64 protein-coding genes and 1 pseudogene (2 of these 65 running past the window's edge) are annotated in these 55,357 nt (G+C 51.5%); 13 read left to right on the plus strand and 52 right to left on the minus strand.

Annotation, left to right across the window (positions count from 1 at the left end; all coding sequences use genetic code 11):
• Both JBO43_RS01875 and JBO43_RS01880 read right to left on the minus strand, forming a co-directional pair.
• On the minus strand, positions 1 to 551 hold the 5' portion of the coding sequence (locus JBO43_RS01875; protein ID WP_202673600.1) for an alpha/beta fold hydrolase. The gene continues 208 nt to the left of window position 1, outside the view; the window shows 551 of its 759 coding nt (coding positions 1–551); it begins with the start codon at positions 549 to 551; its stop codon lies beyond the left edge, outside the window.
• 85 nt (positions 552 to 636) lie between these two features.
• The gene (locus tag JBO43_RS01880; RefSeq protein ID WP_095284283.1) at positions 637 to 810 is read right to left on the minus strand and encodes a GhoT/OrtT family toxin; all 174 of its coding nucleotides are present in this window, start codon (positions 808 to 810) and stop codon (positions 637 to 639) included.
• Positions 811 to 1,060: 250 nt separating this feature from the next.
• Here JBO43_RS01880 and JBO43_RS01885 point away from each other — a divergent pair, with 250 nt between their 5' ends.
• Genes JBO43_RS01885 through JBO43_RS01895 form a run of 3 tightly spaced genes read left to right on the plus strand, consistent with a single transcriptional unit; the run spans position 1,061 to position 1,956 of the window.
• Positions 1,061 to 1,387, plus strand: coding sequence for a TehB family protein (locus tag JBO43_RS01885; RefSeq protein WP_095282121.1), 327 nt, complete (start codon positions 1,061 to 1,063; stop codon positions 1,385 to 1,387).
• Positions 1,388 to 1,415: 28 nt separating this feature from the next.
• Complete coding sequence (locus JBO43_RS01890; RefSeq protein WP_103949303.1) at positions 1,416 to 1,769, plus strand: TehB family protein; 354 nt, start codon at positions 1,416 to 1,418, stop codon at positions 1,767 to 1,769.
• A gap of 4 nt (positions 1,770 to 1,773) precedes the next feature.
• Positions 1,774 to 1,956 (plus strand): DUF1869 domain-containing protein, encoded by a 183-nt coding sequence (locus tag JBO43_RS01895; protein WP_095282123.1) that lies wholly within the window; start codon positions 1,774 to 1,776, stop codon positions 1,954 to 1,956.
• 169 nt (positions 1,957 to 2,125) lie between these two features.
• Here the strand turns inward: JBO43_RS01895 and patD are convergent, their stop codons facing one another.
• The 7 genes from patD to ymcF all read right to left on the minus strand — a co-directional run bounded on the left by patD (position 2,126) and on the right by ymcF (position 9,469).
• Positions 2,126 to 3,550: an aminobutyraldehyde dehydrogenase gene (patD, locus tag JBO43_RS01900; RefSeq protein ID WP_202673601.1), complete on the minus strand. Its 1,425-nt coding sequence runs from the start codon at positions 3,548 to 3,550 to the stop codon at positions 2,126 to 2,128.
• A 24-nt stretch (positions 3,551 to 3,574) separates the two neighbouring features.
• The gene (locus JBO43_RS01905) at positions 3,575 to 4,381 is read right to left on the minus strand and encodes an ABC transporter permease (protein WP_103945980.1); all 807 of its coding nucleotides are present in this window, start codon (positions 4,379 to 4,381) and stop codon (positions 3,575 to 3,577) included.
• Positions 4,371 to 5,315, minus strand: a complete 945-nt coding sequence (locus tag JBO43_RS01910; RefSeq protein ID WP_202673602.1) for an ABC transporter permease — start codon at positions 5,313 to 5,315, stop codon at positions 4,371 to 4,373. Before JBO43_RS01910 ends, JBO43_RS01905 begins: the two co-directional genes overlap by 11 nt.
• 1 nt (position 5,316) lies before the next feature.
• Positions 5,317 to 6,330, minus strand: a complete 1,014-nt coding sequence (locus tag JBO43_RS01915) for an ABC transporter ATP-binding protein (protein WP_202673603.1) — start codon at positions 6,328 to 6,330, stop codon at positions 5,317 to 5,319.
• A 17-nt stretch (positions 6,331 to 6,347) separates the two neighbouring features.
• Positions 6,348 to 7,493, minus strand: coding sequence for a putative ABC transporter substrate-binding protein YdcS (gene ydcS / locus JBO43_RS01920; protein ID WP_202673604.1), 1,146 nt, complete (start codon positions 7,491 to 7,493; stop codon positions 6,348 to 6,350).
• A gap of 293 nt (positions 7,494 to 7,786) precedes the next feature.
• Positions 7,787 to 9,196: an aminotransferase-like domain-containing protein gene (locus JBO43_RS01925; protein ID WP_095282170.1), complete on the minus strand. Its 1,410-nt coding sequence runs from the start codon at positions 9,194 to 9,196 to the stop codon at positions 7,787 to 7,789.
• Between the two features lie 81 nt (positions 9,197 to 9,277).
• Positions 9,278 to 9,469, minus strand: a complete 192-nt coding sequence (gene ymcF, locus JBO43_RS01930; protein WP_095282171.1) for a cold shock small protein YmcF — start codon at positions 9,467 to 9,469, stop codon at positions 9,278 to 9,280.
• A gap of 428 nt (positions 9,470 to 9,897) precedes the next feature.
• Here ymcF and JBO43_RS01935 point away from each other — a divergent pair, with 428 nt between their 5' ends.
• From JBO43_RS01935 to hslJ, 4 genes are all read left to right on the plus strand, one after another.
• Positions 9,898 to 11,304: a cytochrome ubiquinol oxidase subunit I gene (locus JBO43_RS01935; protein WP_095282172.1), complete on the plus strand. Its 1,407-nt coding sequence runs from the start codon at positions 9,898 to 9,900 to the stop codon at positions 11,302 to 11,304.
• Positions 11,304 to 12,314 carry a cytochrome d ubiquinol oxidase subunit II gene (gene cydB / locus JBO43_RS01940; protein ID WP_202673605.1) on the plus strand — a complete coding sequence of 337 codons (1,011 nt, stop codon included), beginning with the start codon at positions 11,304 to 11,306 and terminating at the stop codon, positions 12,312 to 12,314. Before JBO43_RS01935 ends, cydB begins: the two co-directional genes overlap by 1 nt.
• Entirely contained in the window at positions 12,314 to 12,442 is a 129-nt protein-coding gene (locus tag JBO43_RS01945; RefSeq protein ID WP_095282174.1) for a DUF2474 domain-containing protein, read from the plus strand. The genes cydB and JBO43_RS01945 overlap by 1 nt, the downstream gene beginning before the upstream one ends.
• Positions 12,443 to 12,571: 129 nt before the next feature.
• Positions 12,572 to 12,985 (plus strand): heat shock protein HslJ, encoded by a 414-nt coding sequence (hslJ, locus tag JBO43_RS01950; RefSeq protein WP_095282175.1) that lies wholly within the window; start codon positions 12,572 to 12,574, stop codon positions 12,983 to 12,985.
• On the opposite strand, the gene JBO43_RS01955 is transcribed toward hslJ, so the two are convergent.
• A complete protein-coding gene (locus tag JBO43_RS01955; RefSeq protein ID WP_095282176.1) occupies positions 12,986 to 13,252 on the minus strand; it encodes a putative hemolysin in 267 nt (88 codons plus the stop codon).
• A 257-nt stretch (positions 13,253 to 13,509) separates the two neighbouring features.
• Between JBO43_RS01955 and nifJ the strand changes: the two genes are divergently transcribed.
• The 3 genes and pseudogenes from nifJ to JBO43_RS01970 all read left to right on the plus strand — a co-directional run bounded on the left by nifJ (position 13,510) and on the right by JBO43_RS01970 (position 18,826).
• On the plus strand, positions 13,510 to 17,034 hold the full coding sequence (nifJ, locus tag JBO43_RS01960; protein ID WP_202673606.1) for a pyruvate:ferredoxin (flavodoxin) oxidoreductase: 3,525 nt from the start codon (positions 13,510 to 13,512) through the stop codon (positions 17,032 to 17,034).
• A gap of 302 nt (positions 17,035 to 17,336) precedes the next feature.
• On the plus strand, positions 17,337 to 17,549 hold the full coding sequence (locus tag JBO43_RS01965) for a KTSC domain-containing protein (RefSeq protein WP_095282178.1): 213 nt from the start codon (positions 17,337 to 17,339) through the stop codon (positions 17,547 to 17,549).
• Positions 17,550 to 18,211: 662 nt separating this feature from the next.
• A pseudogene (locus tag JBO43_RS01970) lies at positions 18,212 to 18,826 on the plus strand (SOS response-associated peptidase family protein).
• A gap of 62 nt (positions 18,827 to 18,888) precedes the next feature.
• Here JBO43_RS01970 and JBO43_RS01975 read toward each other — a convergent pair.
• The 4 genes from JBO43_RS01975 to JBO43_RS01990 all read right to left on the minus strand — a co-directional run bounded on the left by JBO43_RS01975 (position 18,889) and on the right by JBO43_RS01990 (position 22,852).
• Positions 18,889 to 20,352 carry a hypothetical protein gene (locus tag JBO43_RS01975; protein ID WP_202673607.1) on the minus strand — a complete coding sequence of 488 codons (1,464 nt, stop codon included), beginning with the start codon at positions 20,350 to 20,352 and terminating at the stop codon, positions 18,889 to 18,891.
• 87 nt (positions 20,353 to 20,439) lie between these two features.
• On the minus strand, positions 20,440 to 21,708 hold the full coding sequence (locus JBO43_RS01980) for a Y-family DNA polymerase (protein WP_202673608.1): 1,269 nt from the start codon (positions 21,706 to 21,708) through the stop codon (positions 20,440 to 20,442).
• Positions 21,709 to 21,710: 2 nt separating this feature from the next.
• On the minus strand, positions 21,711 to 22,130 hold the full coding sequence (locus tag JBO43_RS01985; RefSeq protein WP_202673609.1) for a translesion error-prone DNA polymerase V autoproteolytic subunit: 420 nt from the start codon (positions 22,128 to 22,130) through the stop codon (positions 21,711 to 21,713).
• Positions 22,131 to 22,282: 152 nt separating this feature from the next.
• Positions 22,283 to 22,852: a recombinase family protein gene (locus JBO43_RS01990; protein ID WP_202673610.1), complete on the minus strand. Its 570-nt coding sequence runs from the start codon at positions 22,850 to 22,852 to the stop codon at positions 22,283 to 22,285.
• Positions 22,853 to 22,982: 130 nt separating this feature from the next.
• Between JBO43_RS01990 and JBO43_RS01995 the strand changes: the two genes are divergently transcribed.
• The gene (locus tag JBO43_RS01995; protein WP_237729906.1) at positions 22,983 to 23,732 is read left to right on the plus strand and encodes a phage tail fiber protein; all 750 of its coding nucleotides are present in this window, start codon (positions 22,983 to 22,985) and stop codon (positions 23,730 to 23,732) included.
• Here the strand turns inward: JBO43_RS01995 and JBO43_RS22885 are convergent.
• From JBO43_RS22885 to JBO43_RS02055, 11 genes are all read right to left on the minus strand, one after another.
• A complete protein-coding gene (locus JBO43_RS22885; RefSeq protein WP_237729907.1) occupies positions 23,698 to 24,804 on the minus strand; it encodes a tail fiber domain-containing protein in 1,107 nt (368 codons plus the stop codon). The genes JBO43_RS01995 and JBO43_RS22885 overlap by 35 nt on opposite strands.
• Positions 24,805 to 24,858: 54 nt before the next feature.
• Positions 24,859 to 25,095 (minus strand): phage exclusion lipoprotein Cor, encoded by a 237-nt coding sequence (gene cor, locus JBO43_RS02010; RefSeq protein ID WP_202673611.1) that lies wholly within the window; start codon positions 25,093 to 25,095, stop codon positions 24,859 to 24,861.
• Positions 25,096 to 25,202: 107 nt separating this feature from the next.
• Positions 25,203 to 25,880, minus strand: a complete 678-nt coding sequence (locus JBO43_RS02015; protein ID WP_202673612.1) for a hypothetical protein — start codon at positions 25,878 to 25,880, stop codon at positions 25,203 to 25,205.
• Positions 25,880 to 26,182: a hypothetical protein gene (locus tag JBO43_RS02020; protein WP_202673613.1), complete on the minus strand. Its 303-nt coding sequence runs from the start codon at positions 26,180 to 26,182 to the stop codon at positions 25,880 to 25,882. The genes JBO43_RS02015 and JBO43_RS02020 overlap by 1 nt, the downstream gene beginning before the upstream one ends.
• The gene (locus tag JBO43_RS02025; protein WP_202673614.1) at positions 26,182 to 29,631 is read right to left on the minus strand and encodes a TipJ family phage tail tip protein; all 3,450 of its coding nucleotides are present in this window, start codon (positions 29,629 to 29,631) and stop codon (positions 26,182 to 26,184) included. Before JBO43_RS02025 ends, JBO43_RS02020 begins: the two co-directional genes overlap by 1 nt.
• Positions 29,632 to 29,689: 58 nt before the next feature.
• On the minus strand, positions 29,690 to 30,259 hold the full coding sequence (locus JBO43_RS02030) for a MerR family transcriptional regulator (RefSeq protein WP_202673615.1): 570 nt from the start codon (positions 30,257 to 30,259) through the stop codon (positions 29,690 to 29,692).
• A 60-nt stretch (positions 30,260 to 30,319) separates the two neighbouring features.
• Entirely contained in the window at positions 30,320 to 30,925 is a 606-nt protein-coding gene (locus JBO43_RS02035; protein ID WP_331251886.1) for a tail assembly protein, read from the minus strand.
• Between the two features lie 94 nt (positions 30,926 to 31,019).
• Positions 31,020 to 31,667, minus strand: coding sequence for a hypothetical protein (locus JBO43_RS02040; RefSeq protein WP_202673617.1), 648 nt, complete (start codon positions 31,665 to 31,667; stop codon positions 31,020 to 31,022).
• Between the two features lie 40 nt (positions 31,668 to 31,707).
• A complete protein-coding gene (locus JBO43_RS02045) occupies positions 31,708 to 32,421 on the minus strand; it encodes a C40 family peptidase (protein ID WP_202673618.1) in 714 nt (237 codons plus the stop codon).
• 2 nt (positions 32,422 to 32,423) lie between these two features.
• Positions 32,424 to 33,179 (minus strand): phage minor tail protein L, encoded by a 756-nt coding sequence (locus tag JBO43_RS02050; protein ID WP_202673619.1) that lies wholly within the window; start codon positions 33,177 to 33,179, stop codon positions 32,424 to 32,426.
• The gene (locus JBO43_RS02055) at positions 33,176 to 33,523 is read right to left on the minus strand and encodes a phage tail protein (RefSeq protein ID WP_202673620.1); all 348 of its coding nucleotides are present in this window, start codon (positions 33,521 to 33,523) and stop codon (positions 33,176 to 33,178) included. Before JBO43_RS02055 ends, JBO43_RS02050 begins: the two co-directional genes overlap by 4 nt.
• Before the next feature lie 441 nt (positions 33,524 to 33,964).
• Between JBO43_RS02055 and JBO43_RS02060 the strand changes: the two genes are divergently transcribed.
• Positions 33,965 to 34,423, plus strand: coding sequence for a hypothetical protein (locus tag JBO43_RS02060; protein WP_202673621.1), 459 nt, complete (start codon positions 33,965 to 33,967; stop codon positions 34,421 to 34,423).
• A gap of 24 nt (positions 34,424 to 34,447) precedes the next feature.
• Here JBO43_RS02060 and JBO43_RS02065 read toward each other — a convergent pair whose 3' ends face one another.
• From JBO43_RS02065 to JBO43_RS02145, 17 genes are all read right to left on the minus strand, one after another.
• Complete coding sequence (locus JBO43_RS02065) at positions 34,448 to 34,825, minus strand: hypothetical protein (RefSeq protein ID WP_202673622.1); 378 nt, start codon at positions 34,823 to 34,825, stop codon at positions 34,448 to 34,450.
• Positions 34,816 to 35,613, minus strand: coding sequence for a hypothetical protein (locus tag JBO43_RS02070; RefSeq protein WP_202673623.1), 798 nt, complete (start codon positions 35,611 to 35,613; stop codon positions 34,816 to 34,818). The genes JBO43_RS02065 and JBO43_RS02070 overlap by 10 nt, the downstream gene beginning before the upstream one ends.
• Positions 35,614 to 35,731: 118 nt before the next feature.
• Complete coding sequence (locus JBO43_RS02075; RefSeq protein WP_202673624.1) at positions 35,732 to 38,785, minus strand: phage tail tape measure protein; 3,054 nt, start codon at positions 38,783 to 38,785, stop codon at positions 35,732 to 35,734.
• Complete coding sequence (locus JBO43_RS02080) at positions 38,782 to 39,096, minus strand: DUF1799 domain-containing protein (protein ID WP_202673942.1); 315 nt, start codon at positions 39,094 to 39,096, stop codon at positions 38,782 to 38,784. Before JBO43_RS02080 ends, JBO43_RS02075 begins: the two co-directional genes overlap by 4 nt.
• A complete protein-coding gene (locus tag JBO43_RS02085; RefSeq protein WP_202673625.1) occupies positions 39,093 to 39,404 on the minus strand; it encodes a phage tail assembly chaperone in 312 nt (103 codons plus the stop codon). Before JBO43_RS02085 ends, JBO43_RS02080 begins: the two co-directional genes overlap by 4 nt.
• 63 nt (positions 39,405 to 39,467) lie before the next feature.
• Complete coding sequence (locus JBO43_RS02090; protein ID WP_202673626.1) at positions 39,468 to 40,139, minus strand: phage tail protein; 672 nt, start codon at positions 40,137 to 40,139, stop codon at positions 39,468 to 39,470.
• Between the two features lie 70 nt (positions 40,140 to 40,209).
• A complete protein-coding gene (locus JBO43_RS02095) occupies positions 40,210 to 40,620 on the minus strand; it encodes a DUF4128 domain-containing protein (protein WP_202673627.1) in 411 nt (136 codons plus the stop codon).
• Complete coding sequence (locus JBO43_RS02100) at positions 40,617 to 41,201, minus strand: hypothetical protein (protein ID WP_202673628.1); 585 nt, start codon at positions 41,199 to 41,201, stop codon at positions 40,617 to 40,619. Before JBO43_RS02100 ends, JBO43_RS02095 begins: the two co-directional genes overlap by 4 nt.
• Before the next feature lies 1 nt (position 41,202).
• A complete protein-coding gene (locus tag JBO43_RS02105; RefSeq protein WP_202673629.1) occupies positions 41,203 to 41,553 on the minus strand; it encodes a hypothetical protein in 351 nt (116 codons plus the stop codon).
• The gene (locus JBO43_RS02110) at positions 41,553 to 42,035 is read right to left on the minus strand and encodes a DnaT-like ssDNA-binding protein (RefSeq protein WP_202673630.1); all 483 of its coding nucleotides are present in this window, start codon (positions 42,033 to 42,035) and stop codon (positions 41,553 to 41,555) included. The genes JBO43_RS02105 and JBO43_RS02110 overlap by 1 nt, the downstream gene beginning before the upstream one ends.
• A gap of 36 nt (positions 42,036 to 42,071) precedes the next feature.
• Positions 42,072 to 42,428, minus strand: a complete 357-nt coding sequence (locus JBO43_RS23150; RefSeq protein WP_202673943.1) for an Ig-like domain-containing protein — start codon at positions 42,426 to 42,428, stop codon at positions 42,072 to 42,074.
• Entirely contained in the window at positions 42,353 to 43,303 is a 951-nt protein-coding gene (locus JBO43_RS02120; RefSeq protein WP_202673631.1) for a major capsid protein, read from the minus strand. The genes JBO43_RS23150 and JBO43_RS02120 overlap by 76 nt, the downstream gene beginning before the upstream one ends.
• Positions 43,304 to 43,315: 12 nt before the next feature.
• Positions 43,316 to 44,086 carry a hypothetical protein gene (locus tag JBO43_RS02125; protein ID WP_181827739.1) on the minus strand — a complete coding sequence of 257 codons (771 nt, stop codon included), beginning with the start codon at positions 44,084 to 44,086 and terminating at the stop codon, positions 43,316 to 43,318.
• An 80-nt stretch (positions 44,087 to 44,166) separates the two neighbouring features.
• Positions 44,167 to 45,264: a phage minor head protein gene (locus JBO43_RS02130; RefSeq protein ID WP_202673632.1), complete on the minus strand. Its 1,098-nt coding sequence runs from the start codon at positions 45,262 to 45,264 to the stop codon at positions 44,167 to 44,169.
• A 1-nt stretch (position 45,265) separates the two neighbouring features.
• Positions 45,266 to 46,654 carry a DUF4055 domain-containing protein gene (locus JBO43_RS02135; protein WP_202673633.1) on the minus strand — a complete coding sequence of 463 codons (1,389 nt, stop codon included), beginning with the start codon at positions 46,652 to 46,654 and terminating at the stop codon, positions 45,266 to 45,268.
• A 1-nt stretch (position 46,655) separates the two neighbouring features.
• The gene (locus JBO43_RS02140; protein WP_202673944.1) at positions 46,656 to 47,963 is read right to left on the minus strand and encodes a terminase large subunit domain-containing protein; all 1,308 of its coding nucleotides are present in this window, start codon (positions 47,961 to 47,963) and stop codon (positions 46,656 to 46,658) included.
• Positions 47,941 to 48,930, minus strand: a complete 990-nt coding sequence (locus JBO43_RS02145; protein WP_202673634.1) for a terminase small subunit — start codon at positions 48,928 to 48,930, stop codon at positions 47,941 to 47,943. The genes JBO43_RS02140 and JBO43_RS02145 overlap by 23 nt, the downstream gene beginning before the upstream one ends.
• 364 nt (positions 48,931 to 49,294) lie before the next feature.
• On the opposite strand from JBO43_RS02145, the gene JBO43_RS02150 reads away from it, so the two are divergent.
• Entirely contained in the window at positions 49,295 to 50,200 is a 906-nt protein-coding gene (locus JBO43_RS02150) for an LPO_1073/Vpar_1526 family protein (protein WP_202673635.1), read from the plus strand.
• A 446-nt stretch (positions 50,201 to 50,646) separates the two neighbouring features.
• Here the strand turns inward: JBO43_RS02150 and JBO43_RS02155 are convergent, their stop codons facing one another.
• The 10 genes from JBO43_RS02155 to JBO43_RS22900 form a co-directional block, all read right to left on the minus strand.
• Entirely contained in the window at positions 50,647 to 50,859 is a 213-nt protein-coding gene (locus JBO43_RS02155; protein WP_202673636.1) for a hypothetical protein, read from the minus strand.
• 97 nt (positions 50,860 to 50,956) lie between these two features.
• The gene (locus tag JBO43_RS23155) at positions 50,957 to 51,418 is read right to left on the minus strand and encodes a lysis protein (RefSeq protein WP_202673637.1); all 462 of its coding nucleotides are present in this window, start codon (positions 51,416 to 51,418) and stop codon (positions 50,957 to 50,959) included.
• Positions 51,415 to 51,951, minus strand: a complete 537-nt coding sequence (locus JBO43_RS02165) for a lysozyme (RefSeq protein ID WP_202673945.1) — start codon at positions 51,949 to 51,951, stop codon at positions 51,415 to 51,417. Before JBO43_RS02165 ends, JBO43_RS23155 begins: the two co-directional genes overlap by 4 nt.
• The gene (locus tag JBO43_RS02170) at positions 51,951 to 52,253 is read right to left on the minus strand and encodes a hypothetical protein (RefSeq protein ID WP_202673638.1); all 303 of its coding nucleotides are present in this window, start codon (positions 52,251 to 52,253) and stop codon (positions 51,951 to 51,953) included. Before JBO43_RS02170 ends, JBO43_RS02165 begins: the two co-directional genes overlap by 1 nt.
• A gap of 138 nt (positions 52,254 to 52,391) precedes the next feature.
• The gene (locus JBO43_RS02175) at positions 52,392 to 53,444 is read right to left on the minus strand and encodes a DNA-methyltransferase (RefSeq protein ID WP_202673639.1); all 1,053 of its coding nucleotides are present in this window, start codon (positions 53,442 to 53,444) and stop codon (positions 52,392 to 52,394) included.
• Positions 53,445 to 53,592: 148 nt separating this feature from the next.
• Positions 53,593 to 53,784, minus strand: a complete 192-nt coding sequence (locus tag JBO43_RS02180; protein ID WP_202673640.1) for a DprA-like winged helix domain-containing protein — start codon at positions 53,782 to 53,784, stop codon at positions 53,593 to 53,595.
• 207 nt (positions 53,785 to 53,991) lie between these two features.
• Positions 53,992 to 54,825, minus strand: a complete 834-nt coding sequence (locus JBO43_RS02185) for an antitermination protein (RefSeq protein ID WP_202673641.1) — start codon at positions 54,823 to 54,825, stop codon at positions 53,992 to 53,994.
• A complete protein-coding gene (locus JBO43_RS02190) occupies positions 54,822 to 54,962 on the minus strand; it encodes a YlcG family protein (RefSeq protein ID WP_202673642.1) in 141 nt (46 codons plus the stop codon). The genes JBO43_RS02185 and JBO43_RS02190 overlap by 4 nt, the downstream gene beginning before the upstream one ends.
• Positions 54,959 to 55,321 (minus strand): crossover junction endodeoxyribonuclease RusA, encoded by a 363-nt coding sequence (rusA, locus tag JBO43_RS02195; protein ID WP_202673643.1) that lies wholly within the window; start codon positions 55,319 to 55,321, stop codon positions 54,959 to 54,961. Before rusA ends, JBO43_RS02190 begins: the two co-directional genes overlap by 4 nt.
• 2 nt (positions 55,322 to 55,323) lie before the next feature.
• Positions 55,324 to 55,357, minus strand: the final stretch of a protein-coding gene (locus tag JBO43_RS22900; protein WP_237729910.1) for a hypothetical protein. The gene runs 173 nt beyond the window's last position; 34 of the gene's 207 nt are visible here — the last part of the coding sequence; the start codon falls outside the window, past its right edge; the stop codon is at positions 55,324 to 55,326.

A 55,357-nucleotide genomic window follows, 5' to 3' on the forward strand; every position in this document is an offset into this window, starting at 1 on the left:
ACGCCTGCGACCAACGACGCAGCCCCGCGCCAGACGGCATACGGCGCATTACTGCGCAGGCACCCCGCCCACGGCGAGGTTTCAGCAGCCAACATCGCGGCGTATCCGCTCTCGATAAAAGCGGTTTCATCCTGGGCGGCAATCCCGCGGCTGAACATCCCACCCCCAGCATGGAAATTGGGTTCGGCGACAATCAGCCCGCGAAGACGCTCCTGAACTAACGTCGCGGTTTCGATGGCGATGCTGCCGCCCATACTGTGGCCGTAGAGCCAGAAAGCCTTGAGCTCGATATGATTGAGGAGTTCAACAATGACCTTCGCCTGATCGCATGTGCGATAGCTAAAATGCTCAGGTTTGTCGCTGTAGCCACTGCCGGGAAGATCGATAAGAATGGCCCGACGCGCACCGAACTGCGGATCGCTAACGACGCGGGGATATTCATAGGAAGAGGCGCAGCCGAGGCCGTGAATAAACACCACGGGATCGCCGGAACCGGGGAGGTCCTGCCAGCGGACGGTGCAGCCAGCCTGCTGCGAGTAAAAACTGTTCATAAGCACTCCTTTGACGATGCACTGTGTATTTATACAGTCACGCGCAGCAGAATGCTATTTTGTCTTTAAAAACTGGAAGCGAGCTTCAGAAAAGCGAGATCAACAGCGCGACAGGGAAGCTCATCGGCCACGTGGAACCCACCAGAAATGCGCTCAGAAAACGAATGCGCTTGCGGTCTTTCGACAGGAACCAGGTTATCAGGGCGCAAATCGCGGCCATGACTGCGTAAAACACCAGCATTTTTTGATACAGCGTCATTTTGTGCACTCGATCGATAAAATAACCGCGCGCAATATGCGTCATATGTTGATACAGATCAAGTTTTAATGTTACACATTAACCACTAAAATCACAGGGTTAATAACATTTGAGTATTTTTTCCGTGCTAACCCCCTGCCTTTTCTACCTCTTTTACTACTCCTTTAAAGTTGCATCTTAAATGCACATTTTGCACAATGGTTCTGTCAGGAAAGTGGTGTAATAACGGCAGGTTTTACAGGGAGAAAATATGTTACGCATTCCATCGAGTTGTATTCATACCCGTTCCACGCCTTTCTGGAACAAGGACACCGCTCCTGCAGGCATTTTCCAGCGCCATCTTGATCGCGGCACGCGACCGGGCGTTTATCCCCGTTTATCCGTGAGCCAGGGGGCGATTCGTTACTTAGGCTATGCCGACGAATTCACGCCAGAGCCTGACAGCGAACTCATCATCGAGGCCGGTCATTTCGGTGTTTTCCCACCCGAAAAATGGCATCACATCGAAACGATGACCGACGATACTGTGTTCAACGTCGATTTTTTTGTTGAACCTGAAGTTTTGAAATCTCTTTGAACAGCTGAACGCTTATAAGGAACTCCACATGCTACGTATTCCTGAAAATTTTGTTCACACTCGCGCAACCCCTTTCTGGAACAAAGATTCTGCACCGAAGGCCCTTTTCACTCACCACAACACCAAAGCGGGCGTGTATGGCCGCCTGTCGGTAATGCAAGGTGCGGTGAAATACTTTGGTTTCCCGGATGCTGACGCCACCGAACCCGATCTGGAACTCATTATCGAAGCGGGTTCTTTTGGCATTTCGCCGCCGCAAAAATGGCACCGCATTGAGCTTCTGACCGACGATACGTATTTCAGTATTGATTTCTTCGCCGATCCACATGCAACCCTGGAAGGTGCGGGCCTGGGTAGAGTCGTTAATACACATAAGGAGTAAGATCATGGGCAAGGCAACGTATACCGTCACCGTGACGAACAACAGTAACGGCGTGTCGGTAGATTACGAGACACAAGCCCCGATGGAGCTTTTAATCCCCGACGTCGCCGCCGATGTCGTGAAAGATCTGGTCAATACCGTGCGCGCGTATGACACAGAAAATGAGCATGATGTGTGCGGGTGGTAGAAAAATGCCGGGTGGCGGTTTCGCCTTACCCAGCCTACAAATGAAGGGTTTCGTAGGCCCGGTAAGCGAAGCGCCACCGGGCGAAGTCTGGTGCGGGGCCAACTAAAAGCCGGGTGGCGGCTGCGCCTTACCCGGCCTACGGAATTGATGCGTTTTTTGCCGGGCGGCACTAGTGTTTAATCATCACATGCCGAACAACGGTGTAATCTTCCAGTCCATATACAGACATATCCTTGCCGTAACCAGAGAGTTTCATTCCGCCGTGCGGCATTTCGCTGACCAGCATGAAATGGGTATTCACCCAGGTGCAGCCGTATTGCAACTGTGCACTCATGCGATGGGCGCGACCCACGTCTTTGGTCCAGACCGATGAGGCCAGGCCGTATTGCGAGTCATTCGCCCAGGCCAGAACCTGCTCTTCGTCGTCAAATTCCGTCATACTCACCACCGGACCGAACACTTCTCGCTGGACGATGGCATCTTCCTGTTTTGCGCCGGCCAGCAAAGTGGGCTGGAAGTAATAACCTGCCCCGTCCACTTTATTGCCCCCGGTCACCACTTTCACATGACCGAGCGCTTTGGCGGCATCCACAGCCTGACAAACTCGCGCCAGATGCGCGGCGGAACTGAGCGGCCCAAGCTCGGTGGATTCATCATCCGGTGCGCCGGTTTTCAGCGTCGCTATCGCCGCGCCGAGTTTTTCGACAAGCGCGTTGTAGATCCCTTTTTGCGCATAAATCCGGCAGGCTGCAGTACAGTCCTGGCCTGCATTGTAGAAACCAAAGGTGCGCACTCCTTCCACTACCGCGTCGAGATCGGCGTCGTCAAAGACAATAACCGGCGCTTTGCCGCCAAGTTCCATATGCGTGCGTTTAATCGACGAGGCCGTGTGGCCGATAATGTGCTCGCCGGTGGCGATCGATCCGGTCAGCGATACCATACGTACTTTTTCGTGTCCGGTCAGTGGGTCGCCAACGGTTTTTCCGCGTCCGAAGAGGACATTAAGGACGCCAGCCGGGAAGATATCTTTTGCCAGCTCGCCCAGCTTTAGTGCCGTCAGCGGGGTGATTTCAGAGGGTTTAATCACCACGCAGTTCCCGGCAGCCAGTGCGGGAGCCAGCTTCCAGGCTGCCATCATCAACGGATAGTTCCACGGCGCGATGGAGGCCACCACGCCGACCGGGTCGCGGCGAATCATCGAAGTGTGGCCGTCAAGATACTCGCCCGCAGCAAGGCCATTTAAGGTACGCGCCGCCCCGGCGAAGAAGCGGAAAACATCCACCACCGCAGGGATTTCGTCGTTGATAACGCAGTGCAGCGGCTTGCCGCAGTTTTGTGATTCGAGTCGCGCAAAGATTTCAGCATGTTCCTCGATAACATCAGCGAGTTTCAGTAAGCACTCAGAACGCGCTTTCGGCGTCGTGCGGCCCCACTCGGAAAATGCACTATCGGCGGACCGTACGGCGGCATCGACCTGAGCGGCAGACGCCTCAGCGATCTCCAGCAGCACTTCCCCCGTTGCAGGATTGTATACCGGCTGTTTTTCCCCTTCGCCGGTGACCAGTTCACCATTAATCAGCAGTTGATTTTGCATAGCATTGTCCTGTTGAAATCAAAGTTATTTCCCGCTTTCGACCACGTTTTCGTTGTCACGGGTTAGCCACCAGGCGCCCAGAATTGGAATGGTTGTCACCAGCATCACCAGCAGCGCGACCACGTTGGTGACGGGCACATCGCGCGGGCGTCCGAGCTGATTGAGCAACCACAGCGGCAACGTGCGTTCGTGTCCCGCCGTAAATGTCGTGACGATGATTTCATCGAACGACAGCGCAAACGCCAGCATTCCCCCCGCCAGCAGTGCAGAACTTAAATTCGGCAACACCACGTAGCGGAAGGTTTGCCAGCCGTCTGCGCCTAAATCCATCGATGCTTCCACCAGGCTCCACGAGGTTCGGCGAAAGCGTGCGATGACGTTGTTAAACACCACCACCACGCAGAACGTGGCGTGACCGGTGACGATAGTGAAAAAGCCCGGCTCCAGATTGATGGTTTTAAATGCCGTCAATAGCGCCAGCCCGGTGATGATCCCCGGCAGCGCAATCGGCAGCAGAAGTAGCAGCGAGATAGCGTTTTTGCCGAAGAACTCACTGCGCCACAGCGCGGCTGCCGCAAGCGTCCCCAGTACCAGAGCGATGGCGGTCGAAAGCGATGCAATTTGAAGTGACAACGTCACCGAGTCAATGATATCGCTGCGCGACGCCGCCACGCTGAACCACTTCAGCGTGAGCCCCTTCGGCGGAAAGCTGAATGCCGCGTCCTCCGTATTAAAAGCATAGATGGCAATAATCAGCAGCGGGAAGTGCAGGAAAATGACCCCGCCCCAGGCCGCCACTTTCAGGAACCAGGGAGCGCGTTCAGAGTGCATCGAAGGCTCCCAGACGTTTCACGAACGCCAGATAGAGGGATATAAGAACAATCGGCACTAATGTGAATGCCGCCGCCATTGGCATGTTGCCTATCGCACCCTGTTGGGCATAAACCATGTTGCCGATGTAATACCCCGGCGGGCCGACCAGCTGCGGCACAATGAAATCACCCAGCGTCAGTGAGAAGGTAAATATCGATCCGGCGGCAACACCGGGAATGGCTAGCGGCAGCACCACATAGCGGAAAGTCTGACGAGGACGCGCACCGAGGTCAGCGGAGGCTTGTAACAGCGACGGTGGCAGACGCTCAAGCGCGGCCTGCACCGGCAGGATCATAAACGGCAGCCAGATATAGACGAAAACCAGGAAGCGCCCCAGCCCGGATGTCGACAGCGTATTGCCGCCAATGGCAGGTAGCGTCAGCACCGACATCAGCAGCGGCTCCAGCCCCATATAACCCAGAAACCATTGTGCAACGCCATCTTTTGCCAGCAATAACGTCCACGCGTAAGCCTTAACGATATAGCTCGCCCACATCGGGAGCATCACCGCGATATAGAAAAACGCTTTCCATTTACCGCTGGTGTAACGCGCCATATACCACGCCATCGGAAAGGCCAGGATGGCGCTGGCAATCGTGACCGCAATCGCCATCAGTAAGGTGCGCAGGATAATGTCGTAATTGGCGGGGTTAAAAAGAGCCAGGATGTTCGCGAAAGTCAGGTCCGGCGTCACCGACATGGTGAAGTCGTCGAAGGTGTAAAAACCTTGCCACAGCAGGGTCAGCAGCGAGCCAAGATAGACAATCCCGAACCACATCAGCGGGCCAAGCAGCAGCAAAAATAGCCCGAGCGACGGTTTGCGCCAGAGTAGCGTGGTGACCCGGCTGACCGGGCCACGGGATGAGGAGGCAGGAGAAACGCTCATATCCATCTCACCTTTCCTCATGCAGGGGCACCATTGCCTCGCGCGACCAGGAGGCCAGCACCTGCTGTCCAGGAGCAACGTCCGCTGGGATATGTGCCCCGCTCAGATTGGCCTGGCTGACCAGCAATTTTGCGCCATCGCCGAGACGCAGCTCAAACCGTGTTGCCGCGCCCTGATACTGCACCGCCTGTACCACGCCCTGAACCTGAACGTCTCCGCTTTCATTGAGGCGAATATGTTCTGGACGGAGCGAATAGATGCCCTCCATACCACACACCTGTCGGGCAACGGCGGCATCAAACACGTTTGAAGTGCCGACAAAACTGGCGACAAACGGCGTACGCGGGCGCATATACAACTCGCGCGGGGTATCGACCTGCTCAATGCGTCCGTTGTTGAACACGGCCACGCGATCGGACATCGACAGCGCCTCGCCCTGATCGTGAGTGACGAAAATAAAGGTAATCCCCAGCTCCTGTTGAAGCTTTTTCAGCTCAAACTGCATCTGCTCGCGCAGCTTTAGATCCAGCGCACCGAGAGGTTCATCCAGCAGCAGAACGCGCGGTTCGTTGACCAGCGCACGGGCGATGGCGACGCGCTGGCGCTGGCCGCCGGAAAGCTGCGATGGCTTACGCTTTTCCGCGAAACCTAATCCCACCTTTTCCAGCGCATCGCGCGCCATCGTCTGGCGTTTCTTTTTATCGACCCCTTTCACCATCAGCCCGTAGGCGACGTTGTCGATTATCGACATATGCGGGAACAGGGCGTAATCCTGGAACACGGTGTTTACATCGCGTTCCCACGGTGGAAGCTCGCTGGCTTCTTTGCCAAAGATTTTAATCGCCCCGCCGCTCAGTTGTTCAAACCCGGCAATCAGGCGCAGGCAGGTGGTTTTGCCGGAGCCCGAAGGCCCCAGCATAGAGAAAAACTCGCCGTCGCGAATGCCGATGGTGACACCATCCACCGCCCGCACGTCGCCGTACAGACGGGACACGTCGTTAAATTCTACTGCGTACGTCATGTTCTGCTCCCTGGCGATTAACGGCCGCCCATGATGGCGATGTAATCCTGCGTCCAGCGGCTGTATGGAACATATTTACCGCCTTCGGCAATTGGGGTTTTCCAGAACAGGATTTTGTCGAACTCGTTGTAACCGTTGGTTTCACAACCTTTGTCACCGAGTAATGTGCTGGCTTTACAACCTTCTGCAACCACCGGCAGAGAGCCAAACCACGCCGCCAGATCGCCCTGCACTTTTGGCGTCAGCGACCAGTTCATCCACTTATAGGCGCACATCGGGTGTTTGGCTTCGGCGTGCAACATGGTGGTATCTGCCCAGCCCGTCACCCCCTCTTTCGGGAAGACGGTCGCGATAGGTTGATTTTCGCCTTTCAGGGCGTTCGCCTGATATGGCCAAGCGCTCGATGCCACCACGCCTTCATTTTTGAAGTCGCTCATCTGGACAGTGGTATCGTGCCAGTAACGGTGAATAAGCGCGTGTTGATCGCGCAGCACTTTCAGTACGGCTGAGTATTGTGCTTCGGTGAGCTGGTATGGGTCAGTAATGCCCAGCTGCGGCTGGGTTGCTTTGACGAACAGCGCCGCATCAGCAATATAGATTGGGCCATCGTAAGCCTGAACGCGGCCTTTGTTGGTTTTGCCGTCCGGGAGATTTTGCTCTTTAAAGACCACGTCCCAGCTGTCCGGCGGTGTCGGGAAGGTTTTGGTGTTGTACATCAGTAAGTTCGGCCCCCACTGATACGGTGTGCCATACACTTTCCCGCCAACGTTAAACCATTCGCCTTTCACGATGCGCGAATCAATGGTTTTCCAGTTGGGAATCAGATCCGGATTAATGGGCTGAACACGTTTGCCCATAATCAAACGTAAAGAGGCATCCCCCGACGCGGTGACCAGATCATATCCGCCTTTCGCCATCAGGCTGACCATCTCATCGGAGGTCGCCGCCGTTTTAACATTCACCGCGCAGCCGGTCTCTTTTTCAAACTGCGTCACCCAGTCGTAATTTTTATCCGTCTGGCCGCGCTCGATGTAGCCCGGCCAGGCGATGATATCCAGTCGTCCCTCGCCTTTCCCAACCTCTTTCGGCGGCTCAGCGGCTTGCACGGTCATGATCGTCATGCCGAGCGCACACAGGCTGCTGCGGGCAAATTTTTTGCTCATTTGATTTACTCCTGTCGCAATGAAATTTGGCGGCAGCCATGCCGTAAAAATATCTCCCTTAATAAACGTAGACTGCGCAAATGCGCCGCACCCTGCGGCTTTGGGAAATTTCATCAGGTTGTGACAGAGGGCGCATTCCCTGTTAACTGGATTATAGACAAGGAGTTAGCGGCGAGCGGCGGTATGCAGATTTCCTATGACAGACCTGCGGAAATAAACCCGACGGTTGTCATAGGATAAGGATTGTTTATTTATGCGGGGTTATTACGCCTGTGAAAAATAAGCCTTTCGGCTTATTTCAGCATCGCGCTAATTAATTTAGCTAACTGGATAACAGCCTGCTCTTCGCGCTCGCCCCACGCCCAGGAAGTATTAAAGCGAAAGAACGGCGTCCAGACATCTGAGGTAGAGAACATTTTGCCCGGTGCAATGCTGATGTGGTGCACCAGCGCCTGTTCAGAGAGCTTTCCTGCGTCTAACGGCGCAGGCAGTTCCAGCCATAAAAAATAGCCGCTGTCGTTGTGGTGAATTTTGACTTCCGCCGGTAAATGGCGCATCAGCGATTGCCACGCCTGCTGTTTGCGCTCGGCGAGCGTGCGGCGCAGACGGCGAAGATGAGCGTCGTAGCGTTTAGTGGCGAGATAATCCACCAGCGCGAGTTGCATCGGGGAGCTGGTCGAGAGTGTGCTCATCAACTGTAGCTGCTGAATACGACGCGCATGTTTGCCCGCAGCGACCCAGCCGATACGGAATCCGGCAACCAGGCATTTCGAGAATGACGAGCAGTGCAGCGTCATGTCCTGGCTGTCCCAGGCTTTGGCTGGCAGCGGTTTTTCGCGACCAAAATAGAGCTCGCTGTATACGTCATCTTCAATCAACGTAACGTTATGCCTGGTCAGCAATGCAACCAGATGCGCCTTTTTCTCAGCGCTGAGGGTAAATCCGAGAGGGTTCTGGCTGTTGGTCATCAACCAGCAGGCTTTCACCGGATAGTCGTTTAACGCCTGTTCAAGCGCATCGAGATCGATCCCCTCGCGCACGTCGGTGGCGATCGACAGCGCTTTAAGTTTCAGTCTTTCCAGCGCCTGAAGTGCGCCGTAGAAACAGGGGTTTTCGACGATCACCCAATCGCCTGGCTCAGTCACAGCTTGCAAACTCAGGTTGAGCGCTTCCAGCGCACCGGCGGTGATCACGATCTCCTCCGGCGAAATATTCATCCCCTGCTGGGCATAGCGGCGGGCGATGGCGTGGCGGAGATCGACGTTACCGGGCGGCAGGTTTTCAATCACGCTCATAGCGGTCGCTGTTTTGCTGACATTGGCAAGTGATCGATTGAGTTGCTGAAGCGGGAAGAGTCTGGGATCAGGAAAAGCAGAAGCAAAGGGTAAAACAGAGGGGTCGCGGCTGGCCTGCAGGACATCAAAAATATAGGTATTGATATCGACCATTTCGTCGCGCATCACCTGCGCGGGTGGCGCAGGCTGCTGCTTAACCGGGCGCGGAGCAACGTAGTAACCCGATTGTGGGCGAGCAACGATTCGCCCCTGACTTTCCAGCGTTTGATACGCATGACCGACAGTCATGAAACTCATGCCGCTGCTGGCAACTTGCTCACGCAACGACGGTAGCTTATCTCCCGGCAACCACACGCCAAGTTCGATTTGCGAAATGATTTGCTGCGCCAGGCGCTGGTATTTTTTCATCGTTCTCTCCTTGCTTCACACCAGTGTATATCAGCAGGAGAAAATTGGCAGTTTTAAAAAACTGTTATGGTAAACGCGGTGTTATGACGGGCGATGACTGTACTGAGCTTGCTCCGGGAAAGACGAGGCCGCCAGGTGGTCAAGGGTCATCATGGACGATTTGCAGAAAATGCACTTCGCACCGTGTGGATTTTTTTCGGACACATCAAAGATAGAGGTGCGGTATTGCGAGCCATGACAGCATGGGCAGCGAAAATGGATATAAGAAATCATATGATTCTCCAGTAAACGTAGAAACGTAAATAAGCTAATTGGGGCCATTCAAGGCGATAGTGGTCTGAGACAAAACTAATCAGAGTGTAAAGAGAAGACCCAAGAGGCTGCGGAGAGGCACAACGTGATGAGAAATGCTTTGAGACGACGTCAGATATTTTTTGGCTATCAAACCGATGAAGCATTAACGCATGGCGGAGAGAACAACGCAAGCCCTTTTAATGAAGAAAAGTGATAAAAAGAAAATTTTTATGCCCTGAACTTTTATCGGGATTATCAGTCAGCTGCGTTTACCTGTTCACTATATCAGATGATTAAAGCCCGCCACTATTTCAAACTGTTATACATAAAAATCCCTTTTCTGCGTCTGATAGTTCCTTTTAGCGCCCTATACCATAACACCACACCGATTGACATTGAGGCTGTGCATGTTTGGTTTAGATGCTTTTCATCTGGCGAGGATACAGTTCGCATTTACCGTATCCTTCCACATTATTTTTCCGGCGATCACCATCGGTCTCGCCAGCTATCTGGCCGTGCTCGAAGGGCTTTGGCTGAAGACCAAAAACCCGGTCTGGCGCTCGCTGTACCATTTCTGGTCCAAAATATTCGCCGTTAACTTCGGGATGGGCGTGGTCTCCGGGCTGGTGATGGCCTATCAATTTGGGACCAACTGGAGCGGATTTTCGCAATTCGCGGGCAGCATTACTGGCCCACTGCTGACCTACGAGGTGCTCACCGCCTTCTTCCTTGAGGCGGGTTTCCTCGGCGTGATGCTGTTTGGCTGGAATAAAGTCGGACCAGGCCTGCACTTCTTTTCCACCTGCATGGTCGCGCTGGGGACGATTATTTCCACGTTCTGGATACTGGCGTCGAACAGCTGGATGCAGACGCCGCAGGGCTATGAAATCGTCAACGGCGTGGTCGTGCCGGTCGACTGGTTCGCGGTGGTGTTTAACCCCTCCTTCCCTTATCGCCTGTTCCATATGTCCATTGCGGCTTTCCTGAGCAGCGCTCTCTTCGTCGGCGCATCGGCGGCCTGGCACTTATTGCGCGGCAACAATACGCCTGCCATCCGCCAGATGTTTTCGATGGCGCTGTGGATGACGCTGATCGTCGCGCCGATTCAGGCGATGGTCGGAGATATGCATGGCCTGAATACGTTAAAACATCAGCCCGCCAAAATTGCGGCCATTGAGGGACACTGGGAAAACCCGCCGGGTGAACCGACGCCATTATTGCTGTTTGGCTGGCCGGATATGGAACAGGAACGCACCCGCTATGGGCTCGAAATCCCGGCACTCGGCAGCCTGATCCTGACGCACAGCCTGGATAAACAGGTTCCGGCACTGAAGGATTTCCCGAAAGAGGATCGTCCCAACTCGACGATTGTGTTCTGGTCGTTCCGCATTATGGCGGGGCTGGGAATGTTGATGTTGCTGCTCGGCGTGGTGGCCGTGTGGCTGCGCTATAAGCAGCGTGTATATACCTCACGCCCGTTCCTGTGGTTTGCCTTACTGATGGGACCATCGGGCCTCGTCGCTATTCTGGCTGGTTGGGTAACGACCGAAGTCGGGCGTCAGCCGTGGGTGGTTTACGGTCTGCAACGCACGTCTGATGCGGTTTCTGCCCACGGGGATCTGCACATGAGCGTGAGCCTGCTGGCCTTTATCGTGGTCTATACGTCGGTGTTTGGCGTCGGTTACAGCTATATGGTTCGCCTGATCAAAAAAGGCCCACAGGAGCACGAAACGTATGCCACTGAACACGATGGCCGCCCGGCGCGTCCGCTTTCTGCCATCAGCCCTGAAGTTGTCACTAAGGAGAAACCGTAATGGGTATTGATCTTTCCATTATCTGGTTTGTGATCATCGTATTCGCCACGCTGATGTATATCGTGATGGACGGCTTCGATTTAGGTATCGGGATTCTGTTCCCAACCACTCAGGATGCCGACGATCGCGATGTGATGGTCAACAGCGTCGCCCCGGTCTGGGACGGAAATGAAACCTGGCTGGTTCTCGGTGGTGCGGCGCTTTTTGGCGCATTTCCGCTGGCCTATGCGGTCATTATTGACGCGCTAACCATTCCGCTGACCCTGATGCTGATTGGCTTGATTTTCCGTGGCGTGGCCTTTGAGTTTCGCTTTAAAGCCACACCCACACACCGGCCTTTCTGGGACAAAGCCTTTATTGGTGGCTCGATTCTGGCGACGTTCAGCCAGGGCGTAGTCGTTGGCGCAGTGATTAATGGTTTTGCCGTAACAAACCGCACTTACAGCGGCGGTCCGTTTGACTGGTTCACGCTGTTTAATCTGTTTTGCGGTGTCGGCCTCACGGTTGCTTACGCCCTTCTGGGCGCGACCTGGCTGGTGATGAAAAGCGAAGATCCGCTACAAGCAAAAATGCGGAAGGTATCAAAACAGCTTTTAATCGTGTTACTGCTGGTTATCGCTGCGATCAGCCTGTGGACACCGCTGGCGCACCCGACTATCTCTGAACGCTGGTTTAGTTTGCCGAATCTGTTTTTCCTGCTGCCTGTGCCTTTACTGGTCGTTGTATTGACCGGCTGGGCATGGAAAAAACTCGGTGATACAGAGAGTCACAACGCGCCGTTCGTCCTGACCCTCGGGCTGATATTTCTGGGATTCAGCGGGCTGGGCATCAGCATCTGGCCTTACATTATCCCGCCGTCGATTACGCTGTGGCAGGCCGCTGCTCCGCCACAAAGTCAGGGCTTTATGCTGGTGGGCGCACTGCTGATTATTCCCATTATCCTGGTCTACACCTTCTGGAGTTACTACGTATTTCGCGGAAAAGTTCAACATGGGGAGGGGTATCACTGATGCAACAGCCAGTTTGGAAGCGCCTGATGTGGTTAGCCGTTATTTGGGGTGGCAGCGTACTTGCGCTGGCCGCCGTCGGGATGTTTTTCCGCATTCTAATGACTGCCGCAGGCTTTAAATCGCATTAACTTCTCTTAACGCCGGGTGGCGCGCCCTGCCCGGCCTTCTCGCACTTTCAGATAAACACCCATGACAATCCTCAGGTTATTGTTAAAATACTCACATATATTCATCGTATTTATAGTTTGAGAAGCAATATGAAAAAGCTCGTGGCGTTAAGCCTGGTTTCCCTGGCGCTTGCAGGTTGTGTTAATCCCGGCAAGGCATCTGTTCAGGCGGAACAACTTGAGGGTCACCGTTTTGTGCTGGAAAGCGTGAATGGTGTGGCAATAAAACCCAGCGCCGTACCGCCTGAAATGAGTTTTGGCAAAAAAATGGCCGTCTCCGGCGTGATGTGTAACCGCTTTAGCGGCCAGGGAAAATTATCTGAAGGCGAGCTGAAGGTTAAAGCTATGGCAATGACACGCAAGCTTTGTGTTGAACCACAGCTGAACGAGCTGGACGCAACGATCGGCGATATGCTGAGCAAAGGCGCACAGGTTGACCTGACTGAAGATCAGCTCACGCTCGCCACAGCCGAAAAAACGTTGATGTTTAAACGCGCAGAGTAATCAGTAATTACCGCATGAACCCACGGCAAGCGACTGTTCACTACAACGTTTGCCATTGGGCAATGCGCACATACCGATAGCAGAACCATCAAGTTGACGGGCTACGGACAATGAACCGCCGACCATCGCGCAACTTGCCTGTCCTGAACTGGACATTGCCGCTTTCATACCCGGCGTAACATGTGCTGCGGTTGCCTGCTGAACCGGCTCATTGCTGCATGCAGACAACAGTAACGCCGCACACCCTACCCAAAACGCTGAACGCATTCTCTCTTCCCCATAAAGTCGCGAAACCTAAGCATAATAGGCATCCCCCGCCGCGCCGTCGAGAGCGGAAGTGCGTATTTATGCACTCCCGAAACAATTTCTTGCTCTTTTTTTGCCAGAAAGTTGATCTGAGTAAGGGTCGCGAGGACACAAAAGCGAAAATCGCAAAGCCAGACCTTTGCTAAAATAAGGATATAACTACAGGACTCGTCGACGTTTCACGGGTCCCTCTTTTTTGCGCAATGTAAGGGTGTCACATGATCACTATTGACGGTAATGGCGCGGCCGCGTCCGTCGCGTTTCGCACCAGCGAAGTTATCGCCATTTACCCAATTACACCAAGTTCGACAATGGCGGAACAGGCTGATGCCTGGGCTGGTAACGGGTTAAAAAACGTCTGGGGTGATGTTCCCCGCGTCGTTGAGATGCAGTCTGAAGCCGGTGCCATCGGTGCGGTACACGGCGCACTGCAAACCGGCGCGCTGTCAACATCGTTTACCTCATCGCAGGGTTTACTGCTGATGATCCCGACGCTGTATAAGCTGGCGGGACAGTTAACCCCCTTTGTGCTGCACGTCGCGGCACGTACCGTTGCTACACACGCCCTGTCGATTTTTGGCGATCACTCTGATGTGATGGCAATCCGCCAGACGGGTTGCGCCATGCTCTGCGCCAGCAATGTGCAGGAGGCGCAGGACTTCGCGCTAATTTCCCACATTGCGACCCTCAAAAGCCGTGTGCCATTTATTCATTTCTTTGATGGTTTCCGTACGTCACACGAAATCAATAAAATCGTCCCGCTCTCGGACAACACCATTCTGGATTTGATGCCGCAGGCGGAGATCGACGACCACCGCGCCCGTGCCCTGAATCCGGAGCATCCGGTCATTCGCGGCACCTCCGCCAACCCGGACACCTATTTCCAGTCCCGTGAGGCCACCAACCCCTGGTATAACGCGGTGTACGATCACGTCGAACGGGCCATGAACGATTTTGCTGCTGCCACCGGGCGTGAATACAAGCCTTTTGAATACTACGGGCACCCGCAGGCCGAGCGCGTTATCGTGCTGATGGGCTCAGCGATTGGTACTTGCGAAGAAGTGGTGGATGAATTGCTGGCCCACGGTGAAAAAGTCGGCGTGCTCAAAGTGCGTCTTTACCGTCCTTTCTCCGCAAAACATTTACTTTCTGTCCTGCCTGAAAGTGTGCGTTCCGTTGCCGTACTCGACCGCACCAAAGAGCCGGGCGCGCACGCAGAACCGCTGTATCTGGATGTAATGACGGCGTTGGCGGAGGCCTTTAACAGCGGCGAGCGCGAAACGCTACCGCGCGTGATCGGCGGTCGCTACGGCCTGTCGTCGAAAGAGTTCGGCCCAGATTGCGTAATGGCTGTCTTCAACGAGCTGAGCGAAACCAAACCTAAGCCGCGCTTTACCGTCGGGATTTATGACGATGTCACCAACCTTTCCCTGCACTTGCCGGAAAACACGTTGCCGTCGACATCAAAGCTCGAAGCCTTGTTTTACGGTCTGGGCAGCGACGGCAGCGTCTCAGCGACTAAAAACAACATCAAAATCATCGGTAATTCAACACCGTGGTATGCGCAGGGTTATTTTGTCTACGACTCTAAAAAGGCAGGCGGTCTGACCGTTTCGCATCTGCGCGTTAGCGAAAAACCGATCCGCTCAGCCTATCTGGTGTCACAAGCTGATTTCGTCGGCTGCCACCAGTTGCAGTTTATCGATAAATATCAGATGGCTGAACGCCTGAAACCGGGCGGGATTTTCCTGATTAACACGCCGTACAACGCCGACGAAGTTTGGTCCCGTTTGCCGCAAGAAGTTCAGGCCGTATTGAACCAGAAGCAAGCGCGTCTGTTTACCGTCAACGCCGCAAAAATTGCCCGCGAATGCGGTCTGGCGGCGCGTATCAATACCGTGATGCAAATGGCATTCTTCCACCTGACCAACATCCTGCCGGGCGACAGCGCGCTGGCGGAACTGCAGGGCGCGATTGCCAAAAGTTACAGCAGCAAAGGTCAGGATCTGGTTGAGCGTAACTGGCAGGCGCTGGCCCTGGCGCGTGAATCAATTTCCGAGATCCCGCTTCAGCCGGTTAATGCCAGCAGTGCCAACCGTCCGCCAGTAGTCTCCGACGCCGCCCCAGATTTTGTCAAAACCGTGACCGCCGCGATGCTGGCCGGTCTTGGCGATGCCTTGCCCGTCTCTGCGCTTCCGCCGGACGGCACCTGGCCTGTCGGCACCACCCGCTGGGAAAAACGCAATATTGCCGAAGAGATCCCAATCTGGAAGGAGGAGCTGTGTACTCAGTGCAACCACTGCGTCGCGGCCTGTCCGCACTCGGCGATCCGCGCTAAAGTGGTTTCCCCGGAGGACATGGAAAACGCCCCTGCCAGCCTGCATTCGCTGGATGTGAAATCCCGCGACATGCGTGGACAGAAATACGTGCTGCAGGTCGCACCGGAAGATTGCACCGGCTGTAATCTGTGCGTCGAAGTGTGCCCGGCGAAAGATCGTCAGAACCCAGAAATCAAAGCCATCAATATGATGTCGCGTCTGGATCACGTTGAAGAAGAAAAAGTGAATTATGACTTCTTCCTCGACCTGCCAGAAATCGATCGCACCAAACTCGAACGTATTGACATCCGTACCTCGCAGCTGATTACCCCGCTGTTTGAATACTCCGGCGCGTGCTCAGGCTGTGGTGAAACCCCTTACATCAAACTGCTTACCCAGCTGTACGGCGACCGTATGCTGATCGCCAACGCCACCGGCTGTTCTTCTATCTATGGTGGTAATTTGCCGTCAACACCATACACAACGGATGCGAACGGTCGCGGCCCGGCGTGGGCAAACTCCCTGTTTGAAGACAACGCCGAATTTGGGTTGGGCTTCCGCCTGACGGTCGATCAACACCGCGCCCGCGTCATGCGTTTGCTGGAACAATTTGCCGATAAACTCCCGACCGCGCTAAATGAAGCCCTGCACAGTGATGCTACGCCAGAAGTGCGCCGCGAGCAGGTCGCCGAACTGCGTCAGCATCTCACTGGCGTAGAAGGCGCGCAGCAGCTGTTAACCGACGCTGATGCGCTGGTCGAAAAATCGATCTGGCTGATTGGCGGTGACGGCTGGGCGTATGACATCGGATTCGGTGGGCTGGACCATGTTCTGAGCCTGACGGAGAACGTCAACATTCTGGTTCTCGATACTCAGTGCTATTCCAACACTGGCGGTCAGGCATCCAAAGCAACACCGCTAGGCGCTGTAACCAAGTTTGGCGAACACGGTAAACGCAAAGCGCGTAAAGACCTGGGCGTGAGCATGATGATGTACGGTCATGTGTATGTCGCGCAGATATCGCTCGGCGCACAGTTGAACCAGACGGTGAAAGCCATTCAGGAAGCGGAAGCGTATCCGGGGCCATCGCTGATCATCGCCTACAGCCCTTGCGAAGAGCACGGTTACGATCTGGCACTCAGCCACGATCAGATGCGTCAGCTGACAGCAACCGGATTCTGGCCGCTGTATCGCTTCGACCCGCGTCGTGCGGATGAAGGGAAGCTGCCGCTGGCGCTGGACTCTCGTCCGCCGTCGGATGCGCTGGCTGAGACGTTGATGCAGGAACAACGCTTCCGTCGCCTCAATGCTCAGCAGCCAGAAGTGGCCGAGCAGCTGTGGAAAGACGCGGCGGCCGATCTGCAAAAACGCTATGACTTCCTGGCTCAGATGGCCGGGAAAGGCGAAAAATCGACCAGCGAGTGATAAAAAAAAGCCCGGAGTATTCACTCCGGGCTAATCCTGTCAGTTTTGGATGATAGTTAAATTAAACACACACTCAGCACATTATCGGATTAAGAATCTTAAAGGCATATAACAGCGCTAATTCTACCTTTCTGTGAGTCGCTTGAATAATTTTTATTTCATATCATTCAGTGCATTACATTCACAATAATTATTTCTAATAACCTAACAATAAATAATGAATGATAATGATTTCGGCTTGCACCCAGGCCCGCGCTGATAGATGATAAATTTCCTTTTTAAGCCGTAAGGGACACATCATCATGGTCCATCACCCTGTCAGATCGTCACGCATCGCATCCATTGGCTATGATGAGCGCAGCGCCACATTGGAAATTCGTTTTCTCGATCGCCGAACGCTTCAGTATCAGCGTGTGCCGGCGAGAATTTACAACGATTTTTTGCAGGTGGTATCAAAAGGTCGGTTTTATGACGGCGTCGTAAAGGGGAAGTTTAAGGAAATCATCATATACTGATTTTTATAACCCTATGAGCTGAAGGATAGTTTCCGTGTTTACCCGCTTATCGATTGCTGCCCTCGCCCTTTTGACATGCTTGTGGATGGTATTAATTTTTGATTTCGGCAATGTGATGCATCATCTCAGCGAAATTCTACAGGCGCTGGAGGCTGATTAGCCGCTACTGCCCTTCTGAACAACACCCGAAGGCTCCCGACATCGCTAAAACGTGCTGACATTCTTGCCCGGAATACGTACCATACAGACGCTGCTTTAGCCACAAACGAATTGAGCCTCTATTACATGTCGCAAAACCAAGAAATTACTAAAAAAGAGCAATACAACCTGAACAAGCAACGATAGATAACTTAAATCATTGAATTATCTAAAATTGATAATTTAAACAATTAGTTAGGCACTCCATTTTTCTACCTTAAGATCCAATAATCTACATTTTATCTGCCCCAAATCATGCCCCAACAGGTGTCTTACCTCAATTTTTGCCCCAAATTTGCCCCAGATTTATTCCCATTAAGTCTTCCTCAACCTGTGCTTTTCTGACTGAGTTCATTAGAATCTTTTTGCCCCGTTCATTATTCAATTTTCACCTGTACAACCCCGCTGCAAATACCCAACTTTTACCATCACCTATACTTTGTGTTTGGTAACAGGAGGTCTCTATGTGTGGACGTTTTGCTCAAGCCCAAACCCGTGAAGAATACCTGGCTTACGACGCAGACTAGGCTGATCGTGATATTGCCTACGACCCAGAACCAATTGGACGGTACAACGTAGCGCCAGGTACCAAAGTTTTGCTGCTAAGCGAACGCGATGAGCAGTTACACCTCGATCCCGTGCTGTGGGGTTACGCACCGGGTAGGAGGGATAAATCGCCTCTCATTAATGTGCGCGTTGAAACTGCCGCCACTAGCAGAATGTTCAAACCCCTTTGGCAGCACGGCCGAGCAATCTGTTTTGCTGACGGTTGGTTTGAATGGAAAAAGGAAGGTGACAAAAAACAACCCTACTTCATTCACCGGGCTGACAGTGCTCCGATCTTCATGGCTGCGATCGGAAGCACGCCATTCGAACGCAGTGACGAAGCGGAAGGTTTTCTGATTGTGACGTCTGCCGCCGATAATGGTCTGGTAGATATCCACGACCGGCGTCCGCTTGTGCTGTCGCCAGACGCGGCCAGGGAATGGATGCGGCAGGATGTGTGCGGGAAAGAAGCGGAGGATATAGCTGCCGATGGTGCTGTACCCGCCGACAAATTTATCTGGCACGCTATGTAGCGGGCTGTGGGTTATGTAAAGAATCAAAGCTTGGGATTAATTAAATCAAAAAACTATGATCTTTAATATATTATCTTTATGTTCTCAGAACCTTCTCCGACGAACTCCATATATTCAAGACGTTGATAATCATCCCTAGTTTTTATATACACAACCTTACCTTGGCTAACAATATCCTTAATTCCATCAAAGATCGATATCGCTCTTGATGGCATGATTATAGCTGTCATATCAATATATATAGAATCACAGTCTTCATTAAACTTCAGAGTGGGAATATAACGGGAATACCCGGATTGCCCAAGCACCACGTCAACACAACACTTTGATTTTATTTCGTTAATTTTATCCAATAATTTACCGAAAGAAAATTTAATTTTTTTAGATGAAACTGACACCGTGATTTTATCATCATCCACATACTCGACTTTTATTTTATTCCAAGCTATTGCGCCACCACGCTCCCCAGTGATATTTTGCACATTGAAAATATCATTGTTAGTTTCAATGGAAATGCTTCTAACATTAAACACAATGCTAACTGAAGTTGAATTATTATGCCTAAATGAATTTTGCACTATTTCTAATAATAGCCCCGCCATTTTAAATCCGAAATCCCGCTTGAAAACCTCACCATCAATATAGTTATTTATCTTTCTTAACAGAACTGGCCCGTATTGATCATTCAGATGGTCATTAATTTCTCTTAGGTCAAACGAACTTAAATGGAAATCAAGTCTATCCCCTGTTATTATATCATGTAAAACAAGGGCTTCTGGTGAGGCAACCTCAAATTGAAGACCTAAATCACCAATAAAAATTGGTAAAAGCTTATTAATATCCTCAGTAAGCTTAGAGCAATGAACAGCTTGGGTTTCTCGGTCGTGTGTTGATCCAGAGCCATAATCAGAAACGGTTTTAATTACCAACCAATTGACATTAGCCAGAAATGGAATAAGAGCAAAGGCTTCCATTTCTCCTCCCAATATTTCTTTATCACATGAAAGATATTCATCGCGAGCACTTTCACTTTTAAGCAAAGTTTCTGCTGATATTAAAGTACCTATATGGATGTTTGTTGATTCAAACTGCAAGGGAGGAATTCCATTGATTCCAGAATAAAAATGCCTCGCCTTTATAATATCATCCGTTTCGGATATTTCTCGCTGATTCGCAGTAATTACATGGTTACACAGAATTGTATCATTTAAACTAACCTTGGAGGGGTTTCCCCAGCAAATTCCAGCCAATATAACTAATGCTGGTTTGGGGTTGTCATTAGAAGAAACAAAAGCCTTGCATTTATTAACCACTGACCTTTCGGAAATAATTCCACTCTCACCATTTAAATGAACTATAAAAACACCTCCAACCACGCCCACATCCACAAAAGGCTGACCAGATAATGAAATAAGCCTCTTTTTTTTACCCAAAAAATTATCTATTGCTTCCTTTTCTTTGCTATTAGAGCTAAGAATTAATATGTAATTGTTATCTAACGGTTTAAAATATTTATTAATAAGCATAACACTTCCTAAGTTAAGAGCTTATCGCTAGCAAATGAAAGATGTGTAATTAATGCTACTGTACTTTTCAGGTTAGGGGAATAGAATTTATTTAACATGTAGAATATCACAGAATCTTGTTGTGTAACGAGGTGAGAGCATTTCACGCTTCATCTGCCACTGCTGCTGTATACCCTGCCCAGCAAAATAAAGCGTGCCCTTCCCGCCTTTAGCGTTCAACTGATCCAGCACCTCCATTAACCTGTCGCCACCTGCCCGCGGTGCGTTCTCGTCAAATAAATTGAACTGCGCCACGCCTTGGCTAAAAAAGTCTCCGAGCATGATCCCCGCTTTCTGATATCGGTGGCCATCCTTCCAGATTTTGTCCAGGCACTTTACCGCGGCGTTGATAATATCGCGGGAATCCTGAGTGGGGGTGAGAAGCTTCATGGACGCACTGTTACCGTAATACGGCTCGTTCAGAGCGAACGGAGACGTTTTCACGAACGCCGAAATAAACCGGCAGTACTGATGCTCGCCTCGCAATTTCTCAGCACCGCGCGCGGCATATGAGCAAATGGCCTGTCGCATCTGCTCATAGTCGGTGATTCGTTCACCGAACGATCTGCTGCAGACTATTTCCTGCTTCGCCGGTGCAAACTCTTCCAGATCGAGGCAGGGTTCACCACGCAGCTCCCTTACGGTTCGCTCGAGGACGACGTTAAAGTGCTTTCTGATAATCCAGGTGCTTTGCTCTGAGAGGTCGAGCGCGGTTTTGATGCCCATAGCATTGAGTTTTTTGCTGATGCGCCGGCCCACTCCCCAGACATCCTCCACGGGTACCAGAGCAAGCAGCCGGCGCTGACGGTCAACGTTAGAAAGATCGACTACACCGCCGGTTTGCCGCTGCCATTTTTTTGCGGCATGATTGGCCAGCTTGGCAAGCGTCTTCGTCTGCGCAATCCCTACGCCCACAGTCAGATGCGTGCGTTTCAGGACTGTAGCCCGAATCTCTTTACCGAAATCCGTCAGGTCCCGGCAATTTCGGACGCCGGTCAGATCACAAAAGGCCTCGTCAATGCTATAAATTTCCACACGAGGGCTCATTTCCTCCAGTGTCGTCATCACGCGTTGGCTCATATCGGCGTACAACTCGTAATTACTGCTAAAGCAGATCACGCCAGCGCGCCGGAAAAGGTCCTTTTGCTTAAAGAAGGGGTCTCCCATCGTTATCCCTGCCGCTTTGGCCTCCGCTGATCTAGCGATCACACAGCCATCGTTATTAGAGAGAACGACAACCGGCCGCCCCCTCAAATCCGGTCTAAATACCGTCTCGCATGATGCGTAGAAGGAATTCACATCACAGAGCGCAAACATGCTCAGCTCGCCGATTTAACGATGAAAGTGACTACGCCGAAAACATCCAGGGTGTCTTCACTGCCGACAATGATTGGACTGTAGGCACTGTTCATTGGGTTAAGCTGAACGGTTGGCCGAAGCTGAAGGCGTTTTACGGTGAACTCACCTTCCACTGCAGCGATCACGATATCTCCATGATCTGCTGTGATTGAACTGTCCACCACCAGCAGATCGCCATCGCTGATCCCCGCATCGATCATCGAGTCCCCGGCAGCTTTCAGGAAATATGTTGAACTCGGATGCTGAACCATCAAGTCATTGAGATCGATACGCTGCTCGACGTAATCCGCTGCCGGACTGGGAAACCCACACTGCACCAAATCGCTGAAAAGCGGGATCGCAATGACTTCTCGTAATTCTGCTGGTCTGTACAACTTCATAATGCACGCCTCGATACTGTTTTTATATACAGTAGTTGAATGGAAAAATCTGATCAAGGTGCGCCGTGATGCAGGCTGATTAATGCTTAAGCGGTTCGCTCGTAACCTTCTCATGCATCGACAAATATGCTTTTGTAAATATTCCAGCCCGGCTACAGTTCTGCGCCAACCGGCTTTCCTACAGGGAATTTTTTGTACAATGTGCAGACCGCTACGTCGTAAATCAGTGCGACTTGTTTGCGGTCGATGCCGTTCGCAACGAGTCGTCCGGCTTGTGCCCATTGTTCTTCCGTCAATTTTGGCCTGCGACCGCCTACCCTTCCCTTCTCTCTCGCCGCAGCGAGACCGGCACGAGTTCTCTCAACGATCAGTTCCCTTTCCATCTCCGCCAAAGCGGACATAATATGGAAGATGAATCGTCCCATCGGGCTGGAAGTGTCGATGCTGTCAGTGAGACTGCGAAAATGGATGCCGCGCTGTCGCAGTTCATCTACCAGAAGGACAAGGTTGCGCATGCTACGGCCCAGCCGATCCAGCTTCCAGACCACCAGCGTATCGCCCTCGTTTAACACACGGAGTAATTTTTTTAGCACCGGACGATTCGCCACAGTTCCGCTCATTTTTTCTTCGAAAATTTGCTCACATCCTGCGCGTTCGAGTGCCTGCCGCTGAAGATCAGTATTTTGGTCATTTGTTGATACCCTGACATAGCCAATTTGCATGTTTTTCACCCAACATTTTTTGCAAAAAAATCAGGTGAAGTTATCGGCCAGGCGCTTGAGAGGCAATCTATAAAACGTCGGTTTGGGAGACAGCGCGACTAAGAACGTCGGAACCGCAGCAGGGAACGTTATGCAGGTGGGTGCTTTCGGTCTTGGGTTCACCAATTTGAATGCCAGTGCAACACTGAATGCGAACGATATTACGTATAACGGGTTTAGTGCTGGCGGAGGAGCTACTGGTTCAAATTACTTCGATTTATATGCTGGCATCATTTCTATTGTGAGGGCGGGAGGATCTGACGCGAAAGGCACCATTGGGCAACTCCAAATCAACGCGGGTGGTGCGTTGGCCGTCAGAGGTATGGGGTTGGGCACATGGTCGTCATGGATGCAGGCATACACCACCGGGAATACGACAAAAGCCAGCGATGGGACACTTAAAGCTGCATCACCGGTTGCCCGGATCGTTAAATCTCAGGAGGAAAATCAGCGCACCGATTTAGCTGAAGAGGGTTTCACCTGGTGCGGCTGCGGTACGGCGAACGTCGAGTCTGAAGGCATAGCTATTTCGCGGTCCGATGTCGGTGTTTACGTCCTCACTGGCTCAGCTGGCCTGGCCTGTGAGGGCTGGCAACTCCTGCCACCAATGGACCCTGGTGGCATGGGTGAGCTGGGTATTGTAGAGGCCGAACAAAGTGATACCGGTGAACTGACTATAAAGCTTTATAAACGTAAATATCTGTTGGGTGATGACGGTGAAATCGCCAAAACAAAAGGTGAGTTGATAGATGTGCCAGCTAACAGTTGGATCGACGTTCGACTTGATATGCCAGCCAACTCTATTTTTAATCAGCGGATGAATAGGAAGCCACTGTCTTAAACCTTTCCTCTAAGACCCTGACACGAATTGTCAGTGCTTTAATCGCAGCAAGCGCATCGAGAACCAAAGGGTTTAGATCGAGCGTCATTTTCCCGGATTCTTCAGCGGAGTGGACGTACTGTGGATCTATCTTTTCTAGTTCCTGAGCAACCACACCGCGTCGAATCGTTTTATCTGCGTCAGCAAGGTAATAGAAAGTTTTAAAATCCATTGCCTCAATGTTCGAAAGCGACGTGTTTAGATCCAGATCCCCAGTAACTTTCTTAAAGTTAATATCTGATGTACCAGAGGCTTGTAACTGAGTCCATGGCACAGAAGATTTAGGCTCCTGAGGATTAGTGGTTGTGAGAAAACGGCTGAAAACGGCGCTGCTGGATGTTACCCAGACCTGAGCAATTCGCTGTCCTGTATACGAGCTTTGAAATCCACAACCATTAGCTGGCGCCCACAAAGTATTTCCATCAGCATCACTGATGAAGGCCGCACTTGCATCCGTTGGCTTATTTTGCAGGACTGAACCTACCCCAAAAGCCCCCACCTGCATGACGTTTCCTGCCGCTGTTCCGACGGTCTTAGTCGCACTGTCTCCCAAACCGAGGTTTGTGCGAGCGTCTTCGGCTTTGGTTGCGCCGGTACCGCCCTGGTTGACCGGGAGCGCCCCGTTTGTACCTTTTTGCAAAAGCTTCCCGATTGCTGGGATCGTTACGCTCACACCATTAATCGTTACGGTCACGTTTTGATTCGCTGTCGTGCTGGCAAAGCTCTCCCACGCCCCGATGTTCTCATCGTACTCTTTGATCAGCTGCGAAATACTTTGCGCCAGCCCATCGACTGAAAGGCTATCCGTGACAAGGATGCCGTATTTCTGGCCGTTCAGCGCCGGAGATGCTGCGGGTGTAACCGTCATTGAAGTGGCACTGTTGATGTTTGAAATCTGGAACATCTGAACTGGGTTAGACATGACGATAATCGTCTGCCCCGCGCGCACCTGGCTGGCAGGCGCCAACCAGTTTGTTCCGGTTCCCGTAGCAGTGTTTCCGTTTACTGAAATTGTTCCAATGTTGTAAATCATATTTTCTCCAGGCATAAAAAAAACCGCCGAAGCGGTTTATTTATTTGAGGTTAATTATTTACAGGTTGAAGAGGTGAAATTATTTCTACTCACCCATCGCCAGTTAAAGGGATAACCTGCTCTATATTCAGTCTGGTTGACTACCTTGCGAACCCCATAGATTTGAACCACCTGCTGCTGGCCGCCAAGCATCGCAGTGGCTTCACATACTGGCTCTTGCTTTTCCAGAATTGGGCCTGAGCAGGCAGAAAAACCAAAGCAAATAAATAATACGATAAATATTTTATTCATTATTCAATCCAGTGAATTTTATTTATTCAAAATTACCTTACTGGCAGAAATATATAAAATAGATATAACAGATCAATATCCTGAGATTGATCGCTCTGAACGATCAATCAGTCGTAGGCCGCCGTGTTTATGGCCGTCAACGCTATGCCTGTTGTCGTCCCACCCGCAGCAGAACCGGATGCTGTTGTCGATGGTGCCGCGTTAATCCGCGTAGAGGAACCGTCAAACCGGCATCCGGTATAAGCGGTGATGTTCACTATTGTTGGTGGTTGAGTATTGTTGTTTTGGACGATCTGAGAACCAAGAATAGCAGGGGCTACCGCATAACTGCCGGCAAGAGTTACGTCGATGTTGATCCCCCCGGTTGTCGCACCTGGTGTCCCAACAGTAACCAGGTCACTCAGTACCCTGCTCTCGTTAGTCAAAACCAACTTGCCTGCCTCATCCCAGATAGCAAATCCCCATTTAGGCAGTGTTTGCGGGAAAATGGCGAATATATAAGCCGTTAATGTGTGTGACTGCCCGTAAGCATTACTTGAGCCTACAAGGATATTTCCACCAGACCTGGTGGCTCCGACCGTAGTGGGTTGAGCTGTATTGCTCGTTTTGCAAAACACCATTGCCGGATATGATGGATCTAAGACTATCGTTGCAGATGCACCATGATAAGCACCACTACCCGATGAGTTAACCACAACCTTTCTGTACAGGCAGAACGGCGTGGACTGTGGGGTAACAAAGGGGTTTCCGTTCTCCAGAGATATCAGCGCGCCGTAATCCGCCATTATGCCTTCTCCACAAAGACAACAAGCTCACATTCAGAAGCCGGATAATTCCCTATGCCTACGCTGCTTGCCGCGCTGAGAGTAATTGAGTTTTCGCTCGCAACGATGCGGCGACCGACAGAAACCGCACCTTTATCGAGCGTGACGGCAAATCCAACCTTCATGCCTGCAGGGATGGGGAAAGACCAGCTGCCAGAGTTTTGCCCCTCAGAGAGTGATATACGGCCCACCACTGAGACGGGCTTAATGCCGTAGTTGTTGGGGGCACCGTTGGCGTCCCACGTCTGAATTCCCCAGTCCATCAGAATACCCCCGTTAGCCTGCCAATCTGCACACGCAGCCTGTTTTTATCGCGGACGCTCCAGGTGGTGTTCGTTTGTTTCACGGCGCCCTCTCCATCACTTCCGTAGTTCTCAAACGTTCCCCCTTTATCAAGTTTCCACCCTGATGAGCCTGCGACGTAGTTATTGGACTGGATATAGTTGCCGATTTTGGCATTAGAAATGGTCCCATCACCGATAAAGGTATCCCTGATGATCGTTTGTCCATTCTGTATGACGAACGGAAGCGTCACCGTTCCCCCGGCCTGCGCCATCACTGCAAACCGATCGGCCAGGAACAGCACCTGAGACTGCATCCCTGAAGGCGTATTTTCGACGCCGATGCCCATTCCGGCGGCATACTGTCGACCGTTAGCGTCTACCGCCACCTTGATGTTGTACATCGCGCTGAGGTTACCGTTCACATCTGCAACCGCCTGCGACGTCTGGTTGATCGCTGCCGTCTGGCCGTTAACTGTCACCGTCAGAGAATTAATCTTTGTGGCAGAGGCCTGGGTAAAGTTGGCTAAGGTTTCAGTGAGGTCCGTTGAGTTGGATACATTGCCACCTGCAGACGCATCGAGCGTGACCAGCGCACGGGATACCGCCTCACTGGTATCAGCAATGGTGGTGTCGATGCGGTCAATGCTGGCGCTGTTCCCTGCGTTTGTAGCAGTCTGAGAGCGGCGGGTTGTCACCTGTGCCAGGCTATTCTGAATAACGGCAATGGAGGAGTTTTTGACCCCGCCAGTCATGCCATCCATCGATACAGACATCTCGTCGATCTTCACTTCGGCCTGCGCCAGACCATCTGAGTTTTCCTGAATAGCCTGCGCCTGTTGTTCGAGGCTATCCGCGTTCTGTTTGATATCGTCGGCCATGCCAGCAATTTTTTCGTTGCTGTCGACTGCGTTCTCGATCAGGTCCTTAAACGTGTCCGATTCTTTGATATCCTCCAGGATGGCATCAGTGATGTCGGAAACATCGATGCTGGCCTGGCCACGTACCCAATCGGTATACCCGGACTCGTTACCGGTTCTGTCTACCAGCTGCGCGCGGTACCAGAAAATCTGCCCTGCCTTCAGGCCCATCTGCTGATACTTGCGCTGCGGATAGGGAATGTCACTCAGAAGGATGGCGTCATCCTCACTTCCGGTTAGGCTGTACTGGATTTCCGTCTTCAGCGTATCGTCGGTGTTCGCCGGGAACCCCCAGTTCAACTCGATACCAAACACCACGTTTTCAGAAGCGATAAAGCCAACTGGCTTAGGTGGATTGCCCACCTTGCCCGTCAGCGTTTTTTCTTCTGAGTATCCCCACCCTGAAGAAATCTCGGCGGCGTTAATGGCGCGCACGCGCACCAGATAGCGCCCGACGTAAATACCCGGCACGTCAAAGGAGGTGGTGGCGCTGCGGGGCACGTTCACCCAATTCCCGTCATTACGCCGCCATTGTGCTTCATATGCGATAGCATTCTGCGCCTGGTCCCAACTGACGCGCATGGTTTCGACGCTGATATTCTGTTGAATCACCGAGAAGGAGTTGATCACGATGTTTGCCGGCGGCGATTGGTTACCCGGAGGAATAACGCTTATCGGGCGCTGGTCGATAATTGCCCCTGTATCGATGCGGGCATATTTATCTGGATCGTGATTTGCGCCAGCGATGGTGAATGTCCCATCATCGTTATCCGTCACGCTAACTACACGGTATTGCTGAGAGTAAAGTTCATCACTCTCTAACAACCAGACAGCTTCAGCCTTTGGTGTTTCGCTATACGGCGTGGTTACAGTGACCGCTTTATCTGAAATCGCCTGGATCGTGCGTGACTGAGAAACACCGGAAGGCAGGTTAACGATTAGCCTGTCTCCTGCCGCGGCGCCAGGAGCTCGATCAAGAGTTATAACCCGGCCATTTGCACTGGCGATTCTTCCGCCCAGATCACGTCCGGAAAGGTTTCTGTCCGCCAGGGCGATGACATATCCGGGTTGTGGAATATTGCCGTCCAGTCCGACATTAAAGGTCACGACACGGTCTTTGTTATTGGTGAGAATGCCCCAGCGCCCTTTTCGGTTCGCCTCCGATTGTCTGGTGCAACCAATGGCCGTCAGTTCGAGCTGATTGAAGCCATAGCGCGCCACCAGTGCCTGTTCAAAAACCGGCTCCATAGCATCAGCGTAGGCATTATCCGGATCGGACCATGAGACCAGCGCGTTTGTGTACCTGCTCTTGGTCGTGCTGCTGGAGTAGGTGAATTTACCATCAACAACACTGGCGTGAGTGTAACTGAAATCGACATCACGCGGCATATCCGCGAGGCAGACAATCTGGTCATCACCCCAATAAGTCATACCGCGAAAAATGGCCGCAAAATCTCGTAGCACGGTGTAGGCATCGTTCCTGTCCTGAATGTAGACGTTGCAGGTATATCGCGGCTCGGTACCACTCCCGCCTTTGCCGTCTGGTACCTGTTGATCGCAGTACTGCGCAACCTGGTAAAGCGTCCATTTGTCGATATTGGCCGCAGTGAGACGATTGCCTAAGCCGAAGCGGTCAGTGACCACCAGATCGTAAAAAATCCATGCAGGATTATCCGTCCACGCCCACTTAAACGTGCCCGTCCAGGTCCCGCTGTAGGTTCGGGTCTCGGGATCGTAGATATCGGGAACACGTATTACGCGTCCCCGAGGCTCGCAGGAAATCTGAGGGATGGAGCCATTGAACTGGCTTGAGTCAAACTCGATATAGAGCAACGCTGTATTCGGGTAACGCAGTTTGGCGTCAATCACCTCAGTAAAGCTTTGCAGGGTCATTGCATCGCCGATCTTCGCGCTATTAGCGTCAGCGGTGATCTTACGTAGACGAAGCGTCCAGGTGCTGCCCGCCTGCGGTAAATCGATACGGTGGCTGCGTTCGTAACCGGAGGTCGTTTTCCCAGTTACGCTGGTATTTAATACGGTCTGCCAAGTGCCACCGTCGGTCTGCAGATCGATAGCATAATTGATGGAATATCCAACAAGATCGCCGTCGTCCTCTTGCTTAAAAAGAGAGGGCCATTTCAGACGCAGGCGCACAGCCGACAACTGGGTATTAGTGAATGTACGCGTCCAGGCGGTCTCACTCGAAACCTCAGCCCCCACGCTAATTTCGTTTTCGGTACCGGGAATACCCTGTATGTATTTCTGCGCCTGAGTCCCCGGACGGAACTCCCACGTTACACCGCTAAAATTCTGCGTACCATCTGCGTTCTCAAGTGCAGTGCCATCCAGGTAAATAGCCTTACCGGTCAGTTGGCCAGCAAACTCCCCCTCTCCTAACGCGAGCAGGATTTTCGCTTTTGCGACGGACTGGAGGTCGTCTGGCTGTTCGGTCGGGGTTCTTGAACTGGAGTCGCCACCTTTACGGCCCTTAATAGCAGTTGCTGTAACCATGTTTCGCCCATAAAAAAAGCCACCCGTGGGTGGCTGGCAGTGATTTGAACATGGAAGGTCACGATTTCAGCAACAACTTGTAAAAATACGCTTCGTCGTAGAGTCGTAGAAATCTCAAAGCACAAGTTTTGATATAATCGGCTTGCTGATGTGGCCTAACATTCCCATGTAGCTGGTAATTTAAGTAATAATAACCAAGACCTTCTTCGTAGTTATTTACAAAGTCGTCGTGTAATGCACTCCAGTAAGAAACAACACGGTTTAACAGGCCAGCAGGCAAGTCATACCATTGGACAAAGGTTTTACTTAATTCACTCCAGAGATCATGCTCGCTCAGTGGGTAAGCAAGCTTTTTAAATGTCAGGCGTAAAGACAAAACAAACGCCTCGTGATCATCTGGCAGTTGATAACCTACTTCGTCGATATATGCGTCGAAATAATGAAACACCTCATCTTTAGATATTTCTTTATCTAACCCTAACGATGCCAGTATTAACAAGTTTGATGAACTGCTCCCTACTGAAATCTGCTGTTCAGCCCAATCAGTAAAAGCTCTACGATCCAGTCCCGGCTTGTTTAATTTTCGAATGCCAAGCAAATCATGAAAATCTACGGCATAGCCATCCATAAAATCCGCCAATTACTTAATCATACCTTTCAAGACGATACACTTGCTGCGCTGACGTTGCTACTGCTGATCTTCCACATAGATGCCGGCGGAGATAATGGCACCGCCAATGCGTCGCTTGCCATAAAGAAGTGGGACCGGATTTCCCTGTGCTGTGGTGTTCGTGACACCGCCAAAAGCGTAGCTGGCCTGATTATCAGCAGACTGCTTACTGGCAAGGCCGGCCGTCTGCGGCGACATCATTTGAACTACGCCGCCGATCATCATCGCAGCACCGAACTTCGCTACCCCATAACCTGCCGCTGATAGCGTGCCAGCAGAAAAGTAACCAATCGCAACGCCGACGACGACAAGTACCGCGCCGAGTATGGTCTGGAATGCGCCAGCTTTTTTGCTGCCGATAATTACTGGCGCGATACGTATGTCTTCACAGCCTTTATCCATATCGAGCTCATCAGAGATCAGGTTGCGCTTTCCGCTGAAAACCGCGTAAGTTAGGCCACGCTGCTTGCTGGTGTTCAGGTAACGCTCAAAGCCAGGAAGGATGACGCAAAGAGCGCGGACGGCTTCTTTCGGAGAAGATACGGAGAGTTTAAACTCGCGACCAAAGGTAGCCCCGAGGATGCCATAAAGGCGAATCGTTCTGATTGAGTCATGTGTTTTAATCACAAACAATCCACTCCAAAAAAAGCCCATCGACTAAGATGGGCGCAGATAAATTATATGGCAATTAGGTCAGAATATTGAATGAATGCTCGACTCAAACCCAACTTTGAATCCATTGCCAAAATGAAGAGCACTGTTTTAGTGATTCAACCGACTTCATTTCAGGATGGTTAAGATTGAACGTCACGAAACTATTTGGGCACTGTGCGGAAATTGAAAAATAGCTCACCAAACAGGCATCAACCTTCGCACCATCAGTGGAATGGTACACACCATCAATCAGTGAGGCGGTTGGTGGAAGATACTTCGCCTTCATCAACTGATAATTCAAATCCATTAAGTCCATCACCGGTGCTATAGCACAAGCTTGAGCTGCATTGAGATAGGATTGCCGATCTCCCCGGCAATTATTGGAAGCATCGATGAATGCGTCTCGTAAATCAGATCGCAGATTTACATAGTCTGGATCAAGAGCCTTAGAGCTTGAGAAAACGCTGATAATACTTAATAAAACGCCCAGAGCGAACATTACCCCGCCGACTTTAAAATCGAGGACACCCCATATCATCCATCTCAACAAAAATAATGACAATCCAAGTCCTGTGAATAATTGCCCACCGCCAGCCCACAGATTGAAATCACAGCTAAAAATATTATTAACTAAAAGTAAACCACCAATAACAGTAGGAGCTGAGATGGCAGTCCATTTTAGAAAATCCTTTGTTCCACTGTTTAGTTGCATGCATTAAACCAACCATTCTAATGTTTCAAAAAAACCATTATTAAATAAAAAATGATTTGTGACGAACGGTTTTAATTGTTCGTTCTCGCCAGTACCCGCCGTAAGGCAAACGCTGACTCAAGTGGCCATACAAATGATGCAGCAACATGGTGCCTTCTAAAATGATGCCGGCATGATTCCATTTGTTAGCCTGGACCTGCATGATCACCATATCGCCGGATTGAACCGGCCCATTAAACTCTCGGAACCCACATTCATACCAGCATTCCTGATAGAAATTATCCGAATAACTGTCCTCCCACCACGGATAATCCACACGATAGTCGGTCAACTCGATGCCATAAGTTTGCCGATAATAACTCATCACCAGACCCCAGCAATCGTACACACCCAGAACAAACGGACGCCCCACCAGCGGCAACTCACCACGCGGTTGAATAGTGCGCAGATCTCCCTCCGGCCAACTCACGATATGCCAGGGCAAAAGCGTCACATCACATTGTGCTTTATCCAGTTCGCTCGGCTGAGTCGTTGCGTCAGGGTGGCTATGAACAATGGCCGTTACCGATCCCCAGTCTTCGGCAGCCGCATAATCCTCTGGCGAAAGATGAAACTGCTCTGTCGGATCAGAAGAAAGGTTGCGGCAGGGAAAATAGCGCTCCACCCGGCTTTTCTGAGCCACCACGCCGCAGCATTCACGTGGATACTCCTTCGCGGCATGCGCCATGATGGCGCTAATCGTTTTCTGACGCATGGTTAGCTCCTGATGAGAGAGGTGCCCGGGAAGCCACCGAAGGGTAATTCTTCATTCTCGCCAAACCTCAACCGGCATGCGGTCAGCGTTCCATTGCAGGCATCTAGGGAAGGATCGCCTACCGGGTTATTGTTCAAGTCGAAGTATCTGGCGCCGGCATATTCGCACCCGTCACCAGAGCGATACTGGTTGCGAATACACCATGTGCATAGCGAGTGGAGTTGACGCGTCGGAATCATTAATCCCTGAAGATCCATCGGGCTGGTGAGAATGAACTCGACGCTTTTCCCCGCCAGTTCGTTGTTCTTTCCATCGATGTAGAACACGCGCTTTCTCACCTGCAACGGATCTGTAGTGGCATTTCCCTCAGGAAAGTTTCTGGCATCCAGGTAATGGGCAAAAGTATCGTGGATAGTGACCTTCGCCTGGAGCATATCGTCGTAGGCCAGGCAGAGAGCTGTGATCGAGCTGTCGATGTTTGCCACGGTAAGAGTTGGTTGCGCGCTGCTGCCGTCCGTTGATGCTTCTAGCCCTTCAAGCTGATAAGGCCAGGCGGCATATTCCTTTCCCTGCCACCAGATACTTTTCGCTGCAAGTTTCGTCTCATCACCGCCAGCAGCGGCAATTTCATCGGCCGTATGGGGCAAGTTGTAGGCATGGAAGCGCAGGACGTCATCAACACCAAAAGTGGACCCATCAACCTCAATGAGGCGGATCTTATTACCGGGTTCAAGTCGTTGGTAATCTTCTGTGATCATGGTGCGTATGCCTGTTTGAAAGTGGCTGTAATGGTCATCACTTTGCTGGAGAGGGGCTGCGCCTTCACTGAATCAGCCTCTACGCGGTAAAGTCCTACCTCGCCAATGGGTGATGTCCAGATAAACGATTTTGTGATGTGCATTCGGCAGAAATTTAGAGCGGCTAGCATCTCGATTTTTCTACCCGTGAGGGTTATTGGCCAGGACTGCTTTTCGGGATGGATGCCCTCGCCCGCAATCTGCTCATAGCCGTCACCGAAAGATGCGGCGCGAGTCGAGTGACTAAACTCGCCCTCCATGCCTGCCTGTATCTGGGTTTGCCAGGTGAATGTTTGGATCGCCACTTATCCTCCGGGCATAAAAAAACCGCCTTAGCGGTTGTGGGATAAAGATGGTGAACTAATTGTGTGCATCACCATGTTGATATGATTTTCAATTTAATGAGCGACTCCGCGAGGAACTGATACAGACAATTGATGTGCAAGTTGAGCGAAATGGTCACTCAACTAACGTTGAAATTGCCAGGTGTATTGAATTCTGGGTTGATATTAATAACATTTCTGCGTAAAAGGCATTGACGCATACAGAGGTGAGCCTGAGAATTAAGAAGTACTAGGAACATCTGGACACACCCTCTTTAGGAGCGCTGCTAATGATTGACAAAATTAAGCCCAACTAACATCCCGCAGTAGAGCATGCTCTGGTTGATCATGTTCGGACCTGTCAAACAATGCGATAAAAGTAAAATACTCTTAATAATTGCAACAATATTAATTAGGTAAGCTATGTACAAATTTGATAGGGATTTGCAAAAAGAAATTCTGGAAAAATGTATAGCTGTTTATCCCAGCACTACTTTTTGGAAACAGTTTCCTCCTGAAATAATGGATTATGGAGATGATGTTCTAAGTGCCAATATTGTTTATTTGGCTGAACATGGTCTTATTACCATAAAAAACAGAACCAGCGATGACCCATACTCATTCTTGGATAATATGCGTGCAACTCAAAAGGGTATTGACTTCCTGCTTAACGATGGCGGTCTTTCAGCCATTCTGAATGTCACTACTATAAAATTCCATCGAGATGCTGTAGTCGTCCTTGAAGACCTCGTAGCAATATCCAACATGAGCGATACAGATAAGGAAAAGGCGAAATCAACTCTGAATGAACTGTCTACCGAGACATTGAAAACGGTGGTACAAACTGCGATATCCGCTGGCTTATCTATGCTTGCCACATAATAGAAAACCCCGCCGGACAGCGGGTTAATTACTAAGAATGGCGCTGACTTCCTCGGCACATCTAACTGCTGTTTTCCCGTCGCTAGCTGGGACACGGATGCCGAGTTTGTAGTCAGCCTTCGTTCTCAAAGACTTTGCAAGGCTCAAAAGTCCAGCTAACTTTTGTTGCTCTTCTGGCGCAAGATCAGAACATAATCCTTTTTGATAAAAATGGATTAAGCGCATGTGAACACCACCACTTAACGTCTGAGGAATCTTGTCACCAGATTTTATCTGCCAATCCCTCGCAGCAAGATAGCCACCATAGTACGCCCGGCTTACCTTGTTTCGAATTGACATCTCATTTGAATCATCAGAAAAACTGAGCGCAGACTCAAGAAAATCAGAAGGCATTACTGACACGCGGTTTCTCCCTCAATACCAGGTTCATTGGTAAAAGTACCGACCACAGACCAATCAATAAAGCCAGCACGAATACGATGGTCAATTAGCTCGATATTGTTCCTTGCACACTCATCAGGAGAAGTATTTGGCGGTGTTAACTCGAAGACATAAGTTTCCTCTTCGCCATCATCTAAAATATAAAAATTGGCAATAGAATCTATCTGTCTGTAAGGACTGATCATACTATTCATTAGCCTACCAATTTCAGCAATTTTTTCCATTTTTCCGCTTAGTGCAGCCCTACTGGCTTGCTTAACTGCTAATGGTAGCATTGCGTTATCATCATCAGATAATTCAAAATCTAGCTGCCCCATTTTTGAAAACCTCTCCAGATAAAATCTGAACTTTCCGAAATCACCAAGCCCACGAGCATAGTAGAAACAATCACGGACGAATCGAGGAGAATTAGTGCATTCTGCGGCTCGCTCGGCTAATTCCAAAGCCTTAGCTATCCCAACCCTGTACATACAACATAGAATATAGTTACCCCATGTAACTACATCAGACGAATGAGCATCAACAATTTCTTCTGCAAGCGCAATCCCGTCTTCAACCTTACCTATTGAAAATAGAAAGTAGGAGCGAGCAACACTATAAAAAAATTCATCTTCAAACTCTTCTACCTGAGCTTCAAAGCGCCTTTCAGTAAACACCGTATGCTCAGCCTCTGTAGATACATAAGGTGTCAGTTGCTGGATAAGCGAATTTAACTTAGCAATGTCGCTCAGTGGCTTCGGCGGAATCATGTATGCACCAGTGAAATCATTTTTTTTATACTAACATTTTCAAATTGGTTAAATGAACTGATCATTTATCAGCATACACTAGTAGCTTCACGAACCAGCCGAGATCCACCGAAGCAGATTAACGTGATTTTGTGGCATTCCATATCATACCTCCGGGCAGGAGTTGCCGGGCAATGCCCGCCCGAACAGACTGATCGATCGTCTGCTTATATGCCCGGGTGATCGCTTCGTCATTACCTGATGTTTGCTGCTGTGCATTTTGGTTCTGCACGACAACTGAGGTTTGCACCGTAACACCACCAGCGCCAGCGGATTGCAGCCCATACATCGGCGCATTGCCGACATAACCGCCGTCAGCGTAACCCTGAGCACCACGCATCATTGCGTACAGATTGCCAACGCCGATCGCGCTGGTAGCCTCTTTGGTGAACACAAACTCTCCGCCATGCACGATACCTTTCGGCTGATATTTTCCACCGTCACCGGTATAGCCGCCGCTGTCGAACGCCGGGACCAGGCCGCCCTGGGAGAAACCGAAAAAGGCCCCTACAGCCGTCCCGCCAAACGCTGACTTCATACTGTTGACCATAGCCAACTGGACCAGCATCTGGGCAATGCCTTTAAGGAATGTGCTCAGAAAATCCGTGAAGTTGGCTTTGCCAGTTGTAAAAAAATCCGTGAGCGTTGATGCCATGCCCGTAAATGCGGACTGGGAAAGGTTTTGCATCTGCCCATAGACATTGGAGGCACTGTCTTCGAACTCAGACCACCCCTTCTTCGCACCGGTCAGCCAGTCTCCACGCAGCCGATCCTCAGCATCGTAATAGTCAGTCGCCGCCTTGAGTTGCTTCTGATAACCGTCGTCGTCCAGAGAACCGCCAGCATTTTTCCAGCCGGCAGCCAGCTGGCTTTTCGCAAGTTCACGCTGAGCTTGCCGATCGCTCATCCCGGCGCCGCCTGCCAACGCGGCCTGCTTCTCGGCCATCTGCGTGGCGTATTTCTGCGCGGTATCCATCCGCTTGTTCAATTGTTCCTGCGCTGAGATCTGATCACCCAGTAGCGCTTTCTGGCGCGCTAGCTGAAGAACCTGGTCCTTACTCGCCAGCAGCGATTGCTCCTGTTTAGTGAGCGAGCGGGACCGGCAAGCCTCTTCCAGCACCTGAAATCTGGCTTCAGTGGTCCATAAGTTTTTGCGCTGCTGACTGATCGTGTCGTTCAGGTCTTTATGCTTCTGCAGGGCATACAACTGCGCCTGTAGCGCCAGCAATTCAGACTGAGCAGAATCCTCAGCTCGCAGACCGGACGAGACTGTTTCCCCCTTCGCCTTTGGCGTTTTGGGGTCTTTATACAGCTTCTCGATCCCGGCTCGCGCTTTGGCAATGTCCTCAGCCGTCCAGAGTGTCGCCGTTCCGTTTCTGGCAGCTTTGGCATTATCTGCAATGGCTTTGTTCAGTTCGTCCTGTGCCTGACGGCGCTTCTCTGCGGCCTCAGTACCGGCGACAAGATAGCGATTCATGATCTGCTGGGCAGTTATCGCATCTTCGTTAATTTCTTTTCCTGCGGATATCGCCCCGTTCAAATCGTCCTGAAGAGTGATGGCTCCCAGCATGGGGTTCATCTGGGCTTTCAGCGATGCTATGGCTGCCAGCTGCGCTTTACGGCGATTATCGTAATCCCTGTTCTGCGAACTAGTGTCGTAGCTATAGCCGTAACCCATCTTCTGGCGCTCAGGCAATAACTGAGTTTCACGATCTGCCAGGTCAGCCTGCAGTTTTGCAAGTATGTCTTGCGGGGCTTCTGGGCGCCCAATATTGAGCAACTCGTCCCACATCCCTTTGAAGGCATTGCGGGCTGCAAGTGCGGCTCTCTCAACAAGACCCAGATTATCGAGGATCTGCTGGCTTCTGCGCTGTTCAGCCTGGCTATATGCATCAGCTGCAGCTTCCCCGGCGGCCTCTTTATCACCCCGGCGCTCTAGAGAAGAGATATATTCAAACTGAGCCGCCGTCAGGTAATGCAGTTGATTGTTAAGCTCCTGCGATGCCTGAGTTGGCTCGGCATAAAGTTTCTGGAAATTAGCGATGGTCTTATCCACCGACTGACCAGTTGCCTGCTCCATCGCAACTGCCGCGCGGCTCACTGTCTCAAGCTTGTTTGCATCAAACTTTCCAGAACCCACTACCTGAGCCAGAACAGAAGAAGCGGCGTATTGGTTAATCCCCCCACCGGATAGAGACTTTGCCAGTGCAGACAGCTGTGTGGCAGTTTTCCCCGCATAATTGCCGGTAAGTATCAGCTGTTTGTTATATTGGGATGCCTCTTGTGAACCTTTATACCAGGCAGCGACCAGCAGGCCAGCAACACCAATCATTCCCCCTAAAGCCAGCTTTGCCGGCGTTACCAGCGAGAGAATAGCTTTCAGCGCATTACCCACTCCGCCAAACGTATCGCGCAACTGGCCGCCCTGTTGGATAGCAACCATGTATACCGGCATGCCCGACGCAAGCGAGGTAACGATGTCGGTCATTTGCATTGGCAGGTAACGCATCGCATTACGATACTGCCCCGCACTGATTGCACCGTTCTTCCAGACGTTTTCTTGTTCCTTCAGTTTGGCGATCATCGGAGCGGCCTGCTGCGTTACTCCCAGCTGTGCGGCTTTTAGCTCAAGGATTTCAGCGCGCGTTTTGCCGATCGCAGCAGTTTGCTCCTCCAGTGAGGCAATGAATGTTTTCCCAGATGCCGCTGCCCGCTGGGCCGCCTGAGCCTGCTCGATGCGAGCCCGCCCTTCTGCTGTTTCGGCCTCCATGACCTGCGCCAGTTTCGCCCGGGTCGTCTCCAGCACGCTGTTGTAGCGGGTGAAATCTTCATCGTCCACCAGCCCTTTACCGCGAAACTTCGCCAGGCTTTCCTGAATTGAATCCAGCTCATCCAGCGCCTTATTCACCGGGCTGATTTTGTTCAGCAGGTTCTGCAATTCCTGGCGCTGTTGCTTCAGGCTCTCACTGTTTTTCTTCTGATTATCGACACCGGTGCGGAACGTACTGTTCAGGTCATCCGCTTTATCGGCGGCGGTGGTCGCAGTATCCTGAAAGCGTTCCAGCTCCCGATTGCCGCGCTCCAGTTCGCTGGTGTTGACGCGCAGCGAAATGGTGGCGATATCGTTACTCATTCCACCCTCTCTTTATGCATGATTTTCAGCGCTGCGCGCTCCATTACCCGGATATCTGAAAGCGCGGTTACCTCGTCGCTCACGTTATGCAAACGCATCACCCAGGGCAGTACGTTGTAGTCCAGCCCGGATGCGCCGCCCATTCCCGTACGCCATTGAGTACTGACGGCCTGGAACACGACAAACGAAGGCCAAACGTCGGGCCATACATCCACGATCTCATCATCGTAATCGTCAGGACTCAGCCCGTAGGGAGCAAGGTCGGCTGCCGTGGGTTCAGGCGTATAGAACGCCGAGGCAACCGCTATCAGTTTTTTTCGCGCTGGCCCAGCAGTTCGCGATAGTAAGTCTCCGGAATGGCTTTCATGGCTGCCGGGTAATTTTCCAGAAGTACGCCCAGGTTGTCGGCGTTGAACGCATCGGGTAGCGCCCAGCCCGCAATAATTTCCATCAGGAAATCCGTGGCTGTTTTGCCTTCCAGCTTTTCAAGATCGGCCAGCTCCTTAAGCGGCTTGTGGTTGAAAGTGAAGGTCAGTACGCCGTCTTCATCACCGGCGCGCGGGATCGTGACGTTTGCTTTGAAAGTAGGTTTAGGCTGGAGAGTAAACTTCGTTGCCATTGATGCCTCTTAACGTAAAAAAGCCTCCGGACAGGAGGCATGTGGTTGGTTCCTGATCCCGGCTTACGCCGTGGCATTGGTCACTTTGTAGAACGTCATGGCCGGAGACTGCAGGTTCAGAACCACACTCACCGTCTCCACCTCATTGACCGCTGTGGTTGGTGTATCGTCAAAGGATGCCGTGGCGGCCCAATAACGGTTTTCCTTAGCCTTTGGAACGTACATGTAAGCTGCGACCGTCTCTTCGTCCTCATCCAGCTGGCGCAGCAGCGGGTAAACCGGAAGCGTGGAATCGTGTGCGATCGAATAGGTCTGCGAAACAGCAGATTTGTAGGTGTTGAGGTTGCGCTGGCGATCGTCGCTCAGGAACTGGATTTGTGTGGTGTTCTGATCGCCGCCGGATTTCGATACCTCTGTAATCTGCGGCAGCTCTGTCCACTCAAGAACCTTGCGGATAGAACCAGTGCCGCCACCAGCGGCATATTTGTTTTTGTTAATGGTATTGATATTTCGCAACGTGACCGCGCTTTCAGCAATTGCGTCGATTTTGGCAATGACGTTATCAATTCCGGACCAGTTGCAGTTCACATGGACGATATCACCTACATCCAGCTCCTCCGCGGAACTGACGGTGATCACCACGTTTTCGGCGTTCGTCGCGCCAGTGAAAGCAATTGCCGGGCCATAGCCCGACGCCAGATAGACGTGAGCGCCGTTAGGCAGTGCAAAGCCCATAGTGGTTACTCCTTCGAAGAAAAGAAAACCGGCGCGCGGCCGGTCTGGTTTGAAAAGGTGAGAAGAAGAATTAGCTGACGATATCTGCCCGGTAGTTCAGGCTGACAGGGACAGTGTAAGAGATGTCCGTCGAAATACCCCGGAAGATACCCGGCGCGCCGCTGATCGAACTGATGAAGCCGTTACCTTCAACTTCCAGCCCTTCAGGGAAAAGCTCAGCCACCCGGTCCGCCAGCGCCACAGCAGCTGAGCGGCCGGTGCCAACGGGTGCCACAACGTTGATCTGATACACACCAGAATAAACCCGACAGCGCAGACCGAGATCGAGCGTGCGAGGTGTGGCGGGCATGTCATGAACCGCGAGGTAAATAGCATCGGCAGGCGGTGTGAAGGGTACATTTTCCCAGGCAACGGTGATGCGCTCAGCATCGGCCCAGGCACCAAGCCTTACGGCCAAAGCCGCAGCAATATCTGGGATCACTTCAACACCTCCCTGATCGCTTCGTCAAAGAAACGCTGAAATTCTGCCGCCGTGATGCGCACCATGCCGCCCGGCGCCTGAGTGGAGTGACCCATTTCAAGCGGATAGGCGTAAGGGACGTTGTTGCAGAAGTAGATTGAACTCATCCCAACTTTGAACAGTGAAAGCGTGTAATTCCCCGCGGCTTTGGTGAGATCGCCTGTCTTATCAATCCGCCCGTTTTCCTCGGTCGTGGGCGCATCAAACGACACCTGCCAGTTACCGCGAAACCGCCCACCGGTGTAGCCTGGCGGCGCTTTGATATCCATCCCATCGACAACCCGCGCCTTTTTCTTCAGTCGCCCGGTTTTCGTGAGGTTGGCAGGATCTGTTCTTTGCACCTCGTTGTGGTCATACACAGCGCGGTTATAGGATGCGGCCGTCTGATTGATTTCCCAAAGCTCAGGGTTTCCGACGGGAGACATCATTACCAGCTGATTGAGAATTCTTATTCCAACCGCGCGAACCACCGCATCCTGGTTGGCTTTTGCCTTATTGACGAACGCAGTGATATCCGCGATGAATGCAGAATTCTCACTCATACTAGGCCCTCAATTGCGCTTGATAGCAGAGCACCACATCTGCCGGCTTCGAAGGATTCGGTTTCACCACCCGATGGGTGATACCGTCCACGTCGATCAGGTCTCCGGTTTTGATTTCCTGCTCTGCGGTAAACACGATACGAACATCCCTGGTTTCGATTACCGTTCCGTCGATCTCGCCTGGCTGATAATCCGTTTTTACGCCCGTGGCTGTGAAACGAATATCGTCAGACCTGTGCTCAACACCAGCAATCACCGTCACCGAACCCTTTCGCATGACGTTATACGAAATGCCGTTCTGCCTGATCATGCGGGTGGCAGTGGCTTGCATGCGCTGATAGTTGATTGCCATTACGCACGCTCCGCAAAGGAATTGATGGCATAGCCACGACCACCAGCCAGATCGCCAAGAATTGCCATGACTGCCGGGTAGGACGGTGTAAAAACTTCGCCATCTGCAACCGCGTAGGTCATGGTGACTGCGCCTTCCACGCGCTCGGTCTTCACCGCCGCCTCGCGGGTGCTTGCAAGCAGATCGCCGTCTATCGCCTCGACCGCCAGCATGCACTGTGCGGTGATAACCTGATTAGGTAGTTCATCAGGCGGAAGATCGTGACCATCCAGCACCACGTTCAGGCGCGGCCAGGAAAGCGGTTGCCGTGGCTTCGCCTTTGAGCCTACCCACTCCAGCCCTTCCAGATAGTCCATCGCCTTAATCAGCAATGGAGAGAGCTTCTCAGGCAGCGTAATGCCACGCAGCCCGGCGAAGGATACCAGGTCTTCCTCGCTGGCGTAGCTGTTGGCGCCAACACTGGTGATATCGGTATTAATCATGGAAATGTCCCGGATGTGGGGCTTTCGCCCCATGCGTTACTCGCCAGCAGGTGCGGTGAAAGTGATTTCATCGCTGGTTTTTGCCACGCCATCAACCGTGCCAGTGACCGTAAAGGTCCCCGCTGCGTCAGCGGTGAGTTTCACCGTAGCGCCACCAGCAGAGCCAGTCTGCGAGCTCTCGGTGCTGAGCGTGCCACCCGTCGATGACCAGGCAACGGTCTTGCCTGCAACACCGGAGCCGTTGCGGGTGTATTTCAGAGAGAGCGTTACCGCGTCGGTGCTGTCAGCGGTCGCGGATGATTTATCCGCTGACAGCGTTACTCCCCCGCAGCAGATCCCAGCTTGATCAGAACGCCGGCCGTGGATTTGTTGCTGGTGAAGTGTTTTTTCCAGTTGCCGGCAGTGCCAATTTTGGTCAGGTCTGGGTTGTCACCTTTTGACGTATCCCAGCTGTAGCCAAGCAGATCAACGTTCACCACGCCTTCCGCGCGGTAGCCGATTGCGAGGTTTTCCTGATCGTTGATGTCATAGGAGCGGAAACCCGGTGCCTGAGATTCGGTCACGGTCACCGCCCCGGTCACCAGCCCCAGAATAGCGTCGGCGTCCATGGTGTCGGTTACCAGAACCGGTTTACCGAGGGTGCCCGGCTGGCCGCCGTACACCACCACACCTGCTTCTTCGTAGATTTTATTGGCGATCGCCTCATCAACGATGTCGAAGTAGGTGGCGGAGTGCATGACGAACAGAACCACACGGTTAAACTTATCGCCGTATTTACGCAGACCGCGCGTCAGGGTCTTTTTGCCATCCGTTTCGATATCAGCGGTCACCACCATTTCAGCGTTTGCGCCGATCGCCGCGGTCAGTGCCTTCAGACCGTACTTAACGTAGCCTTCCAGCGTTGCGTCAGCCACATCGGTGCCAATCACCTCAGAGAACTCGTCAACGGAGCGGCCACGGCGTTTGAATGCTTCTTCGGTGGTTTCATATGGGCCATATTTCCATGGCGCTTTAACGGATACCGCTTCGGCCGCACCGATTTTTTTGCCCGTTACTTTGTCGGTAGAGTTCACATCGCGCGATTCGATGGAGCCGCCAACCGTGTAGAACGCGCGCTTGCGGAAATCCCCGTCAATCAGTTCGTTGTCCAGCAGGATCGCACCGTTGGAGGAGGCGTTGAAAATCTCCAGATTGTCCTGACGGCGCTCAAGAAAAGCGGTTTGCGCCAGGTCGTCATAAATAATCAGATCGGTATTAACAGTCGTCATCGGGTAAATCCCTTATTTCGGAAGTTTGAGGAAGGCCTGCTGGCCATGCTTGCGGATGTAGTCCGCCTTGTTGCTGGCGCTCATTTCGGAGCGTTTCAGGCTGCCGCCACCGTTCGGTTTATGCCCGCCCGCGCCAGTGCCTTCCGCGCGTGGGAACAGATGAGGAGCCGTCTCCTTGAGAGACTCCGCCCACTCAAGCGGGCTTAGCGGGGTTTTCCCGTCTTTACCAAACAGAACGTCGCCATTCGCATCAACCGCTACGGCCTCGCCTTCATCGTTGAGCTTGAAAGTGCCTTTGGCACGCAGGATCAGATCGTCAGATGCTTCCGGTAGCGCACCGGTCTTAGCGGCTGCTGAGCGGATAGCATCACCAAGAACGCGATCCCGAAATTTGTTGGAAAACGCCTCGGCTTTATCCGCGCGCTCGTTAGCCATCTTGATTTGCTTATCGACATCAGCGCGAAGACGCTCGGTGCGTTTATCCAGCACCTCGTCAATTTTCCCTGCGGCAATAAGCTTTGCCTCTTCATCGTCGGAGAAACGCTGCAGGATGCCGCGTACGGCGTCCGGGTCGATACCATCAAAGCGGGACAGATTCTCTTTTTGCTGCTTGATGGTGCCCAGCAGCTCAGAGTTTTTGGTTTTCAGACCGGTGACTTCACTGGTCACACGCTCGTCGATCAGCTTCTGGATTTCCGGTGTGATTTCGACAGCGCCACCGCCACCACCTTCGCCGCCGCTTTCTGGAGCGTAAAATTTCAGAAGCATATTTCGGATTAACATAATGTCCCCTCGGGATTTTGCCGGGCCTCGCCCATAAAAAAGCCCCGGCGGGTGCCAGGGCATGATGTAAGTGATGTTTGTCAGTTATCAGTCGCTGATAGCTGTTTGAGTTGTTCCAGAGTTATCCACTCGCCTTTATCGGTGAACATGTCACCCATATCAATCGCACCGGCACGAAGCAAGCGCCCGCGTTCTGCGCCCAGCACCTGATCCTGCCGCTGCGCCGGCTGACGTTTGAGCCACTCCAGATACGTGGTTTTCCCCGGCACCTGCCCGTCCATACTGGCGCGGGTGCCCTCGTCCATTTCGTCTATATCAATGCCGAGCTCACGCCAGGACTTGAGGATCAGCGTTTCGGTTGAACGACAGCAGAAGTGAATTTTCCCGGGTCCCTGCAGGTAAGGCACCTTATGCCCCACCGGCTTATTGTCCAGGGTGTAACGCAGCAGATCGCGAACGATGCAATCGTGGCTGGTTTTGTTGTCCAGCGTGGATAACCACTGCTTACCTTTCACGACATCGCTGTTGGCGCTGGTGAAGCTGTTACGCGCGGTCGCGGCCAGATGATTAACGGCCGTTTTGGCTATGCTGGCAGCATTCGCCCTGCTCATTTGCAGCGCGCCGTCTCGGTAGTCCTTGTTGGCGTGGCCACGAACGTTTCGCGCGATCGCTTCCATCGTGTCGCCTGCCAGATAACCACGCCGCACGGCGTTAACGACGCGTGTCAGCCTGTCCGACTCCAGATTACTCGCCCACTCGCTCAGAAGCCGCCCCTGAAAAGGCTGCGCCATCGCCGCGGCATACACCATGTCGGCGGTAACGCCCTGCAGCGGATAACGGGACAACACCTGGGACGGCAGAAGTGAGTCGAACAGGCTCAACTGATAACTGGCTTCGTTCTTCGCAAGCGCCACCAGCTCACTTTCCAGCCCGGCCTGCATTGCAGAGACGGCCTGATGATTCAGTTGCCGCACGCTGCCGAGCAGACTTTCCAGCCGTTTAACGGTGAAGCTTTCCGGTGACAGCCTGTCCAGCGCATCCAGCAAACGCGCCGACAGGTCTGCGTCTGTCTCGTTTAGGAGCTTCACCATCCTGTTCGCCACGCCGGTGGCGTAACGGCTCAGCCACACGGAATGCGCGATCGCCTCATCACGCAGGCTTTCATTGACGGTTGGCATATCAGCCTCCAGTCAACGTGGGCGCCTGGTTGCGAAGCGCATCGATGACATCGTCGGGGTTGTCTGCCGGGTTGATCAGATCGAGTTTCTGTAGTGCCCGAATCATATCGGTATCGCGCAGCGCGCCAGACTGCCAGGCGTTCACGATCGCCGTGACCATACCGGACTCGGCCACCTTCGCGATGAATTCCTGATTGATGGTGTAGGCAGGAGACTCGTCATTGAGCCCGAGGTATTTCGCACACCAGCCCAGCGCCAGTGTATAAGCCTCAGAAACGTTTGATACGCAGATACCGAGCACCGATGTGGATGAAGTTTGCTCCCCGCTTACCTGCGTCGCGGTCTTAGCCGTGGCGTTCTGCTCAATTAGTCGCGCGCCCAGCTGCACCATGTAGTCGCGTTTGCTGTCCATGGCTTCCTTCGCCAGCATGTTCGGCTGCGCCTGCGCATAGCCAAAAGAGCCCTCCTTTGGAAGCAGCAGCGGAGAACGAGAGCCGATTTTGACGCCCTTCTTCTCCAGGTGATCGCGCCACCCGGTATCGAGGCCGGTCATGTATGGCTGAACCTGACCGCAGAACCACACGCTGTCTTCATAGTCCGCACTGTTGCGGTAATGACCGTGGTTAATCTCCACCAGCGCGGCCAGTGGGGAATCATCGATTGTCGAATCGTTATTCTGCGCACCGACAAAGGTGAATGGGATTTCATCCCAGTAATCCAGTCCTTTGGGTTTGGGGCGGTACTCGCTGTCGATGGCATAAGTCCCGCTGGCGGTACCGCCGCTACGGCGCCATACCCGGCAAATAAACATCCCGTCCTCTAGCGCCAGTTCGCGGTACTGGATTTCGTCTTTGTAGGCGTAGCCATCTGGCTGCTCGACACACTCACGGAGCACCACCAGCACCAGCTGATCGCGCCCGTTGATGCGCTTCGTTCGCCAGTTGATGATGTTTTCTGCCGGATAACGAAGGATAATCGCCTCGTTGGTGGCCTCAGCGTAATCGACGTAAATGCCGTCGCGCGCAACCTCCAGCACGTTTTCAGTCACCAGCTGGGACTGCTGATAAATGCTCGTCCCGGCTCCGTCTGCATTATTCAGAAGGTACATGAGCTTTTCAGGGCCACTGAACGTCGGATCTTTCCGGTACGCCAGCCCGAGCAGGCCGATTTTCGTATTGCCTGTTATGGCATAGAAAACCGCCCGGCTAAGGTAGTCCTCGTTGCGCTTACGGTTGCGCGAGGATTTATCAGTCGGATCGAGCAACGGCAGATATTTATTGCCCGCGTCCTTAACTGCCTCAGCCCCCTTACAGAAGTCGCGGTATTTCCGCCAGGCAGCAGAAGCCGCCCGGTGTTCTGGCCGAACCCAGGTGATGTCGTCGTTTGCCATATCAGAAAGTGGTGTCCATGGTGATTGAGTAGGCTGGCTTCACGATCGGGTAATCCTTCACGATGAAGTACCCACCAGCGTCGTTGGGGTGATCGTTATCTGCTGACTTATCCGGTTCACCATTTGCCGCCCATATCTGCTGCTCGAGGCTCTCGGTGTACACCGGGCAGTTCTGGACGTTGACCAGATAACGCCGCTCACCGTTAGCATTACAGAACATGGCGTTCATCGAGTTGATACGGTCCTTCACCGGCGGGTTGGCATCATCGACAATAACGCTGAATCCCGCGTCGTTAAGCTGGGCGATATCGGTCTTGCTGGCGTTCTGCGATTTTCGGGAGTCGCCCGAGGCGTCCGGATAGATATAAATCTCCCGGCTTTTAACGTAGCGGCCATCTTCATAGCGCCAGAATTCTTCCTGGATGCGTTTGATCATGGCTGGTGTGTCGTAGACCTTCACCAGCTCACGAACGGCGCGCGGCAGACTGTTGCGTTTCACGTGAACAATCGCAGCCATTTTCCCCACGTTGAAGTCCATGCCGATAAACAGCGGATCGTTGTCCTGAATCTCGTCAGTGCAATTATTTTGCTTACGGTTGAAGGTGTGATAAATCGTCCCGCTGTTCAGGTTAGTGAACTTGCCGCGCAGATAGGCCTGGATCAGTTCATCCGGGTATGAGCTGAGCAACGACGGAATGTAATCATCTGGCAGGTTTTTGGCATTATCGAATGTGCTGGCCTGAATCAGCCCGTAAAGTGCCACCAGCTCCGGCTTATCCCGCACCGCCATAACGAACTGCTGATAGACGAACTTGAAGCCTTCCGGTGTAGTCGTGACGTCAATACCGTTTCGCAGACCAGGGACGTTGTAACGCATACGAGCGATGATTTTTCGCCACGCCTGCTGCGCTTTTGCCGCCGGCATAACGTCCAGTTCGTCGACCATCGCATTACCGATTTTGAAGCCAACAATCGAGCCGGGCTTTTCCATCGATCTGCAGATCGTTGTTCCGCGATAGCGCCGCCCTTCGTAGAAATGGACCTCCTTGTTTCCCTCATTGATTTTGACGGTCAGGCCCCAGTCGTGGGCCACTTCCTCAACGGTGGGATAAAAGATGTCGCGGATCTGCGGGTACGTCGGCGCAAAGTAGCCCTGATTAATCTTCGGGTACTCCCACATCCCCTTACAGATGCCGCCGCAGCCCACCCAAGTCTTACCAGAACCGAAACCGGCGACGTAGGCTTTGAATTTGTGCTGCATCGCGAGGAAGCGTGCCTGCGGAATGTTAAGTGTCGGGCTGATCCCCATCATCTGCCCTCGCATCCACTACGTTAATATTAATTTGCACTGGGGTTGGCTCGTCGTCGTCACCATCACCGGCCAGCTCTTTGCGGAGTTTCTCGATCTCCAGCAGCCGGCGGTCGATTTCAATCTGTTGCAGTCGCTGCGCAAACTCACTATCTGCCAGGCCAAGCCGCTTCATCACCGCTTCGAACATGCGCTCACGGCTGATAGCAGTGATTTCGACGCCATTCTTGCCAACCTTCACGCCGGAGTAAGCAAGCCTTGAAACTGCAGGGAGTTTGCGCGTATCGGGGAAATAAGGCTGGCCAATGCCGTCGCCATTGCAGCGTGGGCATTCAGGGTTGGGCTCTTTGTTGTGGTCGTAGCCATAACCACCTGTGTCTTCGGGCAGTCGCGCTCCTTCTCTTCCTTCAACCTTCGCCGTCTCTTCATCGAACTCAACAGCGTCGCGCCACTGATAGTGGTGACCAAAGCCCCAGCAGTAACGGCAAGCGCCGCGGCGGTATTGTGAAAGCTGATTGGCATCGAAAGTGGCGAGTTGCCACATCTGTGCGAGAACTTCATCGGCATCGGCAAGCGTGCGCGCAATGGATGCTTTCTGCTGCTGCGCAATGGACTGCGCAACGTTAGGATTCGTTATAAGCTGACGGCCATAGTTCGGGTCACTGTATCCAGCTCGCTCTGCGGCTGCCGTAGCGTTCTGGTCCTTAAGATACTCAGCAATGAAGCGCGTTATCTTCGGGCTCAGTTTGCTCCCTACCAACTTCTCTGCGCATTTTTCTGTTTGCGCACTGCGCACTTTCTTCTGTACAGGTTTTTGCGCACTTTGCGCAGCTTGCTTTTTAATATATCGGCGTGCGCTAGCGTAGTTCAGTCCCTGCGCTTCACACCATTCTTTCGGTGATACGCCGGTTGCAGCATGATCGGACAGGAACCGTTGCTGAAGCTCGCCCCAGTCCGGTTTTGCCATAAATCCCCTAGTTTTTATCTTTTAATTAATGGATATTAGTAAGATGAATCAATGATATGCTCAGGGCAAAGCATATCCTGCGTTGCTTTTAGTGCCATTTAACCTACAGAGGAATATAACGCGTGAGAAAGATAATCTGTCTAATTGCGTTCACTGCAACATGCGGATTCGGGTATCAGGCATACCAGCATCATGGACTGGCTTCTCTACTGGCTTTCTTAGTCAGCTTCGGAGCTTTTCTAACTGCTGTAGCCAACTTAATAAGTGAGAAGAAGAAGTCATCCTCTATCAGCCAGGTGATTGGGAATAACTCTTCAGGAATACAAGTCGGTGGAAACTTAACCATTAATGAAAAGGACAAAAAATGAGCCTTTTCGATAATAAGTCGGGACAACATGTCGGAGATGGTTCTACCGCAATCCAGGTAACGGGTGATGCTGTAATTGGCAATACAACTACAGAAGTAGTAACGATTTGTGAGCTAGTAATTCGCGCACAAATGGCATCTCTTAAAGAGGATGCTTATAAACTTGTAAATCAAAGAGCAACAGAATTCGGTAACCAGATTGCCTCTAAACTATCGCATGATCTTGATGATAAGTTAAAAGAGAAATTATCCGATCCAGACATCCAGTATTCAATAAATCAAGCCGTAATTCAAGTTGCAAGAAAAGGATTTAATGAAAAATCCGAATTATTGAAAGAGTTATTAATCTCTAAAATCCAAAGTGATGAAGAAGATGAAAGTCTAATCATTGATCACGCCCTTGAAGTGACCACAAAGCTCACTACAAATGATATAAAGTTTTTATCTCTAATATATTATTTCAGATCGACCGGTAAATTTAAAAATGATATAAACACTACGACTTTGGCAGAAACCAACACAACACATTCTACGTTGCCAGACCTAACTATCGAGAGGAATCATTCGTATCATAAAAACTGGTATTCTAACTATGATGTAGACTATATAAAATTTTTGGGCGATCTAACAAGCCTCAAAAAAATAAACACTGAGATTTTAGTTCTAAAGGATGTGACCTCTATTGGCAATACATATATAATTTCGTATGAAGAATTACTTGGAAAACGAATAGGGTTAAATAAAATAGATAGTGACGATAGTTTTTATATACAATTCCCAGCAATCAAAAACATTTTAGATACTTTCGGAATTAAAGACTTAGCCACCTTTAATGGCATCGTATTAAATCCCATCGGGTCATTGATTGCCGAGAACTTTCTCAAAGCACGAGGTTTTTTATAACAACTGGCATTCAAGTCTGATAGTTATGAATTAAGAAAGGGTATTTCTTGGTGAAATACTCTTCTCCACTGCAATTAGTGCAAACATGTTTGAATTTGATCACCCCGCCATCATATTGAATTAGACTCGATTTAACGTCATCAAAATTAACCATATTCCCATCATTACACTTCTCACACTGATACTCAATTAAAAAATAAATCAGCCTTACTTCTTTAGCCTGAAGTTCCATAATCTCTCAACCCCACGTTCTAACCCAAGGAAACTGGAAATCATCTTATTCATTAATGTTAATGAAGATAATACATAAATGCTAAAAATTAGTTTTGGCAAAGTAAAATATCATCTCCTTAACTGTTAGAACGTTTCCTTCATCTTGGTTAAACTACAAAAAACCAAGAATTAAAAACCGCCCGTGGGCGGTTTATGAGCATTTTTTTCGCAAGTCAATCAATCGGATATGCATCTTCATAATGATCATCACATACTGGATGATCTTGAACATAGCTCGTTGCAGGCTTATCACAAAATTCACATTCCGTACCAACAGGTGGATTGAACTCATCACATCTTGTGCAATAACCCTCTGATGGATACTTTTCACCGCAATCGTCACAAGTGACAAGATCTTCATTCTCATCTTCATCAAAGTCTGACATAGGAAGCCCTTTTGACTGTTATTGACCACTTCAGTGTGGTCATAATATTTTAACCACAACATGCTAATGCTATCCACAAGTAAGTTTTAATATACATTTAATCCAAACACTGCTCATTAATGTAGTCATGCAGGTATCCAATCTGCTTCGTCACTGTGACGATTCGCTCTCTGAGAGTGAAATAATCCCGTTGAGCGGAGTCTGTAAGTCGGGGGCTGGAAGCATCGCCCATGCCGCCGGTGCCGGCCGTTCCGTTCGCAGGACATTTTGCGTTGAGTTGCAGCCGACGCTTGCCAGAAGCAACATCGCGTTCAAGCTGATCGATAGTAGCTTTGGCATCAGCCAGTTCTCCTGTGTACTTAGCATCCAGCTCAGCAACATTACGCTGGCGAGTCTGCATGTCTTTGATGGTGGCGTTCGCCAGGGTGAGCTGTTCAGTAGCCTTATCGCGTTGGCCTTTGTATGTGATAGCGTTGTAGCGATAGTGGTTTATCGCCCATGCCATGGTTGCCAGCAGACAGATAGTGACAGCGAAGACAGTTGCTGTTAAACGGCTCACTGATCAATCCCCCAGCACGCCAGCACACTTTCCTGATCACGCCGTTCAACCTGGCCAAAGCAACCGTTCTTTTGGCCTTTCGTCAGCCGACAATCCCGCCCACCGTCTTTAATCCACCAGCGAATAGCCTCACAAGCCCCCTTCCGATCGCCAGCGTTGATTCGCTTATAGAACGTAGAGGGGAAGCATTTACCGGGACCAATGTTGTAAGGACAGAATGAAGCGATCCCCGCTTTCTGGGGTTCAGTCAGCGGTACATTGATATTGCGTTCAACCCAGGCAAGGGCTTTATCACGCTCAATAGCATTCACCTGATCGCATTTCGGCTGCGTCAACTTCATGCCCTTCTCAACACGCTTTCCATTTACCAGCGTGGCGCCGCGGCAAATTGTCCAGATCCCGGAACCATCTTGATAGGCCGTCGTGCTGTTACCCTCTTTCTCATTCAAGAACTGATCGAGGATGACAGATGCCGGTGCGCCAGCGAGAATCAGTCCCAGAACGGCAGCACTCAGCTTTGCTCTGTTTCCCATCATTCGCTTTCCTTCTGTAATGCTTCAACTACTACTCTTGCAGCTGCTGGTCGTTCATGGAGTGGTTTGTCGTTAACACCTTTCAGGTAGTCATTGACCATCTCTGTGCGCTTCTCATCTTCCCGGCGCTTCCTGTGTGCATCTACTCGTCCGTTGATATAGGACGCGAGTGAGATAAGCAGACCAGCAGCGCCAAAGAACATGAAGACCAGATCCTGTGTCGTGAATCCAATAGCAGAAGCCAGAGCTGCGACCCACGCGAAGAACTGCGTGAATATGTTCCCTGAATCATTCATTTTCATGGTCTCTCACCTCGCTAGACGGCGGGTGTTGTGTGGTGGGGAGAATCAGGCGCACGGGCTGAGTTAAAAAGAACGTCGGGGAGTTTTCCCATGGCCTGATGTTGGTTGGCCACCACACCGTTGGGTAGTGATAACCTTTTAGTTTTCCGCCCGCTCTCTTACCTCATTCACTGTCTGGTTAAACCGTTCTGGTTCAAGTTCGACTCCAATGGCGTGGCGCCCTAAATCCATAGCTTCTTTTATCGTCGACCCCGATCCCATAAAGAAATCGGCAACGACCTGCCCCGGCCGACTGCTGGCATTGATGATTTGCCGCAGCATGTCCGCAGGTTTTTCGCAGGGGTGCTTTCCGGGATAGAACTGAACAGGCTTGTGGGTCCAGACATCGGTATAAGGTACGGAAACAGAAACGGAGAAATGCCGGCGAAGCGATTTATACTCCTCCAGCAATTCAGAATATTGTCGATTCAAACACTGCCACTCTTCCACCAGCTGGTGATGGGCAGTTTGGAGCTCGTTGCGCTGATACTTCTCTTTTGCGATTCTCTCAAACAACATCTGCAGCTTGCTGTAATCTTCTTCGTTCGGCAGCTGCCACTGGCTGGCACCGAACCAGTGAGAAACCATATTCTTCTTGCCAGTGGCATCAGCGATCTCTTTCGACGTTACGCCCAATGCTTCACGAGCATCACGGAAATAAGAAATCAGCGGACTCAGAACATGCTGTTTAAGTTCTCTGGATTTTTCGTCGTAGCCGCAGTCCTTTGGCTTGTACGGCCCCTGGTAGTGCTCCGCGAAGAGAATTCTCTCAGTGGACGGAAAATAGGCGCGCAGACTTTCTTTGTTGCAGCCATTCCATCTGCCTGATGGTTTCGCCCAGATGATGTGGTTGAGCACTTTAAACCGCTCACGCATCATGATCTCGATGTCTGATGCCAGACGATGACCTGAAAACAGGTAAAGGCTGCCGTTGGGCTTTAATACCCGCCAGAACTGCGCCAGGCACATATCCAGCCAACGAAGATAATCCTCGTCCCCATTCCACTGGTTGTCCCAGCCGTTCGGCTTTACCTTGAAATAAGGCGGATCGGTAACAATCAGGTCGATGCAATCATCAGGGAGGGATGCAATGTACTGGAGGCTGTCAGCGTTGACTAACTCAGCACTGTTTATTTTTACAGTATTTTTCATAGATCAGTAAGCGGGTCTCTGGTAGGCTCACTGTGCTTTAGCGCTAAAGCAATGGGCCTTGGTTCGCTTGTGACCTTCTACATGAGCGAATGGCTGGCCGGGTGCTACAACACCCTCCAGCCGCCCATTCCCACAAAAAAAGCCCCCATCACTGGAGGCGCTTGTAACATCCGAACTGGTAGTAGGATAACCCTGCCATCACCATTTGCGTCAGTATTAACTGGCAACGTGCTGGGCTCAGATGTGTTTTGTCTGCAATTTCACCAGCGGTCGCTGGTGTGGTGCTAAGTTCGTTATAAACAGCCTTTGCTTCTTCGGTCATATCCTGCTGATTTTGCATGTCTTTTCACCTTATTCAGTAACGTGACATACAGATAACTCTGGTTGCCAAAGCCAGCAAGAACTCTTTGCGAAGACATAAAAAAACCCCGCGGAGTTAACCGCAGGGCTTATAACGAATGCACTTATCCATCGTTAGAGACAAATTAACACAGTTTCGGGAAAAGTAAATAGCTCACGATAAAATAGAGAGCTATTTATTGATGCCCTACTTTGTTATCTGTTTGAGTTGAGCCTCAGCCCACGCTTCTTCTATATCAAATTTGGTGATCAGTTGATCGTAGAATGGCTTAACCGACTTCTTCCAGGTATCTAGCGTGATGGCATCAGTTATATGGCAAACAGCTGCATACGCTTCAGTCGAAGGGATTCGCTCATAGCCGCGCCCACTGCAGCGCTTGCAATTAGCCAGAACCGGAATGCCCTGCTGTTCAGTAAGAGCCTGATTAATGGCTTTCCCGCGTCCATGACAATCTCTACAGGCACATCTAACAACCTTCTTCCCCTTACACTGAGGGCAGAGAACGCGTGCAACCTCCCTAACCTGCCTCCGTACCTCATACTCAGAAGGATGAATATCCTCTCCGCCCATGTGCAAAGACATCTTCACGAACTTCTTCTCTTTTGCCGGAGTGTGAGACTTCATGCTGAAAACCTCAGCGTCAATAAACCCTTCCCCATTGCAGCCATCACACTGCTTCACGCTGGCAGCGCTGCGGCAATAGTCTTCGAACGCGAAGATGGCCAACTGGTGCATCACTAGTGGTTTGATCTTTGTATCGAGCTTCCGTAATGCCGCGACCCGATCGCATTTGGTCAGTGCATACTGGGCCAGCAGCTCGATCGCCCTCTCCCGATCGTTGTTGCTGATGCCCATCTTGCCCAGGAAGGCACTGTAGCCCAATGCGGCCCGTTCCTGGGTCATACCCATGGCAGCCATGATATCCGTACCTGTTAACGAGTCCGAGGCAGTTGCGCGCGGTGAGTCGCCAATCAGCGTAGATTTTGCGAAGTGATACTTCACAGTGTTTTCGAGATTCATACTGCAGCTCCTGCCATCTGGTATATGCGAATAAAGTTACGAAGGATGCGGTAGTCCACCAGCACCGAACCGGGGCGCCGATAAACGCGGAGACGCTGCCAACGTATGCGGAATATTTCGACCAGCTCTGGACTCATGGGGCCTCCAGTTCTGTAATAGTCAGTTCGAGACGGCCGCCTTTCACGATCGGCATTTTCACAACGCGATAATCGACCACCTGGCAGTCATCAAGCCAGAATCCAGCCCTGGTGAGCGCGTCAAATGCGGCCTTTTGCAGATTATCCAAATCGCGGCGCCGGCGGTCAGGCATGTGGCATTCAATACGCATTTTGAGCGGTGCGGCCGTGCGGATATTCAGCAGACTTTTGCGAACAATAATGGCCACGGCGTTCCGGTAGGCGACGCCTTCGGTGCTTATATGCGTACGCCCTCGGTTGTGTCGGTAATAGCGATTGTTGCTCGGCGGCCAGGGCAAAGTGATTTGATATGTCTTCACGTTCACCCCCACATCCGGTTTCGCCACCGACGATCG

It is taken from the genome of Lelliottia jeotgali, assembly GCF_016771845.1.
GTDB lineage: Bacteria > Pseudomonadota > Gammaproteobacteria > Enterobacterales > Enterobacteriaceae > Enterobacter > Enterobacter jeotgali.

Excerpts from the sequence above, each read along its gene's own strand:
- ymcF (WP_095282171.1), bottom strand. The coding sequence starts at position 9,469 with ATGATTTCTTATATCCATTTTCGCTGCCCATGCTGTCATGGCTCGCAA.
- JBO43_RS02100 (WP_202673628.1), bottom strand. The coding sequence starts at position 41,201 with ATGAGTGAGAATTCTGCATTCATCGCGGATATCACTGCGTTCGTCAAT.
- JBO43_RS01975 (WP_202673607.1), bottom strand. The coding sequence starts at position 20,352 with ATGCTTATTAATAAATATTTTAAACCGTTAGATAACAATTACATATTA.
- JBO43_RS01990 (WP_202673610.1), bottom strand. The coding sequence starts at position 22,852 with ATGCAAATTGGCTATGTCAGGGTATCAACAAATGACCAAAATACTGAT.
- patD (WP_202673601.1), bottom strand. The coding sequence starts at position 3,550 with ATGCAAAATCAACTGCTGATTAATGGTGAACTGGTCACCGGCGAAGGG.
- JBO43_RS02190 (WP_202673642.1), bottom strand. The coding sequence starts at position 54,962 with ATGAGTCCAGAGCTGGTCGAAATATTCCGCATACGTTGGCAGCGTCTC.
- JBO43_RS02075 (WP_202673624.1), bottom strand. The coding sequence starts at position 38,785 with ATGAGTAACGATATCGCCACCATTTCGCTGCGCGTCAACACCAGCGAA.
- JBO43_RS02015 (WP_202673612.1), bottom strand. The coding sequence starts at position 25,880 with ATGGCGGATTACGGCGCGCTGATATCTCTGGAGAACGGAAACCCCTTT.
- JBO43_RS22885 (WP_237729907.1), bottom strand. The coding sequence starts at position 24,804 with ATGATTTACAACATTGGAACAATTTCAGTAAACGGAAACACTGCTACG.
- JBO43_RS01890 (WP_103949303.1), top strand. The coding sequence starts at position 1,416 with ATGCTACGTATTCCTGAAAATTTTGTTCACACTCGCGCAACCCCTTTC.
- ydcS (WP_202673604.1), bottom strand. The coding sequence starts at position 7,493 with ATGAGCAAAAAATTTGCCCGCAGCAGCCTGTGTGCGCTCGGCATGACG.
- JBO43_RS01915 (WP_202673603.1), bottom strand. The coding sequence starts at position 6,330 with ATGACGTACGCAGTAGAATTTAACGACGTGTCCCGTCTGTACGGCGAC.
- JBO43_RS02040 (WP_202673617.1), bottom strand. The coding sequence starts at position 31,667 with ATGCAACTAAACAGTGGAACAAAGGATTTTCTAAAATGGACTGCCATC.
- JBO43_RS02025 (WP_202673614.1), bottom strand. The coding sequence starts at position 29,631 with ATGGTTACAGCAACTGCTATTAAGGGCCGTAAAGGTGGCGACTCCAGT.
- JBO43_RS01910 (WP_202673602.1), bottom strand. The coding sequence starts at position 5,315 with ATGGATATGAGCGTTTCTCCTGCCTCCTCATCCCGTGGCCCGGTCAGC.
- JBO43_RS01935 (WP_095282172.1), top strand. The coding sequence starts at position 9,898 with ATGTTTGGTTTAGATGCTTTTCATCTGGCGAGGATACAGTTCGCATTT.
- JBO43_RS02185 (WP_202673641.1), bottom strand. The coding sequence starts at position 54,825 with ATGAATCTCGAAAACACTGTGAAGTATCACTTCGCAAAATCTACGCTG.
- JBO43_RS02070 (WP_202673623.1), bottom strand. The coding sequence starts at position 35,613 with ATGATTCCGCCGAAGCCACTGAGCGACATTGCTAAGTTAAATTCGCTT.
- JBO43_RS02145 (WP_202673634.1), bottom strand. The coding sequence starts at position 48,930 with ATGGCAAAACCGGACTGGGGCGAGCTTCAGCAACGGTTCCTGTCCGAT.
- JBO43_RS02150 (WP_202673635.1), top strand. The coding sequence starts at position 49,295 with ATGAGCCTTTTCGATAATAAGTCGGGACAACATGTCGGAGATGGTTCT.
- JBO43_RS02155 (WP_202673636.1), bottom strand. The coding sequence starts at position 50,859 with ATGTCAGACTTTGATGAAGATGAGAATGAAGATCTTGTCACTTGTGAC.
- JBO43_RS02045 (WP_202673618.1), bottom strand. The coding sequence starts at position 32,421 with ATGCGTCAGAAAACGATTAGCGCCATCATGGCGCATGCCGCGAAGGAG.
- JBO43_RS01905 (WP_103945980.1), bottom strand. The coding sequence starts at position 4,381 with ATGCACTCTGAACGCGCTCCCTGGTTCCTGAAAGTGGCGGCCTGGGGC.
- cydB (WP_202673605.1), top strand. The coding sequence starts at position 11,304 with ATGGGTATTGATCTTTCCATTATCTGGTTTGTGATCATCGTATTCGCC.
- JBO43_RS02170 (WP_202673638.1), bottom strand. The coding sequence starts at position 52,253 with ATGAAAATGAATGATTCAGGGAACATATTCACGCAGTTCTTCGCGTGG.
- JBO43_RS01965 (WP_095282178.1), top strand. The coding sequence starts at position 17,337 with ATGGTCCATCACCCTGTCAGATCGTCACGCATCGCATCCATTGGCTAT.
- JBO43_RS01925 (WP_095282170.1), bottom strand. The coding sequence starts at position 9,196 with ATGAAAAAATACCAGCGCCTGGCGCAGCAAATCATTTCGCAAATCGAA.
- JBO43_RS01885 (WP_095282121.1), top strand. The coding sequence starts at position 1,061 with ATGTTACGCATTCCATCGAGTTGTATTCATACCCGTTCCACGCCTTTC.
- hslJ (WP_095282175.1), top strand. The coding sequence starts at position 12,572 with ATGAAAAAGCTCGTGGCGTTAAGCCTGGTTTCCCTGGCGCTTGCAGGT.
- JBO43_RS01985 (WP_202673609.1), bottom strand. The coding sequence starts at position 22,130 with ATGAAGTTGTACAGACCAGCAGAATTACGAGAAGTCATTGCGATCCCG.
- JBO43_RS01895 (WP_095282123.1), top strand. The coding sequence starts at position 1,774 with ATGGGCAAGGCAACGTATACCGTCACCGTGACGAACAACAGTAACGGC.
- JBO43_RS02105 (WP_202673629.1), bottom strand. The coding sequence starts at position 41,553 with ATGGCAATCAACTATCAGCGCATGCAAGCCACTGCCACCCGCATGATC.
- JBO43_RS02135 (WP_202673633.1), bottom strand. The coding sequence starts at position 46,654 with ATGGCAAACGACGACATCACCTGGGTTCGGCCAGAACACCGGGCGGCT.
- JBO43_RS02030 (WP_202673615.1), bottom strand. The coding sequence starts at position 30,259 with ATGGATGGCTATGCCGTAGATTTTCATGATTTGCTTGGCATTCGAAAA.
- JBO43_RS02125 (WP_181827739.1), bottom strand. The coding sequence starts at position 44,086 with ATGTTAATCCGAAATATGCTTCTGAAATTTTACGCTCCAGAAAGCGGC.
- JBO43_RS02050 (WP_202673619.1), bottom strand. The coding sequence starts at position 33,179 with ATGATCACAGAAGATTACCAACGACTTGAACCCGGTAATAAGATCCGC.
- JBO43_RS01955 (WP_095282176.1), bottom strand. The coding sequence starts at position 13,252 with ATGCGTTCAGCGTTTTGGGTAGGGTGTGCGGCGTTACTGTTGTCTGCA.
- JBO43_RS02060 (WP_202673621.1), top strand. The coding sequence starts at position 33,965 with ATGTACAAATTTGATAGGGATTTGCAAAAAGAAATTCTGGAAAAATGT.
- JBO43_RS02130 (WP_202673632.1), bottom strand. The coding sequence starts at position 45,264 with ATGCCAACCGTCAATGAAAGCCTGCGTGATGAGGCGATCGCGCATTCC.
- JBO43_RS01995 (WP_237729906.1), top strand. The coding sequence starts at position 22,983 with ATGCAGGTGGGTGCTTTCGGTCTTGGGTTCACCAATTTGAATGCCAGT.
- JBO43_RS02120 (WP_202673631.1), bottom strand. The coding sequence starts at position 43,303 with ATGACGACTGTTAATACCGATCTGATTATTTATGACGACCTGGCGCAA.
- JBO43_RS01880 (WP_095284283.1), bottom strand. The coding sequence starts at position 810 with ATGACGCTGTATCAAAAAATGCTGGTGTTTTACGCAGTCATGGCCGCG.
- cor (WP_202673611.1), bottom strand. The coding sequence starts at position 25,095 with ATGAATAAAATATTTATCGTATTATTTATTTGCTTTGGTTTTTCTGCC.
- JBO43_RS02020 (WP_202673613.1), bottom strand. The coding sequence starts at position 26,182 with ATGGACTGGGGAATTCAGACGTGGGACGCCAACGGTGCCCCCAACAAC.
- JBO43_RS01945 (WP_095282174.1), top strand. The coding sequence starts at position 12,314 with ATGCAACAGCCAGTTTGGAAGCGCCTGATGTGGTTAGCCGTTATTTGG.
- JBO43_RS02175 (WP_202673639.1), bottom strand. The coding sequence starts at position 53,444 with ATGAAAAATACTGTAAAAATAAACAGTGCTGAGTTAGTCAACGCTGAC.
- nifJ (WP_202673606.1), top strand. The coding sequence starts at position 13,510 with ATGATCACTATTGACGGTAATGGCGCGGCCGCGTCCGTCGCGTTTCGC.
- JBO43_RS02165 (WP_202673945.1), bottom strand. The coding sequence starts at position 51,951 with ATGGGAAACAGAGCAAAGCTGAGTGCTGCCGTTCTGGGACTGATTCTC.
- JBO43_RS02140 (WP_202673944.1), bottom strand. The coding sequence starts at position 47,963 with ATGGGGATCAGCCCGACACTTAACATTCCGCAGGCACGCTTCCTCGCG.
- JBO43_RS02090 (WP_202673626.1), bottom strand. The coding sequence starts at position 40,139 with ATGGGCTTTGCACTGCCTAACGGCGCTCACGTCTATCTGGCGTCGGGC.
- JBO43_RS02085 (WP_202673625.1), bottom strand. The coding sequence starts at position 39,404 with ATGGCAACGAAGTTTACTCTCCAGCCTAAACCTACTTTCAAAGCAAAC.
- JBO43_RS01980 (WP_202673608.1), bottom strand. The coding sequence starts at position 21,708 with ATGTTTGCGCTCTGTGATGTGAATTCCTTCTACGCATCATGCGAGACG.
- JBO43_RS02110 (WP_202673630.1), bottom strand. The coding sequence starts at position 42,035 with ATGATTAATACCGATATCACCAGTGTTGGCGCCAACAGCTACGCCAGC.
- JBO43_RS02180 (WP_202673640.1), bottom strand. The coding sequence starts at position 53,784 with ATGCAAAATCAGCAGGATATGACCGAAGAAGCAAAGGCTGTTTATAAC.